This window comes from Campylobacter sp. RKI_CA19_01116 (assembly GCF_025771405.1).
In the GTDB taxonomy this organism is placed as follows: domain Bacteria; phylum Campylobacterota; class Campylobacteria; order Campylobacterales; family Campylobacteraceae; genus Campylobacter_D.
In genome coordinates this window covers 1-57,671 of the sequence record NZ_JAKMQF010000007.1, presented here as the reverse complement: position 1 = coordinate 57,671, position 57,671 = coordinate 1, and the positions used below count along the sequence as shown (strand labels likewise).

The following is a 57,671-nucleotide window of genomic DNA, read 5'->3' as shown; positions in this document are numbered from 1 at the left end:
GCCACTACGCCCTACATAGCTAGTCAATCTTGCAATTTCATTTTCATTCATATCATTTAAATTTGCTTTTCCAACATAACCTATAACATGGCTAGCTAAAGCATCATAAGGATAAAATCTTTGAGTAGTAGATTTAACTTGCATGTTTTCGCGCAAATTAAGCTTAGTAAAATGCTTAATCATCGCATCATATTCTACAAATGGAACCACTTCTATATAATCTTGGTTATAATAAGAATCTGCTTTTATATAAGTTCTTTTGAGCTTAGTAGCATTTAAATCCGGAAAGGCTCCTACTATAGCTTGTAATTCTTGCTCTAAAAGAGCTCTGTTTTTCTTTTTTATATGCAAATATGGCTTTATAGAGATCGAAAAACCTAATTTATTTACCGCTAAGGGTCTACCCTTTATATCTAAAATTTGTCCTCTAACAGGTGCTAAAAATTGCGTTTTAATGGCATTTTGTTTAGCTATTTCTTCATAATAAACATTAGATTTAATACTTATATAATACACCCTAGCAAGCAAAAGCAAGAAAAAACAAGCTATAAATCCCATCACCAAACGCATACGCATATTAGATTTTCCCTTTAAAAATAACAAAAGAAATCAAAGCCTCAACAGCAAAAAACCATAGATATTCAATACCAAATTTTAAAATTTCATTATTATCTAAATATGCTAAAAACACATCAAAAAGATAGATAAAAATATAAGCACACAAAGTAAATATAACGAGTAAATAATGACCTAGTTTTAACTTGCTTTTAAACCAATCGACAAAAAGATGATAAAAAACAAAAAAAACTATCCATGAGCTAAAAAGATAAAATCCATGGATAATATCAACTAGCAAAAGATAAAACAAAGAAAAATACCATCTAAAATCAAGCTTATTAAGAGTTCTTTCTTTTTCTTTTAAAAGCACTATCATATAACAAAAAAACACCCCAAATAAAGGAGGCATCCAATAATACACAGAGCTTAGCACTTGATAAAAAATCAAAGATAAATAAAAAAATAAATAAGAAAAATCAAATCTATTTTTTACTAAATTTCTACTCCTCATTCAAACCCAAGCTCTCTAAAATGATTTTTTGTTCTAATTTATCAATACCACTTTTTTTCAAATTTGACACTAAGATAGCATTTTTATTTGTATTTAAAATTTTTGCTTTTTGACTTTGATTGAGCTTGTCTGCTTTTGTAAAAACTGTTATTTTTTTTTGATCAGCTCTAATAAAAGAATCCAAATATAAATCCAAATTTGCATCAATATCTAAATTTTCATGTCTTGAATCTATTAGATGGATAAAAAGCTTGATAGAACTGCGCTCTTTTAAAAACTCATCTAAATTTTTATTCCAAATAGCCTTAGTTTTTTTGCTCACTTTAGCATAACCAAAACCAGGCAAATCAATAAATATTAGTTTAAATTTATCCTCATCTTTTTTGCAATCAACTTCAAAAAAATTAATAAGTTGTGTTTTACCTGGAGTTGAAGAGCTTTTCGCTAAATTTTTATTTTTGCATAGTGTATTAATCAAAGAACTTTTACCCACATTAGAACGCCCTAAAAAGGCGATTTCAGTGTATATAGGTTGTGGTGCTTCGTCTATTTTGGAAGCAGAAATTAAAAATTTAGCATTTAATATCATTCTTTTACTTCAAATACAAATTTGGCAGGTTTTTTATCTTTACTCACTACTCTATAAGTCATATTTTTTCTATCTACTATGATTTTATCCCCTATGAGTTCTTTTTTAGTTTGCATTTCTGTAATTTTTGCATTACCATTAATCTCATATGTATCCTTAGCTACATTATAAATAAATTCATCACCGCTTCCATGATAAGTTTTATCTTTCATCATGATTTTAAATTTAGCATCTTTAGTAGCTATATACTTGATGGGTTGTTTGTTTTTCATATAAATAACTAATTTTTGCGAATTTAAAACATCGTTGCCTTTTTTAACTTCTACATCACCGGTTAATACACTTGTTTCATTTTTTTCATCTAAGTAAAAATCTTTAGCGTAAACTTCTATTTTTTGTGCACTAAATGCGAACAAATTTAACAAACACAGAAAAATTATTGCTCTAAAAACCATGCTTTTATTCCTTGAATTTTTAATTCTTTTTGATTTACATCATATAAAAAATTATCCCCAAAAACTTCATTTAAACCTATATATGCTTTAAAATTATCATTAGAAAATAAAATTTTATTTTTCATATCATAAGTTGCTTTTTGGGTAAAAATAGAAGTTTGGTTATGATCAAAATAACTTACATTGCCTTCTAAAATGGATTTTTCTTCATTTCTTACTAATAAATCTGAACTTAAATTATAATCAAGCGCTTGAACTTTAAAATCATCAAAAATATCTTTGTCTTGATATTTTACCCAACGACTTGCCTGATATGTAGCCTTAATTACACTAGCATTTAACTCATAATCAAGCACATCAAAAGCTTGCATATTTGCCACATCTACCTTTTGTGGTTTTATGGCAAATAAATAAGGATCTTGAGTACTTAAAATCACCATAACAAAGGCGAATAAACTCATTAATATAGCAAAAATTTTTATCGCCAAAGTTTATCCCATTGAGCTTGCATATTATTATGTTCAATTAAAATTTCAATCATCTCACTCACCGCTCCATTGCCACCTTTTCTATTTAAAACTTTATCAGTTTTCAAAGCCTTATGTGCATCTTTTGGCTTGAAGCTATATCCAACTGCTTCAAGCAAGCTCATATCATTATAATAATCCCCAATAGCAGCACATTGAGAAAAATCTAAATTTAATTTTTCTAAAATTTCTTTAGCGCAAGCTAGTTTATCACTAATACCTTGATAGACTAAATCAATTTTTAAATCCCTAGCTCTAAAATACACACACTCGCTAGTCCTACCTGTAATGATAGCAACTTTTTTACCAAGCTTTTGCCAAGCTTCAATCGCCGCACCATCTTTTACATTAAATTCTTTAATCTCACCATAGTTTTGTGTATAGATGATTTTACCATCTGTTAGACAACCATCTACATCTAAAAAAATAAGTTCTATCATAATCTTACTCTCTTACTATAAACGCACCTGGGAAAGATCCACTATCAACAAAATCTCTTGCTTCTTGCTCACTTCTAAAACCTTTTAAAAATACTCTATGCAAGCCATCTTTAGCACTTGTTTGTATAGTTGAAGTATAAGAATTATAATTTTTGTATCTACCTGCTATTAGCTCTGCACCACTTTTATTTCTAAATGCTCCAATTTGCACCATAAAAGATCCACCTTGGAAAATATGACCACTATCAGCAATCTCTCCACTGCTGCCTAAATTAGAATTAGTATGCACCGAACCCGAACTTGCACTTGTTCCAAAGCCAATCACTTCAAGTCTTACAGGAGCTGTTCCTGCTTGAATCATATCTATATCTCTTGCAGCCATATTAGATAAATCTATAATCCTACCTGCTACAAAAGGTCCTCTATCGTTAATCCTAACAGTAGTTTGACGATGATTTTTTAAATTAGTTACTTTTACTATGGTATTCATAGGTAAAGTTTTATGAGCTGCGGTATATGCGTGTTGATCATAAGTTTCACCATTAGAAGTTTTTTTACCATGGAAACCCGGACCATACCAACTAGCTATACCATCAGCAGTCTCACCTACTTCTACTACTGTTGGATAATAAGTTTTACCATTAATAGTGTAAGGCTTCATAGTGCCTTTTAAGCTTGTATTATTATGCTTTATGCTTTTAAAATCTCTTTCTGGGTAATACACAGTAGGCGTGCTAATAGGTACCATACTACAAGCACTAAGCAAAACCCCTACACAACTAACGACTAACGACTTTTGTATGAGAGCTTTTGGATATTTTTTGAGTTGTTTTAATTTTTGCATTATTATTCTCCTTAATTTTTAACACAAGTTTTTGATTGATATTGATTAAATTTCCTTTGATTTTATTATATTCTTTTATGCTTTCAACACTTATTTTGTGTTTTCTTGCAATAGTATAAAGACTATCACCCTCTTTTACTATATAAATTTTTGTATGCGGAATGGTTGTATCCACCTTAGCTAATTTTACATTCTCTAATGCCTTTTCTACTGCCACGCTTTTACTTAAAGGAATATACATGTAATAATCTTTTTTATCAGGTGGAGTAAAGTCATAATTAAAATGTGGATTATAACGCTTAAATTCTTTATAAGACATTTTAGCTACTTTAGCAAGCTCTCTTAAAGAAACACTTGGGGGAACTGAGATTTTTTTAACTTCACTTGATAGGGCATAATTAAGCAAGGCACTATCTTGTGAAATTAAAAAATCATTATTATTAGCCAAAAATGCCATAGTAAGAATTTTTCTAATAAAAATTCTAGTCTCTAATGGTAAGTATTTTTTATCAGGATCAAGCAAAACCCTTAAATCATCACTTTTTGCTTTTTTTATAGCTTGACGTAATTTACCATCACCACAATTATAAGCTAAAATAGCCAAGTACCATTTTCCAAACTGCTCTTTTAGTTGCTTTAAATAAGTAATAGCTGCATAAGTTGATTTTACTAAATCTTTTCTCTCATCTACATAAGGATCTATCCTTAAACCCAAAGTTTGTGCCGTTGGTTTCATAAATTGCCAAACACCTACTGCTTTAGTTCTTGAAATACTATGAATTTTTAAACCAGATTCTACAATCGCTAAGTATAAAAATTCTTGAGGAATATTTTCTTTTTCTAATATTTTACGGATAATCGGAGTGATTTTATAAAATTCCCTCATCGTATCTACTAAAGTTTTAGAATGCATATCCATGGAAGATTCTTTAAATTCTAAAAAAATCATATCACTGAGATAACTTGCTTCTATATCTAAATTTCTTAAGATTTGTGCTTGTTGCGTGTAATGCTCTGGAGTAAATTGCAAGGCCTTAGCATTTAAACATAATAATACTAAAATAAAAAACAAAAAGCTTTTTTTCATTATAAACCTTGGAAAAACAAACGATTAGCGTTAAAATTAGTAAGTTTTATTATTTCATTTTTTGATAAATTTAAAAGTTCAGCCATTTTTTGAGCTACAAAATGCGTCAAAATAGGATCATTTACCTTGCCACGATGTGGTTCTGGGGTTAAATAAGGTCCATCTGTTTCTAAAACAAGCTTATCTTTTGGAATTTTAGGCAAAACTTCTACTAGTTTTTTTGCATTTTTAAAAGTTAAAACCCCACCTATACCAAAATAAAAACCATCATCTGCTAGCTGAAGTAAAAGCTCACTAGCATTAAAACAATGCAAAACACCACCTTGCAAATCTTTTGCATATGTTTTTAAAATATTAAAACTATCTTCATTAGCTTCACGCACATGAACAATCAAAGGCTTTTTATATTCGATAGCTAGCTGAATTTGAGCTATAAAAACTTCTTTTTGCTTTGCTTTTATTTCATCCTCATCAACCCTTAAACGATAATAATCAAGCCCACACTCACCCACTGCAATGCATTTTTTATCATTTATAAATTCTTTTAAAACATCCAAATCAAAATCATCTATATCATAAGGATGTACCCCACAAGAAAAATACACATTTTCATAATCATGTGCAATCTCTCTTGCTCTTGGCAAATCTTTTATATCCGCTCCAGGTATGATGATTTTATCTACTCCATTAGCAAAGGCATGATTTAACATCTCATCCAAACATCCAAAATAAGCTTGATTATCTAGATGACAATGTGTATCTATGATTTTTTCGCTAAAATCACAATCTAAAAACATACCTCTACCCTATTTTTACCATTAGCCTTAGCTAAATCTAGTGCCTTTTGAGCATTATCAAGCAAATCTTGTATTTGGCTTGTTTTACCTCCAAAAGCAACTCCTACAGAAATACTATAATCAACCTCATCTAAAGCTATTAAAACACTTTCTTTAGCAATATTTACTCTTATATTTGAAAAAGCTTTCAATGCTTCTTTATTATCTGTATTTTTTAAAAGTACGTAAAATTTACCATCTTCAATTCTAGTTGCCAAATCCATACCGCGAATTTGATCTTTGATTTTTTTAGCTGTGTGTTTAATCACTCCATCGCCACAATCATAACTTAGTTCATAGTTAATTGTTGCAAGATTGTCTATATCAATTAATGCTAAAGCTAATTCTTCATTTTCTTGCATATCTTCTAAATAATCTAAAAATCTTTTTTCAAAATTTGCATAATCATCAAGTCCTGTTAGCAAATCTTTACCCAAACTATACTCATCAAGTAAAACACATTTTTGCATATAATCTAAGCAATTATTCACTCTACAATTAAGTGATTCTTTTTGGAAAGGTCTAATCACATAGTCATTTACGCCCTTTCTAAAAGCCCTTGCCTCTAGCGCATCATCTTTATCTCCAACCATGATCACACCAAGTTCTATCTTAGAATATTTTGAGCGAATTTCTACAAGCAAATCTTCTCCATTAATTACAGGCATAGTTGCATCACAAATTACCAATTTTGTATCAGGATTATCACTAAGATAACTTAGCGCTTCTTCTCCATGTGCTGCTGCTAAAACATTGAAAAGTTGATTATTAAGATTTTTTTTCATTTCTGCGCGTAAAGTTACATTAGCGATTGCTAAAATTATCTTAGTTTTATTGTTTTTTTGAAGCATTCTAATGGAACTTAGCATTTCATCAATACAGCTTTCGCTTTCTTTTTGAATATAACCTATAATATCTTTTTCCATAAATTTCTTACGCGTTTGCCCATCACTACTTCCTGTAAGCACTATAGCAGGAATATTTTTTTCTAAAACCACATCCACCACTTCTCCATTGGGAGCATCTGGTAAACAAAGATCTACAAAAGCCATAAAATAATCATTTTTCACTAATTCTTTAGCACTATTCATATCAAAAGCAACATCTACTTTTAAACCCAAAGTATTTTCTACTTTTTTTGCCAAAAGCTTTGTGAGCATTTTGTTATCATCAATAATTAAAATTTTTTCTTCCATAGCCAACTCTCTTTATAATTTCAAAGTATAATTATAACATATAGAAATTTACTTTTTGTTTTTAAAGTAAAGTTCTAGTAAATTCTAAAGCCTCTTGTGTGATATTTTCCCCACTTACCATTCTAGCAAGTTCTCTTACTCTTTCTTCTTTTTCTATTTTTCTTACCCTACTTTCATTTCCTATTTTTTCTACTAAAAAATGATTGCTTGCTTTTGATGAAAGCTGTGGTAAATGTGAAATTGCAAAAATTTGATAAAACTTAGCAAGCTCTTTTAATACTTCAGCTATACTCATAGCTTCTTTGCCACTTAAATTTGCATCAATTTCATCTAAAAATATTATCCCACTAGCTTTATTAGTAACATTGCATTCTGTTGCAATAAAAGAAAGTCTTAGACGGTTTATCTCGCCTGAACTTAAATTTTTTAAACTAGCCTCATTGATATTTAAACTCACTTCATCTTTACCTAAAATACTTAAAGCACAATCTTTAAGTTCTAATTTAACTTCTTTCATATAAAGTTTTTCAAGATAAAAATTCAGTAATTTTTCAAGCTCTTTTAATCTTTTTTTACGCAAAGTACTTAATTTTTGACTTTTCTCATCTAAAAGTATTTTAGTACTTTGTACTTTTTCTTCTAATTCCTTTTTTTCAAAACTTAAATTTTCATAATGAGCTAATTCTGCCTTTTTCTTCTCTAAAGCTTCTAAAGCTTCTTCTATGCTTCCATATTTTGAAATCAAAGAAGAAAGTTTTTCTATCCTATCAAGCACTTCTTCTATATCAAAATCAAAATCATCAAAACTTTGATTTTCCCACACTGCCCTTAGCTCATTTAAACACTCTGAAAAAAATGAACTATCAACATCACTAATTTGCAAAGCTTCAATCACTGCTGATTCTAACTCAAAAATTCTACTTGCCCTATTCCAAGCTGCATCGATTTTGTCTTTTTTTGAAAGCCTTTTTTTAAAACTCATTAATTCATCAAATTCGCCAATTTTTGGATTAATGCTTTGGATTTTTTGTATTTCAAAGCTCGTAAATTCTTTTAATTCTTCTACCTTTTTTTCTTCTTCTTGAATTTTTTCTAATTTAGTTTTATTTTCCATATATTCTTTATAAATATTTTTATATTCATTTAAAAAATCTTGAAATTTCTTATCCTCTTTTGATTGCATAAAATCAAGTAAGTTTAAAAACCTTTCATTTGAGAACTCATTATTTTCCTTAGCTGAAAGATATTTTACAAATTTCTTAGAAAGCAAGGCTAAATTCTTTTTTGAAATAAGTTGATTATTGATAAAATAACGCGAGCTTTTATCTTTTAAAAGTTTAAATACGTTTAATTCTTCATTTTCAATACCAAACTCATCTAATTCAAGCTCATCATTTAACAAAATTTCTACCATTTTAGCTTCACTCTCACTTAGAGCAAATGCTGCCAAAATAGCCTTAAAAAGTACAGACTTTCCAGCACCACTTAAACCAGTAAAGACAGTAAGTCCAGCTTCTAAGTCTAATTTTGCTTGTTTAAAACCTAAATTTTCTTTAATCAAAATACTTTCTATCATCACTTACCCCAATTTAACTTTTCTTTTAAAACTTGGAAATAATCTCTATCTTTTTTATGTATAAAACTAAGTTGTTTTTTACTAAGTCCTATAAGAATTTTATCATATTCTTTAGGATCAATCACTTCTTGCCCATCTAAATACAGTAAACAATGCTCAACTTTTAATTCAAGCTCAAAGCCATAAGGCAAAACTATAGGTCTTTGGGTTAAAGAATGAGAACAAACTGGCGTTAAAACAAAAATTTCACTCCAAGGATGCACTATAGGTCCGCCTGCACTAATATTATAAGCAGTTGAGCCACTTGAGCTAGCTATAATCAAACCATCTCCATAATAAGCATTAAAAAGTTTATTTTCAAAAAAAACTTCCACATTTGCCATTAAAGCATTATCACGAGAAAAAACCGCATCATTAAAAGCAAATTTTTTAATGATTTTGTTTTTTTTACAAAGCGTTATTTGAAGCATTTTGGCTTTTTCTATTTTAAAATCACTTTTAAAAAAATCTTTAAAAAAACTTTCTACCTCATTAAAAGAAAGAGCTGTTAAAAAACCTAAATTTCCTGCATTTATACCCAAAATAGGCTTTTTAGCTTGATAAACTTGTCTACATAAAGACAAAAGCGTACCATCTCCACCCAGAGAAATCAAAAAATCTAATTCTTGTAAATCTTTTAGATTAATTTTTTCTTGCTCTAGCAACACAAGCTCTATATTTTTTTGCAAAAAAATTGCTCTTAAAAAATCAATTTGCTTGTTTAAATTTGTATTTAACCTACAAAATAAGCCTATTTTTTGAATTTTTTCTATATTTATATTTTTTTTCATAAAAAAATTATAACAAAACTTAGCTAAGCAAAAGAATAAAATACTATAATAACAAAATTGAACAAATATTAAGCTAAGGAAAAATTTTGAGAACTCATTATAATACAGAGCTTAACATACAAAATGTTGGCGAGGAAGTAACATTATGTGGTTGGGTAAATTCTTACCGTGATCATGGAGGTGTAATTTTTATCGATCTTAGAGATCGTAGCGGACTTATACAGTTAGTATGTGATCCTGCAGATAATCAAGAAGCACATAATATAGCTTCATCAGTAAGAAATGAATATGTTTTAATAGCACAAGGTAAAATTCGCCCACGCGGTGAAGGACTTGTAAATCCAAAATTAAAAACTGGAGAAATAGAAGTTGTTATAAGCAAACTTACTATTGAAAATGAAAGCGCTGTAGTGCCTTTTGCTATAGGTGATGAAAGCGTAAATGAAGAATTAAGATTAAAATATAGATTTTTAGATTTAAGAAGTAAAAAGCTTTATGATAATTTTGCTCTAAGATCAACTGCTTGTATAGCAGCAAGAAATTCTTTATCAAAAATGGGATTTTTAGAAGTTGAAACTCCTATTTTAACTAAAGCCACTCCAGAAGGTGCAAGGGATTATTTAGTACCATCACGCGTACATCAAGGCGAATTTTATGCCTTACCTCAAAGTCCTCAACTTTTCAAACAACTTTTAATGTGTTCAGGATTTGATAGATATTTTCAAATTGCAAAATGCTTTAGAGATGAGGATTTAAGAGCAGATCGCCAACCTGAATTTACTCAAATAGATATAGAAATGAGTTTTTGTGAGCAAAAAGATATCATAGCTATGGCAGAAAATTTACTTAAAGATATTTTCAAAGCTTGCGGAAAAGAAATTAGCATACCTTTTAGACAAATGAGTTATAAAGAAGCTATGGAAAATTATGGCTCTGATAAGCCTGATTTAAGATTTGATATGAAATTTATTGATGTGATTGATATTTTTTCAAAATCAAATAACGAAATTTTTACAAATATCGCAAAAGATACGAAGAAAAATCGCATTAAAGCTTTAAGAGTTCCAAAAGGCGATACGATTTTTTCTAAACGCCAAATGCAAAGATTTGAAGATTTTGTACGCAAATTTGGGGCAGCAGGACTCGCATTCATACAAATGAAAGAAGATGGTCCTAAGGGTCCACTTTGTAAATTCTTTAGCAAAGAGGATTTAAATGCTTTAATCCAAAGATGTGAATTAGAAGTTGGAGATGTAGTATTTTTTGGTGCAGGAGCTAAGAAAACCGTGCTTGATTATATGGGTAGATTTAGATTATTCCTCGCTGATGAAATGAAAATTATTGATGAGGATAAATTAGAATTTTTATGGGTTATTGATTTTCCTATGTTTGAACAAAATGATGATGGAAGCTATTCTGCAATGCACCATCCATTTACTATGCCAAAAAATATTGACGAGCAAGATTTAGAAGAAATTAATTCTATTGCACATGATGTGGTGTTAAATGGTGTAGAATTAGGTGGTGGTAGTATAAGAATTCATAAAAGCCCTATCCAACAAAAAGTCTTTAAGCTTTTAAATATTAATGAAGAAGAGCAAAGAAAGAAATTTGGTTTCTTACTTGATGCATTAAGCTTTGGAGCACCGCCACATGGTGGTATAGCAATAGGCCTTGATAGACTTATCATGCTTTTAACAAAATCTTCAAGCATTAGAGAAGTCATAGCTTTTCCTAAAACACAAAGAGCACAATGTCTTATGACTCAAGCTCCAAGCGAAGTAAGCAATGAACAAATGAGAGAATTAGGTATAAGATTAAGGGAGAATACTAAATGAAACAATTATTTTTAATTATAGGTGCACCAGGTAGTGGTAAAACAACCGATGCAAGCATCATAGCTAAAGATGATGCAAGCGTTACTCACTATTCTACAGGTGATTTACTAAGAGCAGAAGTGGCTAGTGGAAGCGAACTTGGAAAGACTATTGATAGCTTTATTTCTAAGGGAAATTTAGTTCCTTTAGAAGTGGTAGTTAATACCATCATCACTGCTTTAAAAAATGCACCAACTAATACTATATTAATAGATGGTTATCCAAGAAGTGTTGAACAAATGCTTGAGTTTGATAAGGTATTAAAAAACCAAAGTGAAGTAATTTTAAAAGGTGTTATAGAAGTTAAAGTTAGCGAAGAAGTTGCTAGAGAAAGAGTTTTAGGACGTGCTAGAGGTGCTGATGATAACGAAGAAGTTTTCAATAATAGAATGAAAGTTTATTTAGAACCTTTAGAAGAAATAACAAATTTTTATACTAAAGAAAATATCCACCATATAATCAATGGTGAAAGAAGTATTGAAGCTATCGTAGCTGATATGAAAAATTTAATCAATGATTTATTAAAATAAAGGATAAAAAATGGATATTAGCAAAATCAAAGTTGGAGAAGTACCAAACAAACTTAATGCAGTTATTGAAATTCCTTATGGATCAAACATTAAATACGAACTTGACAAAGAAAGCGGAGCCATCATGGTTGATCGTGTAATGTATTCAGCTATGTTTTATCCAGCAAACTATGGTTTTATACCAAACACTCTTGCAGATGATGGCGATCCTATTGATGTTTTAGTTTTAAATGAATACCCTATCCAAGCAGGAGCTGTGATTCCTTGTCGTTTAATAGGAGTATTATTGATGGAAGATGAAAGTGGTATGGATGAAAAATTACTTGCTGTTCCTGTAAGTAAAATTGACCCAAGATATGATAATATTAAAAGTTTAGATGATTTACCAAAAGCGAGCTTAGATAAAATCAAAAATTTCTTTGAAACATATAAAATGCTTGAACCAAACAAATGGGTAAAAGTAAAAGAATTTGCAGGTATTGAAAAAGCAAGTGAAATTTTAGAAAATTCTATTAAAAATTATAAATAATCAAAGTCCTTTTAAGGACTTCACAAAGGATAAAAAATGAAAAGTATTATTGCTTTTAGTATAGCTTTTGTGGTGCTAATAGGCGCTAGTATTGGTTTTTATATGTGGTATTTTGAAGATGATTCAAATACTTATGTATATGATTATAAAAAAAGTAGTTCTTATCAAAGCTACACTCCACCAAGCACTCAATACAATCAAGAAAGAAATAATATAAGTGATAATACTTACTACCAACCACAGCAAACAAACCAAGAGCCTTTAAAAGAAGAAACTCCGGTACAAAATAATCCTATCATAGATGAAAATACAAGCACTCAAGAAGTTGCTCCAACAACCCAAACAAATATAGCTGAAGTTTCTAAAAATGAAATTACTACACCTAAAGTAGTCCAAAAAGAAGAAAAAACTCCAGTTGAAAACAACAAACAAACAAGCGTAAAAAAAGAAAAAACAACAAAATATAAAAATACCATGCAAGAATACATTGCAAAAGGCAAAACTAGCAGATATGAGCCAAGATTGAGTGATGATTTTGTTAAAGTTTATGTGCTAGATGGAAAAAGCTTAAGTGATTATAGAGTTGATATGCTAAAAGAAATGATTAATCCTATTAAAGTTAATTCCCAAGATTATAATTTAACTATTTTTATCGATATGCTATCAAATGATAATATGAAATTAAGCATATATAATAAAGATATTGTTTTTGCTAAAAATAAGAAAAAATATAATTATGTAGATGTTAAAATTTCTGATTTGAAATTTTTATTTGAAAGAAATGGATATAGCGAATACAGCAATGAAAATTTACTTGAAAAAATCAATCAAAATCTAGCAAGAGAAGATATAATCAAAAGAATTAAATTTCAAGGTTATGCAGACGATAGAGGTAGTACTTTTGCAAACTACATGATAGGATTAAATAGAGCAATGAATGTAGCTAAACATTTCTTTAGCTTTACTGAGGTTATAGAAATAGAATCTTTAGGAAAAGACACCTACCCTACTAAAGATAAATCTGATTCTCAAAGACAAAATAATCGTAAAGTAGAAATTAGTTTTTTATAACTAATTTCTAAAATTCAAAACTTCTTTAACAATTTTAAGCTAACATAACAATTTATTTTCATTCTCAAGGTAGCAATTATGTATGATAAATCACTAGAAAAAGAATATTATAAAATTTGCGAAGAACGCGGATATTTTGAAATCAACGGCAATGAAAAAATTCAAGAAAAAGGTAAAAACTTTTGTATTATGATGCCACCACCTAATGTAACAGGCGTTTTACACATAGGTCATGCTCTAACTTGTACTTTACAAGATATCACGACGCGTTATAAAAGAATGGATGGTTATAAGACTCTTTATCAACCAGGGCTTGATCATGCAGGCATTGCAACACAAAATGTTGTAGAAAAACAACTTTTAGCTCAAGGTATTAAAAAAGAAGAACTTGGTAGAGAAGAATTTATAAAAAAAGTATGGGAATGGAAAGAGCAAAGCGGTGGCACTATAGTTAAGCAAATGCGAATTTTGGGTATCACTCCTGCTTGGAGTCGCTTGCGCTTTACTATGGATGAGGGTTTGGTAAATGCAGTAAAAAAAGCCTTTGTAGATCTTTATGATAAAAAGCTTATTGTGCGTGGAAATTACATGGTAAATTGGTGTACTCATGATGGAGCATTAAGCGATATAGAAGTAGAACATAAAGAAAATAAAGGAAAATTATATTATTTAAAATATTTCTTAGAAAATTCTCAAGAATTCATCGTAGTAGCCACTACAAGACCAGAAACTTATTTTGGCGATAGTGCTGTGATGGTTAATCCAAACGATGAAAGATTTAAACACTTAATAGGCAAAAATGTCGTTTTGCCTTTAATAGATAGAAAAATTCCTATTATTGCTGATGAGCATGTAGATATGGAATTTGGCACAGGCTTTGTGAAAGTAACCCCAGCACATGACCATAATGACTATGAAGTAGGCTTAAGACATAAACTTGAATTTATTACTATCTTTGATGAAAAAGGTATTTTAAATGAACATTGCTTGCATTTTAAAGGCTTAGAAAGATTAAAAGCAAGAGATACTATTATAAAAGAATTACAAGAAAAAGGTTTTGTTGAAAAAATAGAAGACTATACTAATCAAGTAGGATATTGCTATCGTTGTAAAAATGTAGTAGAACCTTACATTTCTAAACAATGGTTTGTAAAAAATGAAATCGCAAAAGAAAGCATAGAAAAAGTTAATCTTGGTGGAAGCAAATTCTACCCTGCACATTGGATTAATAGCTTTAATGCTTGGATGAGAGATTTAAAAGATTGGTGTATTTCAAGACAACTTTGGTGGGGTCATCAAATTCCTGTGTATTATTGTGAATGTTCTCATGAATGGGCAAGCGAAGAAACTCCAAGTCAATGTCCAAAATGCCAAAGCGCTAATTTCAAACAAGACCCTGATGTTTTAGACACTTGGTTTTCTTCAGGTCTTTGGGCTATGAGTACTTTAGGTTGGGGTAATAAAGACTGGGGCAAAAACACACTTTGGCATGAAGATGATTTAAAAGATTTTTATCCAAATTCTTTATTAATCACCGGCTTTGATATTTTATTTTTCTGGGTTGCTAGAATGATGTTTCAAAGCACTAATGCCTTAGGTGAGCTTCCTTTTAAAGATATATATTTACATGCTTTGGTTAAAGATGAACAAGGTAGAAAAATGAGTAAGTCTTTAGGTAATGTCATTGATCCTGTGCAAAGTGTGGATGAATACAGTGCTGATATCTTGCGTTTTACTCTTGCTCTTTTAGCTATCCAAGGTAGAGATATAAAATTAAGCAATGACAAACTCATACAAGTTAGAAATTTTACCAACAAGCTTTATAATGCAAGCAAATTTTTACTTTTAAATGAAGAAAAATTTGAAGATTTAGATAAAAGCAAAATTCAAACTAACTTGGCAAAATACATACTGTCTCGTTTTGAAGTATGCGTAAAAGAAACAAGAGAAAATTTAGATAATTACCGCTTTAATGATGCTGCAAATACTTTGTATAGATTTTTCTGGGATGAATTTTGTGATTGGGGGATTGAGCTTAGTAAGGCTGAAAAATCAAGCATAAAAGAACTTGGAAGCATTTTTAAAGAAGCATTAAAACTTTTAAATCCTTTCATGCCATTTATTAGTGAGTATTTATACCATGAGTTAAGTAAAACTTCTATCCAAACTCATGAGTCTATAATGATTTCAAAATATCCTAAATTTAATTCTAGAAATGAAAAAATCGAAAAATTATTTAATATCATTATAGAAAGCATAGTGAGTTTACGCCGTGCAAAAACCCTAGTAGAGCTTGCAAATGCAAAAATTCAAAAAGCTTGTATAAAATTAAACGATGAGAGTTTAATAGCTGAGTTAAAAAATTACACTAATTTTATCTCAACACTTGCAAAATGTGAAAACATCGAGTTTATTAGTACAAATTTAGAAAAATCCATTAGAGATGTAAGTGAGAATTTAGAAGTATTTATACCAACTCAAGATCTTGATTTAAGCGGTGTTTTAAATAGACTTAATAGTCAAAAAATAAAACTTGAAAAAGAATTTAACAAGTTAGATGCTATGATGAAAAACGAAAAATTTATCTCTAATGCACCTGCTGCGGTTGTTGAGCAAAATAAAACTCAACTTGAAAGCATTAAAACTCAACTTGAAAAAATCAATGATGAAATTTCTAATTTAGAAGGCTAATAAGTGATAAAAATACAAAATCTTAAAAAATATTATGGCAAAGAATTAGTTATAAATGATGTTTCTTTAGAAGTTAAAGAAGGAGAAATTTATGCTCTTGTTGGACACAGCGGGGCAGGAAAATCAACTTTGCTAAGATGTATTAATGGTTTGGAAAATTATCAAAGCGGTAGCGTGCAAGTTTTTGGTAAAGAAATAGCTACCTTAAAAGAAAAAGAGTTAAGAGTATTTAGAAAAGATATAGGGATGATTTTTCAGCATTTTGCACTTATGAGCAGAAAAAATGTATTTGAAAATGTAGCTATGCCTTTAGAAATTCATAATTTTGACAAAAGCACAATTCAAAAAAGAGTTAATGAACTTTTAGATCTTGTGGGACTTTTAGCTAAAAGCAAAGCTTATCCAAATGAGCTAAGTGGTGGGCAAAAACAAAGAGTAGCCATAGCTAGAGCCCTTGCTTTAAATCCTAAAATTTTACTAAGCGATGAAGCTACTTCTGCACTTGATCCAAATACTACAAATAACATTTTAGAGCTTATTGCTAAAATCAATCAAGAATTTAACATCAGTGTAGTATTAGTAACTCATGAAATGGAAGCAGTAAAACAAATAGCACAAAAGGCCGTATTGCTAGAGCATGGACAAATCATAGGTCAAGGAAAAATCGAAGATTTATTCTTAAAGCCAAGTGAAAAAATGCGTGAATTCCTAGGGGAAAGTGATTTTTTACCACAAAATGGAGTTAATGTGCGCTTATATTTTTGTAAAGAAAAAGCAAACCAAAGCATAATCACTCACATGGCTAGAAGTTTAAATATTGATTTTAATATAGTTTGGGGTAAGATAGAAAAACTAAACAACAATGCTTTAGGAAATTTGGTAATCAATATAGAAGCTAAAGATCAAGAAAGAGTTTTAAATTATTTACAAGAAAATGGCGTTATTTGGGAGCTTGTGTAATGAATTTAGAGGCAATTTTAAGAAATTTTGAAAATATACTTTATCCGGCATTATTGGAAACTCTTTATATGAGTTTTACAGCCACTTTTTTAGCCTTTTTAATTGCACTTATCCCTGCAATTGTACTTACTGTTACTGATAAAGGCGGCTTATGGGAAAATAAAAGCATTTATAGTGTGCTTGATTTTATCATTAATATTTTAAGATCTTTTCCATTTTTAGTGCTCATTGTAGTTTTAAGTCCTTTTACAAAATATCTTATTGGCATTAGCATAGGTACAACCGCCACTATAGTACCACTTACCATAGGAATTGCACCTTATTTAGCTAAAATGATTGAAAGTGCATTTAAAGAAATTGATCCTGCTATCATTGAAGCAGCAAGATCTTATGGAGCTAGCAAAGCACAAATCATCTTTAAAGTTATGTTTAGTGAGGCTTTGCCAAGTATTATTAATGGTATTACTTTAATTTTAATTATTGTTATTGGATTTTCCGCTATGGCAGGAACTGTTGGTGGTGGTGGCTTGGGTGATGTGGCTATTCGCTATGGATATGAACGTTTTAGAACTGATATTATGATTCAAACTGTTGTGATTTTAATTATACTAGTGCAAATTATACAATTTATAGGAAATATTCTTTATAAAATCACCAAAAGATAAACAATGAAACATAAACTTGGTATTTTGCTAGCAGCAACTAAAAATTCAAGCTTTACCATAGGAACTCTACTCATTAACATCATGGATGTTATGGGTGAGAAGGTAGATGTATTTTATATTTTACATGATGGCTTTAGCTTGAATGATCAAAATATCATGCATAAAATTGTTAAAAACAAAACAATTAAATTTATTCCTTTTACTCAAGAAGATTTTTTAACTACTCTTGGTAAAAATCAAAATGATATTGATAATTTATTTTTCTTAAAAAGATGGACGCATATGGCTTTTGCAAGATTTGAAGCTTTTAAGTTTTTAGATGAATGCGAAAGTATTATTTATCTTGATTTTGATGTTTTACTTTTAAAAAGTATAGATGAACTTAGCAAATTAAGAGCTAGAAAATATCATTTTGGTGCAAGATTAGGTAAAACTTTGCTTCAAACAGCTCTGCCTTTGGAAAAAAATCATAACAATAAACGAGTATATCAAACAGGGATTTTAGTATTTAACGATCTTATACCAAATCCTTTACAGTGTTATCAATTTATCTATAACTATCTTTCACAAAATACTAAAAACTGGCAAGATCAAGGAATTTTTTCCTTAATGGTTTATGAAAATCACTTTAAAGTCAAAGATTTAAAAGACAAATACACAGGAAGTACTCATTATCTTACAAATCTTACACAAAATGCCTCTATAGTTCATGCTTGTGGAACTAATAGTCGTTTTTGGAATAGTAAATTTTGCAATCAAACATGGCCTAAATGGCAAGAATATTATGAAAAATGGCTAGAGCTTGGAGGAAGTAAATATACAGGATCTTTTTATAAAGATAATAAACAATCTATTCAACGTACAAGATATCATTTATCATACAAACTAGGTTATGCTTTTATAGAATGTACTAAAAATAAGAAAAAAATTCCTTTTTTACCTTTTACTCTACTAAAGATTTACTATAAACACACAAAACTTGCCAAGCAATATCAAAAAGATTTAAAAACAAAACCTTATCTTAAGCTTCCACCTTTATCAAGCTATGATGATTATAAAAGCGAGGGTATTAAAAATCAAAATACTTATTCTTATAAAATCGGACAAGCTCTCATTAAGGCTCAAAAAAATTGGCACAAAGGTGGTTATATAAAATTTATAAAAGAACTTAAACATTTTGCCAAAGAATATAAAAACAAGCAAAAATAAAACTTTTCTTATCTTATTAATATTTTTATAATATAATCAAGCATTTTAAACTATAAAAAGGAGTTAAAATGAAATTGTTAAAATTGCTCGCTGCAAGCACAATTTTAGGTGCAAGTTTATTTGCTAATGAAGTTATCACTGTAGGTGCAACACCTGTTCCTCATGCTGAAATTTTAGAACAAACTAAAGATTTGCTAAAAAAAGAAGGTTACACATTGGAAATTAAAGAATTTAATGACTATGTTTTGCCAAATCTTAGTACGGATAGTAAAGAACTTGATGCAAATTTTTTCCAACATCAGCCTTATTTAGATGAGTTTAATGCTAATAAAGGCACAAAATTAATTAGCGTTGCAAAAATTCACATCGAACCAATGGCAGTTTATTCTAAAAAATATAAAAACATCCAAGATCTTCCACAAAATGCTACCATAGCTGTACCAAATGATCCAACAAATGAAAGCAGAGCTTTGGATATTATCGCTAGCACAAAGCTCGTTAGTTTTGAAAATGCTGCATTAAAAACTCCACTTGATATTAAAGATAATCCAAAAAATATCAAATTTAAAGAGTTAAAAGCAGCACAACTTCCAAGAGCTTTAGATGATGTTGATTTTGCAGTGATTAATTCAAACTATGCTTTATCAGCAAATTTAAATCCTGTAAAAGATTCTATTTTAATAGAAAGCAAAGAAAGTCCTTATGCAAATATCTTAGTAACCACTCAAGATAATAAAGACAATCCTAAAATCAAGGCTTTAGTAAAGGCTTTACAAAGTCAAAAAGTAAAAGATTTTATCAATGAAAAATACCAAGGTGCAGTAGTCCCTGCATTTTAAAACAAACCTTGAGTTTTAAAACTCAAGGTTATTTATTTTTAATAAGCTCTGTGGTAATTTTAGCTATTTCTAATTCTTCTTCTGTTGGAATAATTAAAATTTTAATTCTAGAGTCTTTTTTACTAATCTCACCATTTCTAAGCTGTGCATTTTTATCTAAATCTATATCAAATCCTAAATGCGCTAGCCTTTGGCATACTTTTGCTCTAACAATATCATCATTTTCACCTATACCAGCTGTAAAAATCAATGCATCAACTCTAGGCAAAATCGCAAAATATGAGCCAATATATTTACTTAAACGATAACAAAACATATCAAGAGCAAGTCTTGCTTTTTCGTTATTTTGTTCAATTTGAGCTTCAATATCTCTAAAGTCATTAAACCCACAAATTCCATAAACCCCACTTTTTTTATTCATTATAGTGTCTAAATCAGATGGGTTTAAATTTAATTCTTTTGCTAAAAATGGTAATACAGCAGGATCAATATCTCCACATCTAGTTCCCATAATCAAACCTTCTAGCGGTGTAAAGCCCATAGAAGTATCTACACATTTTCCATTTTCTATAGCACAAACACTCGCACCATTTCCAAGATGAGCGCTAATTGCATTAAATTCATTAATATTTTTACCAAGTATATGTGCAGCTTGCTTGCTTACATAAGAATGTGATGTACCGTGAAAGCCGTATTTTCTAACTTGGTGTTTTTCATAAAACTCATAAGGTAAAGCATACATATAAGCATAATCAGGCATACTTTGATGAAAAGCTGTGTCAAAAACTGTCACATTAGGAACTTTTGGAGCAGCTTTTATCATAGTTTTAATACCTATTAAATGCGCAGGGTTATGTAAAGGTGCTATGTGAGCAACTCTATCAATTTCTTTTAAAATTTCATCATCTACCAAACAATGCTTGGTTAAATTTGGGCCTCCATGAACTATCCTATGTCCACATCCATCAAGCTCATTTAAATCATGTAAAATTCCACTTTGAGCAAATAGTTCATTTACTAATTCAATACCTTGTTCATGATCTTTAATCGCTAATTCTTTTTTATATTTTTGACCACTTTTTAGATCTTTTAACTCTATTTTAGAGCTTTGCTCGCCTATTTTTTCCACCAAACCAGATGCTAAAGCCTCATCTTTTTCAAAAAGCTTAAATTTAATTGAAGATGAACCTGAATTTAAAACCAATATTTTCATTTTTCTCCTTATTCTTGTGCTTGAATAGCACTTAAAATCACAGTATTAACAATATCTTCTACCAAACAACCTCTACTTAAATCATTAATCGGCTTTTTAAGACCTTGTAAAATCGGACCAATCGCTAAAGAATTTGCCGTTCTTTGAACTGCTTTATAGCAAATATTTGCCGCATTTAAATCAGGAAACACATATACATTTGCTCTTCCTGCTACTTTAGAATTTGGCATTTTACTTTTTGCTGTTAGCATATCATATGCTGCATCAAATTGTATAGGACCTTCTAGCTCAAGTTGAGGATATTTTTCTTTAGCTATTTTAGTAGCTTCTTTAATTGCATCCACGCTAGCCCCGCTTCCACTATCTCCACTAGAATACGAAAGCAAAGCCACTTTAGGTTCAAGCCCAAAAGCTTTAGCGCTATTTGCGCTCACATAAGCAATTTCAGCAAGTTGCTCAGGAGTTGGATTTGGCATAACAGCACAATCAGCAAAAACCAAAACCTTATCTTCTAAAGACATAAAAAACATACCAGAAACTAAACTCACATCAGGTTTTGTTTTGATAATTTGCAAGGCAGGACGAATAGTTTCAGCAGTAGTTGTACTCGCACCACTTACCATAGCATGCGCTTTTTGAGTATGTACAAGCAAGGTTGCAAAATATGTTTTATCTTGCACTAATTTTTTAGCTTCTTCTTTACTCATACCTTTACTTTTTCTAGCTTCATACAAAAGCTCTTCAAATTCTTCATTATATTGAGAATTTTTAGGATTTATAATACGTACACCATCGATGTTAATATTTAAACTATTAGCTTTAGCACAAATTTCATTGCTATCGCCTAGCAAAATCAAATCAACAATCTCATTTTGCATTAAAAACTCACTAGCTTTTAATACTCTTTCATCAAAACTTTCAGGCAAAACCACTACTTTTTTATCTGCTTTTGCTTTTTCAAAAAGCTCATAAGAAAATCTTGCCTGAGTTTTATAGGTATATTCTTGTAATAAATCTTGAGTAAAATCTTCATTTTCTTTTAACAAAACAAAGTCGCTAAGCTTTTGACTTAGTAAAAAATTTAACATAGTATGATTTTCATCTTGACTTTTTGCATATAGTGGAGCATTTAGCTCTTTAGCTAAAGCTATATTTAAACTCAAATCTCCCATCAAACTAAAATCATCTACTCCAACCACTATAACAAAATCATTTTTATTTTTTATTTTTTCAAAATCTTGAATTATTTTTTTAAAAAAATCATTTGAATTTTGAGCAAATTTGCTTTGATAATTATTTTTTTCAAAACTACTAAAAAAATCTAGCTTAAAATTGGTTTTTGAACATATTAAAGCAATTTTTTCTTTATTTTTTTCACAAAAAACAGGAAAGTAAAAGGCTATTTTACCTTGAACTTTTTCTAAAGACTGTGTTAAAAATTTCTCATCAACACAATTTAATAAAAACATGGATTTCATTTTTTCCTCTTTTTTAACAAAATAATTGTTTTTTTGTAATATAATAATTTTAAAATTCATCACAATAATATAAGGTTATAAAGCTATGAAATTTAAAAATGTTAATTTTTACTTGTTACCTTTTGTAATGTTTGGTTGTAGCGCCACAGTCGATCCACATATTAACATGAAACCTCCAACTTATGTAGAAGAATTGGCTCCAAAACAAAATCATAACACCCAAAGCAATCCTGGATCGCTATTTGGTAAAGGAGATAATCCTTTATTTTCTGATAAAAAAGCAATGAATGTAAATGATTTAGTAACCGTAGTCATTAGAGAAAATGCTACACAAAACTCGCAAGGCTCTAAAGCTACAAGTAAAAACAATAATGTTAATTTAGGCGGAGGACAAGTAACCACTGGTGCTGGACTTAGTAAAGCTAGAGATTTTATTAATGATTATACAAATATAGGCTATACTACAGCAAGTACTTCACAATATCAAGGCACAGGAAGCCAAACTAGAAGTGAAAATTTCCAAACCACCATTTCTGCTAGAGTGATTAAAGTTTTATCTAATGGAAATTATTTTATAGAAGGAAGTCGTGAGCTTTTAATTAATGGTGAAAAACAAATCATTCAGCTAAGTGGGGTTATAAGACCTTATGATATTTCTCAAGATAATATGATAGATAGTAAATACATAGCTGATGCAAAAATTCTTTATAAAACAGAAGGTGATATAGATAAATCTACACGCAAGCCTTGGGGGACAAAATTCATGGAAACCATTTGGCCTTTTTAAGCTAAATGGTTTTACATAAAACTTGGTGCATCATTAGAAAATAAAATCAAATCTCCATTTTGGGTTAATTTTGATAAAGTTTGCACAAGTTGAGATTTTTCTTTTAATACATAAAAATCTAATGTAATATGTTTTTGCAAAATCGTGCTATTAGCCTCTGAAGTAATAATTACAAAATCAAAACATTCATTGATTATCTTGCATAATTTTATATTTTCTTCTTCATTAACTTCAACTATACCAGGAGTTACCAAAACTTTTCTTCCTTGATAGCTTTTACAAAGCTCATAGCTTTGACTCATACCTTTAAAATTTCCATTAAAACCATCATCTATGATAAATTTAGGCTCTTTAGAAATCACTTGCAAACGATGTTCTACTGCTTTTAAATTTAATACACTTTTTATAATATTTTCTATTTTAATTCCTAAATAATGAGCAAGTAAAATACACACACTAATATTATAAGCATTAAAAGCGCCTAGTAAATTTGCATGAAAATCATAAATATTACCATCTAATCTTATTTTAAAATCTAAACCTTCTAAACTTGCCCTAACATCACTTAAACAATCATCATAAAATTCATTTTCATATAAGGTGCTTGAGTGTAAAAAGTATTTTTCCAAACGTTTGGATTTTAAAGCTTGCAACTTAGCACTGCGGATATTATCTTGAGTTTTAAAATACTCCAAATGCGCCAAGCCGATCTCACCAACTATACAAATTTGAGGATTTAAAAACTCTGTAATTTCTAAAATATCATTTTGCTCTCTTGCGCCAGCTTCTACGATATAAATTTCAGTATTATTTTCTAAATTTTCATTGATATCTTTTACTATACCCATGAAAGTATTAACACTTCTTGGAGTTTTATAGCACTTAAACTCATCTTTTAAAAGTTCGTATAAAAAATTTTTTATACTTGTTTTTCCAAAACTAGCAGTAATTAGAATAATTTTTAAATTTGGATTATCACAAATCTTTTTATTTGCCTTTTTTATAAATATATTTTGGTTTATTTTTTCTACTAAAAAGCTTAATAAAAATGCAACTACTAAAGCTTCTAAACCTATCCAAAAAAATGGCATAAATACTAAAGTAAAAAGCGACAAAAATAAAAAATAACGCTTAATCCTAGCAGTAAAAACCAGCTTTTTATCTAAATTTTTATATAAGTACCCACCATATAACAAAGATAAAGCAAAAACTATAAAATATAAATAAAAATTTCCACTATACAAAGAAAACACAAAAGCAAAATAAGGAATTATTAAAAAATATAAATGCCACAAAGGCTTAGCAAAATGTAAAATTATGCGTGAGAATTTATAAGAGTACCATTGCAAAGCTAAAATCAGGTAAAATCCAAGTAAAAAATTCAAACTTAAAAAAGCTATCATACTAATCATTTTTTAAAAATTCCTCATGTATTTTTTCATTTATAAAATCAGCATGTTTTAAAAAGAAAAAATGATCCCCATCTAATGCAAAAAAATTTCCTTTTTGTGCTAAAGAATGGATAATCGCTCCACTTTTTAAAGGCGTAGCTTTATCTTCATTACCCCAAAAAATCAAAATAGGGTTTTTAAGCTTTTGAAATTCATTTTCTAAATTTTCATTAACAACCTTCTTAAAGGTTTCATACATCACTTCACTCATACCTTGAGCGTCTTTGCTAATAAAAAATTTCCTCCAAAAATCCCCATAAGGAAGATTTTTTAAAATTTTAAACAAGGCTATTTTAAACCTCACTTTAAAGCTTTTTGGCAAAACCACACCTGCACTAGAAAGTAAAATCAAACCCTGAAAATTAGCATTTTGACACATAATAGTCGCAACTTTTCCACCAAAAGAATGCCCCATTAAATAATCTGTTTTTTGCTCAATTGTAGTTAAAAAGTCTTCTACAACCTTGGCATAAGCATAAGAATCCATAGGTGCATCTATGCTTGAATTTCCAAAACCAGGTAAATCTAAATAAATTTGTTTAAAATCACTCAAAGGCTTTTCAAAAGCTTGTTTCATAAGCTCTTTATTAGCACCCCAACCGTGTAAAATAAGAATTGTTTTTTCACATTTTGGATTGATGATTTCATAACTTAAATTATAAAAATATCCATTAGAATATACTCTAGTTTTTGCCATTTCTAGCCTTTTTTATCTTTATAAATCTTTTCTAAAAGCATTACAGCTTCATTTAAACGCTCATATTCTTCAAAACTTAAAAGCACGGCTTCAAATTTATTATTTTTTACTATCACCACTCTACCATTTTCGCTCTTTTTTGTTTTTTCAAGCATAGTACTGAAATTTCTTACTACTTCAGTTGCAGTATAAATTTCATCTTTGCTAAAAGTAGCCATGATTATAATTTACCTTTTTGTCCATTAATACTGTGAATAAAAGCATAATCAATCTTAATTTGCTTTTCTAGCTCTATATTTTTTGCTAAATTATCAACTGTGTTAGTAAAATCTTCAAATAAATAATTTGCCAATGATCCTGGATTTGGATTGATCTCATTTAAATAAACCTCATCACCTATCACAAAAAAATCACAGCGAATCAAAGCTCCTTTAAATAAAGGATTGTAAATTCTTGTAAAATTATCCCTTAGTTTTTGCTTTAATTCTTCACTAATATCCGCTTCACTGACTTTAGAACTTTCTGAAAAACCTAAATATTTTTGTTCAAAATCTAAAATTTCATTTTTTCTAGGCTCTTCAATGATAGAAAATTCCATTTTTTCACCCATCATACAACCTGCTAAGTTATATTCTTTAATATTGCTTACAAATTTTTCAACCACAACATCCTCATCAAATTCAAAAGCAACATCTTTAGCATATTTAAGCTCACTTTCATCTTTAACTATACTTATACCTATGCTACTACCTAATCTTGCAGGCTTTAAAATACAAGGAAAGTCTAAAGAAACATTTTGCTCTTTATGCAAATTTAAAACCTTATAATCAAGTGTTTTTACCCCTACACTTTGTGCATAAAGTTTAGTTAAAACCTTATTAAAAGATAAAACACTAGCTTCTATGCGCGGTCCTATGTATTTTATACCATAAAAATCAAGCAAAGCAGCTATTTTGCCATCTTCGCCATCTTTTCCATGTACGATATTTACCGCTACATCAATGTCAAGTTTTTTCTCGCCTAACATAGTTTTTATAAAAAACCCACCCTGCTTTAACACCAAGGCTTTTTCTTTTTTATAAGCACCACTACTAAAAGTTTTTGCATTCATTTTTTCTTCATCTATAAGAAAAAATTCTTTATTTTTATCACAAAATATAAATTTTTTTTGCGCTTTAAGTACTTTTTTTAATACCACAGCACTCACAATGCTAATTTCATGCTCATAAGAATTTGCACCAAAAATTACACCATATATCATTATATTTTTCCTTTTATTATGCTAATTTTTTCAAAGCCTCTTTAATAAGCTCACTAGTATTTTTACTCTCACAAGTTCTTAAAACCTTTAAAATATTTTCTTGTTTAAAACCAAGTGAAAGTAAAGCTGCCAAAGCTTGCGCTTGGTCTTGATTAGAATTTTCTATATTGATTTTTGCATCACTTAACTCAGCTATAATTCTTTTTGCGCTCTTTGGACCAATACCAGGAACCTTTTTAAATACACTCTCATCACCACTTTGCAAAGCTGCATAAAAAGTATTAGTATCTAAGCTTGAGCAAAGCGCCATAGCAGTAGTTGCTCCTATACCACTAATTTTAATTAATAATTCAAACATTCTTTGCTCATTAATATCTAAAAATCCATATAATTTATGAGAGTCTTCTTTGATAATTTGCGTGATTAAAAACTCAACCTTTTGATCTTTTTCAAAATTACTTGAGCAAAAAAGCGACACATAAACACCATAACTTACCCCACTTGAAGTTTTTAAAACAACAAAAGTAGGTTCTTTTTTACTCACTATTCCTTCAATTGCCACTATCATTTAGCTTATTCCTTGTAATTACTAATAGAGCGAATTTCATAAACACTCATCCCGTTTTCAGTATCTATTTTTTCAAGCTCAAAACATTGAATTTTTTCTTCACTATGAGGATGATAGCTTAATTCTTTCCTAGGATTTAATAAAACAAATTTAACCTCGTTTAAATCCATCCATTTTCCACTTTTATTAATAATTTTTGATTTTAAAAGTTCATCTTGAATTTTTTTAAGCTTTTCTATATTTGCTTTTTCTTCTTCTTTTAAGGTTTCTATTTTATTAGCTAAAATATTTAAATTTTCAATCTTTTGATTAAAATCTTTAATAGTAATCTTATAAGCTTGCGGTACAGCTCTTTTTGCACTCATTAATTCTTTTGCCTTTTGCTGTAAAATTCTCACAGAATCTTTACTCACATGGATAGTATGCTTGGTTTCTTCAATTTCTTTGACTAAATTTTCTTGTTCTTTTTTTAACTCTTCAATATGCAAAAGTATCTCTTCTCCACTTTTTTCTTTATCAAAAGCTTTGAGATCTTGAATTGCAAGTTTATTGCCACTTCCTTGAACTTTTTCAACATGAATCAAGCTTTTAGCAATACACAAACAATTACCACCAAGCTCTTGTATGTAAATTTCATCCGCAATAAGCTCTCCACCCACAGCCTTTTTAATATTTACTTTTTTAGCCTTGATAGAACCATTTTCTAAAGTTTCAGCAAAAACTTCCTCGGCCTCACAATATCCTCTTAAGATATTAACCTCAACCTTTTGCCCTATAATAGTGCTTTTATGATGCATATTACCTTTAAGAATTACTTTTTTACCTCTTAAAACAGAATCTTGAGCCATATTACCAGTAACTTCTAATTCTTGAGCTTCAACAGTAATCCTAGGACCTATTGCATCTTCTAAACTATTTGTATTTTTAATCACAATGATAACTTGTTTATCAAAACCCGCCCAAATAGAACCCGTACTTTTAAAATCAACCTTATTAAATTCTAAATAATTTTCTATCTCATAAATAGATTTTTTTTGGATAATAAAGCCATCTTTTTTGGCAATATATTTTATACTTTCATCATCTTCTTTAACTTCAAAATTATCCGAACAAATAACTTTTTCTTTGTTTGTTTTTGGTGGGAGAGCTTTTAAAATTTTAAATCTTAAATCCTTGCCATCACTACCCTCTTTTGGTTTAATCCTCTCAATAGCCACCTCATCTTTTCCTATAGGTGCTACATAGTTTCTATTCATCACATCATTGTGCTTTTTTAGATTTTCTAGGTAGTGATATTGAATTTCTTCATTTGTAGGCTCTTGTGGATTAACTCCCTTACATACTTCAAATTCAACTTCAAAATCAAATTTTTGCTTTTCTTTAACTTTGGTATTAAAATCAATAATTTGCTTTTTAAAATCAAAAATTCTAAATCCAAGCAAATATTTCTCTTTTATCATCGCTTTGTAAATAGCTTCTAAAAGTTCTAGCGCCAATTTATCATGAAAAGCAATAATTTCACTGGCTTTAACACTAGCTTTTAATAAAGTACAAATTTCATTAGTGTATAAACTGATCTCAAAAGCTGGTGAGTGTGCAAATTTTTTAAAATAAATTTCTATTTTATACTCTTGCTCTATACTTAAATCATGAATTAAAAATTTTTCATCTTCTTCAAAAATTTTTAATTCTTTTTCATTAACTTTTATCCATTCTTGATTATCATAAGTATAAGAAGTACTAAAACTTAATAATCTAAAATCAAGTTCATCAACTTCGCATTTATTTTCAGAAGCAAATATCAAAAGCTCTTTATAAGGGTCTTTAGTATATAAAATTTTCTTCTCTTCCATAGCTTAAGCTTCCTTATTGTGTATAAAATTTTGATTTTAGCAAAAATAAAATCAAAATTTAGTTAAAATTATTGCTACTAAAAAATTTTATAATACTCAAACTAATATTTAAAGAATGAAAATTAATGAGAAAAAATATTATTTTTAAAAATTTTATCATCAATGCCTTAGGAATTTTATTTTCTAGGATTATGGGTGTTTTAAGAGATATTGTTTTAGCCTTGTACTTAGGGGCTGGAATTTATAGTGATATTTTCTTTGTAGCTTTAAAAATGCCTGCTTTTTTTAGAAGAATTTTCGCTGAAGGAGCCTTTGGACAAGCCTTTTTACCAAGTTTTTTAAAAGCAAGTAAAAAAGGTGCTTTTTGTATAAATGTCTTATTACAATTTAGTATTATTGTTTTTTTAACCTGTGTTTTAGTGAGTTTTTTTGCTGAATTTTTTACAAAGATTTTTGCCTTTGGTTTTAACAAAGAAACGATCATTCTAGCCGCACCTTTAGTTTCTATTAATTTTTGGTATTTGTTTTTTATCTTTTTAGTAACTTTTTTAGGTTCTTTATTAAACTATAAACAAAATTTTTTCATCACTTCTTTTTCTGCTTCATTTTTTAATCTTTTTGTTGTGATTGCCGGATTTTTTGTCACTCAAGATGAACCTTTAGAGGCTTTGTATTATTTTTCATATGCGACTGTTTTAAGTGGTCTAGCTCAACTTATATGGCATATTTTTGCTTTAAAAAACACTAGAATTTTAAAAAGTATGTATTTAAGCATAAAACTTAAAAAAACAAAGACTAATTTAGATAAGTTCCACTCTACATTTACTCATGGACTTTTAGGCTCTTCGGCAAATCAAATTAGTTCATTATTAGATACTACTATAGCTAGTTTTTTAATGGCTGGAAGCATTTCGTATTTGTATTATTCTAATAGGGTTTTTCAGCTTCCTTTAGCTCTTTTTGCAATCGCTCTAAGTCAAGTAAGCTTCCCAAAAATACTAAGACATTTAAAAGCAAATGAAGAACAAAAAGCCTTGGCTTTTATGCAAAAAGCTTTTGAATATTTAAGCGTGCTTTTGATTTTAGCTAGTATAGTTGGGATTATTTTAGCTAAAGAGATTGTGGAGTTTTTGTTTCAAAGAGGAAACTTTAATCAAGAAGATACAAAAGTCACTGCATTTTTATTACAAGCTTATCTTTTGGGGCTTTTGCCTTTTGGCTTGCAAAAACTTTTTTCTTTATGGCTTTATGCCAAATTTAAACAAAAAATAGCCGCTATAATAGCCTTTAAAACACTTTTTATATCAGCATTTTTTAGTATAGTGATTATTTTACTTATTAAAGAAGAAGCTTACAAGAGCTTAGGTATTGCACTAGCCTCATCTATTAGTGCTTTTTATTTATTATATGCTAATATAAAAGAATTTGGCTTTAAAAATCTTTGGGGTATTTTTAGGGTTAAATTTTGGCTTATTAGTATAGTATTTTTAAGTTTATTTGCTCTAGGCTTATTTGAAATTAAAGATATTTTAATACAATTTTTAATTGAAATTTATCATTTTTTTAAAGGTTTGTTTTAATGGTTTTTTTTGATAGTGTTTTAAAGAAAAAATGCGAATTTATCCCACATGAGGCAAAAAAAGCAAATATTTATTTATGCGGGCCTACTGTATATGATGATGCGCATTTAGGACATGCAAGAAGTAGTGTGTGTTTTGATTTTTTAAGAAGAGTTTTACTAGCAAATGATTATGAAGTAGTTTTTGCTAGAAATTACACTGATATTGATGATAAAATCTTAAAAAAAATGCAAGAAAGTGGTAAAAGCTTAGAAGAAATTACAAATTTTTATATTAAAAGATATGAAGAAGATATGCAAGCGCTTAATATCTTAGAACCTGATTTTAAACCAAAGGCTACAACTTATATTGAGCAAATGATTACATATATAGAAAAACTTTTAGAATTAAACCTAGCTTATAAACTTGAAGATGGGATTTATTTTGATACCAGCAAAGATGATAAATACTTTTATATCTCTAAAAGAAATTTAGAAGATAATCAATCACGCCTTGAAGAAAGCGTGGCTAAAAAAAACGATAGCGATTTTGTTTTATGGAAATTTGATGAAAAATTTTATCCTGCAAGTTTTGGCAAAGGAAGACCAGGTTGGCACACAGAATGTGTTGTGATGATAGAAAGTATTTTTAAAGATAAACTTGACATTCACGCAGGGGGCATAGACTTACTTTTTCCTCATCATGAAAATGAAGCTTGCCAGTGTCGTTGTAAAAACAATCATGAATTAGCTAATTTTTGGCTACACAATGGCTTTGTACAAATTAATGGTGAAAAAATGAGCAAAAGCTTGGGAAATAGCTTTTTTCTAAAAGATTCTTTAAAACTTTTTAGTGGAGAGGTTTTGAGATTTTATCTTTTAAGTGTGCATTATAGAGCGCATTTTAACTATGCTTTAGAAGACTTACAAGCTGCTAAAAAAAGACTTGATAAATTTTACCGCTTAAAAAAACGCTTAAACATAAATGCTTTTATAGATGAAAAAACTACCATAGAAAGTGAAGTAGCTAAAAATATCTTAGAAGTTTTAAATGATGATTTAAATGCCTCTAAAGCCTTAGCTTTACTTGATGAGTTTATCAATGAAAGTAATATTTACTTAGATCAAAACCCAAAAGATAAAACTTATAAAATACAATTAGAAAAAACCTTAAAAGAACTTGCTTTTATTTTTGGTATAGGTTTTATAGATACTATAAAATATTTTCAATTTGGTATTAGTGAAGAAAAATGTCAAGAAATAGAAGAAAAAATTGCTCTACGCAACAAAGCAAAACAAGAAAAAAACTATGCCTTAGCAGATCAAATTCGTGATGATTTAGCTAAAGAGAATATTCTTTTAATGGATACACCAAATGGTGTAATATGGGAGAAAAATGGATAAAAATTACAAAGAAATGAAGCTTAAAGAGGTTTTTACTCGCTTTAAGCCTTATTATAAAGATTATTGGTTTTATTTTGTTTTAGCTATTATTGGTATGCTTTTAACTAGTGGTGGAACAGCTGCTAGTGCATACATCATAGAGCCTATTTTAAATAAAATTTTTATAGAAAAAAATGCTCAATTGCTTTATTATATGCCTTTATTGGTAATTTTAATTTATGCTTTAAAAAATCTTGGTGCTTATATACAAGTTTATTATATATCTTATGTTGGAACAGATATTTTAAGAAGATTAAGAGAATTAGTTCTTGGTAATCTTTTGCGCTTAGATATGAGCTTTTTTCATAAATACAGAAGTGGAGAATTAATCAGTCGGTGTACTTCTGATATTGGAGCTTTGCAAAATATAGTTTCTACTATCATACCTGAAATTTTAAGAGAAAGTTTAACCGCGATTGGACTTTTAAGCGTGGTAATTTATCAAAGCCCTGAGCTTGCTTTTTTTGCTTTAGTAATTTTACCTTTAGCAATCTATCCCCTTGCTATTTTTGCAAAAAAAATCAAAAAAATAGGACGCAATACCCAAGAAAAAAATTCTGATCTTACTTCAAGATTAAGCGAAATCTTTTCTAATATAGAACTTATTAAAGCTTCTAATGCAGGTGAAAATGAAATGCAAAAATTCAGCCAAACCAATAGCGAAGTTTGCAAACTTTCCTTAAAAGGCACTAGAATCGAAGCTTTAAGTAGCCCTTTAATGGAATCTATGGGTTCAATTGGCTTTGCAGTGGTGATTATAGTAGGCGGTAAAGAAGTAATTGATGGAAATTTAAGCATAGGTTCTTTTTTTAGTTTTACTACAGCTTTATTTATGGCTTATACTCCTATTAAAAGACTTTCTTCACTTTATACAAGATTACAAAATGCAGTAGCAGCAAGTGAGAGAACTTTCTATCTAACTGATTTAGAACCGCAAATTAAAGGTGGTGAAGAAAAACTTACAGAAAATATCCAAAATATCCATTTTAAAAATGTCTCTTTAAGCTATCAAAAAGATAAAATGGTATTAAAAGATGTAAATTTTTCTTTTAACAAAGGAGAAATTCTAGCCTTAGTTGGATCAAGCGGTGGAGGAAAATCTTCTATTATCAATCTTTTGATGTATTTTTTTGAAAAAGATAGCGGTGAAATTTTAATCAATCAAAAAGATATTAGCTCTTTTGATATTGTTAGTTTAAGAGAAAATATCTCTTTGGTAACTCAAAATATTTATATATTTAATGACACTATAGCTCAAAATATAGCTTATGCTAAAGAATACAATGAAGCACGTGTAGTAGAGGTTTTAAAACAAGCTAATGCTTATGATTTTGTTCAAGAACTTGGTGGTATACATACTGAATTAAAAGAACATGGAAAAAATCTCTCCGGCGGACAAAAACAACGCATTGCTATAGCAAGGGCTTTATATAAAAATCCTCAAATTTTAATTTTTGATGAAGCAACTTCAGCGCTTGACAATGAAAGCGAAAAAGCCATAGTAAGAACTATAGAAAGCTTAAAAAAAGATCGCTTAATACTCATCATCGCTCATAGACTTAGCACCATAGAAAATGCTGATAAAATTGCTGTGCTTGATAAAGGAAAAATAGCTTCTATAGGAAATGATGCTTATTTAATGCAACATTGTGAAATTTATCAAAAATTAAAACAAAAAGCACAAAAAACTGATAAAGTCAAAGAAAATGAAAACTAAAAATTATCATTTTTTTAGTACAATATGCTATTTTGCAAATAAAGGAAAAATATGACTTATGAAAGCTTAAAACCTTTAATATATAAATTAGATCCAGAAAATGCTCATGCTCTGGCTGAATTTAGTATGCGGACGCTAGATTGTATATTTCCTGGAGGGCTTAGTTTTTTTGCAAAAGATTGTGTAATAAATGATGAAATTTTAAATCAAGAAATTTTTAATTTAAATTTTTATAATCCTGTGGGTTTAGCAGGTGGTTTTGATAAAAATGCAACCATGATAAGACCGCTAAGTGCTTTAGGTTTTGGTTTTTTAGAGTATGGAACTTTTACTCCAAAACCTCAAAATGGTAATGAAAAACCTAGACTTTTTAGACTTGTTGAACAAGAAAGTATTCAAAATGCTATGGGTTTTAATAATAAAGGTAAAGACGCTATTGCAAAAGAAGTAAAAAAAGTCTATCCTTTTAGCATACCTTTAGTGGCAAATATAGGTAAAAACAAAATCACTCCAAATGAAGAAGCTATTAATGATTATATTATTTTATTAAAAGAATTTAAAGATTTATGTGATTTATTTGTAATTAATATATCCTCTCCAAATACCAAGAATTTAAGAGATTTACAAAGCGAGGAATTTGTAAGTACTTTATTTAACCAAGCAAAAGAAATCACAAATAAACCTGTGATTTTAAAAATTGCTCCAGATATGAATATAGACAGCGCAATTTCACTTTGTAAAAGCGCTATTAGTGCAAAAGCTGATGGTATTATCATGGCAAATACTAGTATAGATTATTCTTTGATTGATAATGCAAGAACTTTTGGCGGGATTAGTGGTAGATTAATCACCCAAAAAAGTGCGACATTTTTTAAAGAAGTAGCTAAAGAAATTTATCAAAATACTATTTTAATAGCAAGTGGTGGTATAGATAGTGCTGAACTTGCTTATGAGCGCATTAAAAATGGTGCTAGTTTGGTTCAAATTTATACAGCTATGATTTTTAAAGGACCAAGTATTGTTAAAAACATCAACCAAGGTTTAATCGAGCTTTTAAAACAAGATGGGTTTAATCATATTAGTCAAGCTATAGGAGTTAATTTTAAATGATTAATTATAAAAAAATCACCCTTGAAAATGAACTTGAAGTCTATACTTTACCTGTTAATAAAAAAAGCGGAGTTATAAGTGTAGATATTTTTTATAAAGTTGGCTCAAGAAATGAAAAAATGGGAAAAAGCGGCATAGCCCATATGCTTGAACATTTAAATTTTAAAAGTACAAAAAATTTAAAAGCAGGTGAATTTGATGAGATAGTCAAGGGTTTTGGCGGAGTGGATAATGCAAGTACGGGCTTTGACTATACGCATTATTTTATAAAATGCTCTAGTGAAAATTTAGATAAATCTTTATGGCTTTTTGCTGAATTAATGCGTAATTTAAATTTAAAAGATGATGAGTTTCAACCTGAAAGAAATGTAGTTTTAGAAGAAAGGCGTTGGAGAACTGATAATAATCCTTTGGGATATTTGTATTTTAGATTATACAATCATGCCTTTTTACATCATCCATATCACTGGACCCCGATAGGCTTTTTTAAAGATATACAAAATTGGAAAATAGAAGATATACAAGATTTTCATCAAACTTTTTATCAACCTAAAAATGCTATTTTGCTTGTGAGTGGTGATATTGATGAAGATGAAGTATTTACTTTAGCTAAAAAGCATTTTCAAGATATAAAAAATACCAAAGAAATCCCTATAGTTCATGAAAAAGAACCTGAGCAAGATGGTGCTAAACGTGTGATCTTGCATAAAGAAAGCGATACACAATTATTAGCACTTGCATATAAAATTCCTGCATTTAATCATGAAGATATGCCAAAACTTTGTGCATTAAGCGAACTTTTGGGAAATGGAAAAAGTTCTTTAATAAGCGAAATTTTAATTAATAAATTAGAACTTATCAATGAATTTTATGCTTATGCAAGCGAAAATATAGATGAGAATTTATTTATATTTATTTGTGTTTGCAATGAAGGTATAAAAGCAGAAGATGTTGAAAAAGAGCTTTTAAAAATTCTTGAAGATGTTAAAAATGCTAAATTTGATGATACTATCATGGAAAAAATCAAAAATACTGTAAAAAGTGATTTTATTTTTTCACTAAGCAATGCAAGTAGCGTTGCAAATATTTATGGATCTTATCTTGCTAAAGGCGATTTAAAACCTTTACTTGATTATGAAAAAAATATAGAAGATCTAAGCAAAGATGACTTAATTCATTGTGCTAGAAAATATTTCAATGAAAACAAATCTACTACAATAATCTTAAAAAGGGGTGAAAATGGACAATAAAATCATTATAGGAGCAATGACAGCTTTAATAACTCCATTTAAAAATGGAAAATTAGATGAACAAACTTACCACAAACTCATCAAAAGACAAATAGCAAATGGGATTGATGCAGTAGTGCCTGTTGGAACAACCGGAGAAAGTGCCACTTTAACCCATGAAGAACATAGAATTTGTATAGAAATAGCATTAGATGCTTGCAAGGGAAGTTCTTGTAAGGTTTTAGCAGGAGCAGGAAGCAATGCTACACATGAAGCTGTAAGTTTGGCTAAATTTGCACAAGAGCATGGAGCTGATGGTATTTTAAGCGTTACTCCATACTATAACAAACCCACACAAGAAGGTTTGTATTTACATTATAAAGAAATAGCAAAAAGTATAGATATACCTGTACTTTTATACAACGTGCCAGGAAGAACAGGTTGTGAGCTTCAAACAGAAACCATTATAAGATTATTTAGAGATTGTGAAAATATTTATGGGGTAAAAGAAGCTAGCGGGAGCATTGATAAATGCGTTGATTTGCTAGCACATGAGCCTAGAATGATGCTTTTAAGCGGAGAAGATGCGATTAATTATCCTATACTTTCAAATGGTGGTAAAGGTGTGATTTCAGTTACTTCAAATTTACTTCCTGATATGATTTCAAAATTAACTCATCTAGCTTTAAAAGAAAAATATATTGAAGCTAAAAAAATTAATGATGAGTTGTATAATATCAATAAAATTTTATTTTGCGAAAGCAATCCTATACCTATTAAAGCAGCAATGTATATAGCAGGTTTAACTCCTACTTTAGAATATCGTTTGCCACTTTGTAAACCTAGTGATTGCAATTTAGCAAAAATAGAAGCGATTATGAAAAACTATAATATCAAAGGATTTTAATGGATACTTTTTTTCAAAATAAAACTTTAGTAATTAGCGGTGGAACAAGAGGGATTGGTAAAGCTATTGTATATGAGTTTGCAAAAGCAGGAGCCAATGTAGCTTTTACTTATAATTCTAATGCAGATTTAGCTCAAGAAATTGTAAAAGATTTAGAAAATAACTATAAAATCAAAGCAAAGGCTTATGAGTTTAACATACTTGAACCAGAAACTTATAAAGAATTATTTGAAAAAATCGATCAAGATTTTGACAGAATAGATTTTTTCATCTCTAATGCTATTATCTCAGGTCGTGCTGTTGTAGGTGGATATACTAAATTTATGAAATTAAAGCCAAAAGGTATTAATAATATATTCACAGCAACTGTAAATGCTTTTGTTGTTGGAGCACAAGAAGCAGCAAAAAGAATGGAAAAAGTCGGCGGGGGTAGTATATTATCTATTTCTTCAACAGGAAATTTAGTACATATTGAAAACTATGCAGGACACGGTACAGCTAAAGCAGCAGTAGAAGCTATGGCAAGATATGCTGCAACTGAACTTGGTTCTAAAAACATCCGTGTAAATGTAGTAAGTGGTGGACCAATTGACACTGACGCGCTTAAAGCATTCACAAATTATGAAGAAGTTAAAAATGCAACTATTAATCTTAGTCCATTAAACCGTATTGGACAACCTCAAGATTTAGCAGGAGCATGTTTATTTTTATGTTCTGATAAAGCAAATTGGATCACAGGGCATACCTTAATCGTAGATGGTGGTACTACTTTTAAATGATTCATTACCCCATTTTGGGGTATTTTCTTTAAACACAAGGATTAATAAACAATGAATTTACCTAATATCTTAGCATTTATAAGGATATTATTAGCTCCACTTTTGTTTTTTTTGCTTATTAATGATTTTGAAAATATTCATCCTAGTTGGGTAAATTATTTTGCTTGTGTTGTTTTTGGTATAGCTGCCTTGACTGATTTTTTTGATGGTTATATTGCAAGAACTTGGAATCAAACTACAAAACTTGGAGCTATTATAGATCCACTAGCAGATAAAATGCTTGTTTTGGCTGCTTTTTTAGGATTATTACTCACCCAAAAAGCCGATCCTTGGATGATTTATATTATTTTAGTAAGAGAATTTTTTATAACCGGTTTTCGAGTGGTTATGGTGAGTGAAAAATTTGACATAAGTGCTTCTTTTGCAGGAAAAATAAAAACAACCTTTCAAATGATAGCTATTATATTTTTAATCATGCAATGGCCTTTTGCTAATACATTGTTGTTTATTGCCTTAGTACTTACACTTTATTCGGCTTTTGAATACATACTAGCTTATACAAAACATTTAAAAAAGGTATAATTTGAAATCATATTTATTTTTATTTATCATCTTAGCTATTGGCTTTAAATTTTATTCTTTTAGCTTTTTAATAACGCTTTTGGTTATATCTTTTTTAATTTTTTTTCACGAGTTAGGACATTTTCTAGCCGCAAAACATATGAGGGTTGATGTAGAGATTTTTAGCATAGGCTTTGGAAGAGCTGTTTTTAAAAAAACTTACAAAAACACAGAATATCGCTTATCTGCTCTACCTTTTGGTGGTTATGTTAAACTCAAAGGACAAGATGATTTAAATCCTAGCGAAAAAAATTACGAACCAAATAGCTATAACACTTTAAGTCCTTTAGCTAGAATTTACATACTTTTCGCAGGACCATTTTTTAATTTCTTTTTAGCATTTTTACTTTATATAGCCATAGGTTTTTTAGGAGTTCAAAAACTTGCGCCTGTTATTGGCAATATAGCACCAAACTCAGCTGCACAAAAAGTAAATTTACAAATTGGAGATAAAATCCTAGCTATAGATGGAGTTAAAATTCAAAGCTTTGAAGAAATCGGTAAACTTGTGCATATAAAACCAACCTTACTTAGTATAGAACGCGATGGTAAACTCATCAACATCACCCTAACCCCACAAATTGATCAAGGTTATAATGAGTTTTATCAAAAAGTTCAAAAACCACTAATTGGCATAGCACCTAAGGGTGAGTTTGTTACTATTTATCATCCAGGATTTAGTAGTTTAAAATATGCTTATGAAGAAAGCATAGAGGCTTCTTTGCTCATTTTTAAAGGTCTTGCTAAAATCATCAGCGGGGAATTAGACGCTAAGAATATGGGTGGAATCATCACTATGGTGGATATAACTTCCAAAGCAGCAAATACTAGCATAGTGGTTTTATTTTTAATCACCGCTTTAATTTCTATCAACCTTGGAGTATTAAATTTACTTCCCATTCCAGCGCTAGATGGAGGGCATATACTTTTTAACCTTTATGAGTTAGTCTTTAAAAAAGAAGTGCCAAAGGTATGTTTTGAATATCTTAGTTATTTTGGCATGGCTTTACTTTTAAGTTTAATGGTGTTTGTAACTTATAATGATATTACTCGTTTTATGAGTAATTAATAAGTCCTAGTAGCAAAATCATAGCGATTAAATTCACCTATATTGTTTTTACGGTAAAAACTATTATAAAATTGCTTACTTAAACTTTGCTCATAATTTAGTCTAAATCTTACCCACATTGCTGTTTGATCTTTGGCGCTAGTTTTTTCATCTTGATAATTAAGTGATAAATCTAAAATAGAAATTGGAGAATAAGTAATGTTATATTGATTTTGTAATTCTTTTATATTAGAATTTACATTTAAAACATTCAAATAAGGCAAATCAAACATCAAACCAAGCTCTGTGCTATCTTCACTATCATTTTCTTTTATATTATAGTGATTAGCATATGCTTTAAAATAATGACTAAATTGAAATTCAGCACCAAAACTATTTTTTTCATAAGCTTCTTTATACTGATCATTAAAATAATTAAAACCTAAATTAAACTCATCAAATTCATAACGATTAATAAGTCCTAAAGAATAAGCTTGTTCTAATTGCCCTATTCTTGCTTGTTTTTCTAAAAGTAAAGTAGCATTTTCATAATCTAGTATTGAATTAATATTTTTTATATTTACATTTAAAGCATCATAGTCTAAATTAGCCTCTGTCTTATCTTTAGAGCTTAAATTTAAAACTTGACCTAAAGAATTACTAGCAAAAGAACTAAGATCTGTACTTTGAGTTTGGTACTCTTGTGGTTTTTGAAAAAATACTTGCTTAGAAACAGTGTTTGACTTTTGATATTTGCTAATATTAGCCTCACCCTCACCTAAGCTTTCTTCTAAATTTAAAGCAAATGCATTTATGCATATACAGCTTAAAAAAATGTATTTTTTCACTCAACCTCTAATGTATTATTCTAAAGATGCAAAATTTCACATTTATTATGAAATATTGCTAACTCTATATTTATAATAGCATTATATTTTTACAATATAGCTAATAGCATTTCAGACAAAAAACTACTTATTATAAAATTTTTCCCTTTTTTAACATTCTGATTAAAAATCTTGCAGGATGAGTAGCATGTAAAAAATCTTTTTCTATTTTTGGCTCATCAAAGATTAATGCACTAAGTATTCTAGCTCCAATAATAGCACTAGCAAAAGCCCTAGATCCATGAGCGATAGAAAAATACAAAGGAATAAAATCATTTGGCGCTACTTGACTTTTATTTTTATGCCATAAAAGCGCCTTATAATTTTGCATATAAAAATTTTCATCATAGGCTTGACCTATTATGGCAAATCTATCACTAGAATATGATCTAAATCCTACTTTTCCACCCATAATTTCTAAATTTTCAACATGCAAAAAATCTTTTATATTCTCAATATTTTGCAAATCATCTTTTTTAGAAAGCGTTGTATCTTGATTAAATCTATCATAACTTGCACCAATAAGTTGCAAATTTAATTCTTCATTGATAGGACAAATATAGCCTTTTGAAGATAAAGCATGAGAATTTTTTAAAAATGGTTTTAAATGAGTGCATTGCCCTCTAACACTGCTTAATTTCATATGTTTATACTCTAAAAAATTCTTAACATCAGCACCTTGAGCATAAATTAACACATCATAATCTTTTAATGTTTTTTGATTATTAAATTGCAAAGAAAACTTTTCATTTTCATAAGAATAATCTTTAAATTCATGCTCAAAAAATACCCTAGCCTTACTTTTTTGCAAAAGCATTTTAACAAGCTCTTGGGGTTTTATACATGCTCCATCTTTTAAAAAGGCTTGATTGTTAATAATTTCAAATAAAACATTATCTTTTTGACTATCAAAACGCTCTTGCATAAGTTCATTATGAGCAAATTCATAAACCCCTTGTGGAATTAAATCTAAAATTTGTCTATAAAATCTACTTGCTTCTAAAAAAGCATATTGTGAAAACTCACCCAATAAAACATCAGGTTTTAAAATCAAAGAGCTTAAAATTCCATTGATATTTCCAGAAGCACCTTTTCCTAATGAATTTTCTTTTTCAAAAACATCTACTTGAACATTTCTTAAAGAAAGCTCATAAGCTATACTAGCTCCAGTTATACCTGCTCCGATGATGGCTATTTTTTGTATCTCTTTTTTTAAACTTGGAGTGTTAAAATAAGCAAATTTATCTTCAAACTCAAGGCCATTAAAAATAGCCTGTATCATTTCCCTTTTTCTAAAACCTTTGATTTTTTGTACTTGAAAATTATTATTAATTAAAGCTTTTTTTAAAATGCTTGCAGAGGAAAAGGTTAAAACCTTGGCATTTATTTTTGAATTTTTGGCAACTTTGTTTATAATATCCTCATCAAACATCTCTTGATTTTTAGCAGGAGCAAAACCATCTAAATACCAAACATCAGCTTTAAAGTCTAAATTTTGCAACTTTTCTTTAGCATCGCCAAATACCAAATCTAAAAAACAATCTTGAAAATAAAATCTATAAACTCCATCTTTACATGGAGGATAAAATTTTAAAAACTGCTCTAAAAGCTCTTTAAATTCCCCATAAAAACCAAGATTTTTATAAATTTCTCTTAATTTATCTTTTTCTATATAAAAATTTTCAAAACTAAGATAAAATAGTCTTTGATTTTCTTTTTTTTCTTTTATAAAACGCTTTAAAGTGAGGAAAAAATTTAAACCTATACCAAAACCAAGCTCTGCAATGATAGTTTGTTTTGTTTGAAATTCAAAAGCATTAGTGTAGATAAATTCACTCTCGCTTAAACCATCGCTAGAATTAAAATAATAATCATCAAAATCCAAAGAAAAAGGCGCATTGTTTTTAATGATAATATTTGCTTTTTTCATTGATTTTTATAAAAATAACTCTCTATGCCATTAGCAATACCAATAGCTAATAATTCTTGGAAATTTTTATTTGTTAATCTATTTCTTTCACTAGGATGACTAATATAACCTGTCTCAATCAATATAGCAGGCATTTGTGCACCCACTAAAACCCAAAATGGAGCCTCTCTAACTCCACCATCCACAACTTTATATTTTTTTCTTACATTACTTAAAATCTTTTTTTGAACATCAATAGCTAATTTATTTGAAGCAACGATTTTTTCACGGTTTAAAAAATTTAAAAAGGTTTGTTTAGAAAAGAAATTCATCTCTTCAAAATCGGATTGATTTTCCAACTCAGCAGCTTTTTTACTTCTTTCGCTTCTTGCAGGCGATAAAAAGAAGGTTTCAATACCTTGTAAAGTTTTAGCTCTTTGTTTATTTGGAGCTGCATTTGCATGGATAGAAATAAATAAATCTGCCATTTTTTCATTAGCCATAGAGGTTCTATCTCTTAAGTTTATAAATTTATCTGTACTTCTAGTATAATAAATTCTATATCCGCGTTTTTTAAGTTCATTACCAAGTTTTAAAGCCACGCTTAAAACTACATCTTTTTCTCTAACACCCTTATCACCCAAAGTACCTGGATCTTTACCTCCATGACCTGGGTCAATTACTATGATTTTACCTGATTTTTTAATGGTAACTTTTGCCGTTTTTGAAGTAGTTTTTGTTGGTGTTTTTTTAACCTTTTTCTCAAATCCTATAAATAATTCCTCATCGTCTAAATCAAGATTGGTTTTAAAATCACTAGTAGAATTTAAAACAACCCTTACTGTAGTTTTATTAAATTGCACTATTGTGATGGATTGATTTTTATTGATATCGATTTTTTTTCTATCACCTTCTAAAATAGCTTCAAAGCTTACAATAGAACGATATGTTTTACCATCTTTAAAAGAATTGATTTTAATATCTTCAATATCAATATCATTGTTTAATTTTAAATTAACACCATTTTTATCTTTACTTGATTTTAAAATATATAAAGGCTCATTTTTAACAACTTCTTTTTTTACTTCTGTTTTTTTAGCTTCTTCTTGTTTTTTAACTATAGGTTTGGGTTCTTCTTTTTTTTCTACTTTTTCAAGTCCCATAAAAAGACTTTGATCTTTAAGCTCTATTTTGATCTTTAATTCTTTTTTTGAACTTAAGACCAAACGCATACTTGTTGGGTTAAATTGCGATACGATAATATCAAAATCTTTAAATTCAAAAGTTCTCTTAGGTCCTTTTAAAATCCCATCAAAATCTGCAACATAACGAAAATTCTTATCGCCTTTGAGAGTAAAGTTTTTAATGTCTTTTTGGCTGATTTTTTCACTTAAATCAAGTAAGATACCATTGTCTGATTTCTTTACATCAAGTACAAAAAGCTCTTTTTGCACCGGAGCTTTTTTATCTTCTTTTTTATCTTCTTTTTTATCTTCTTTTTTATCTTCTTTTTTATCTTCTTTTTTATCTTCTTTTTTATCTTCTTTTTTATCTTCTTTTTTATCTTCTTTTTTATCTTCTTTTTTATTAATAGGTAATGTGGTATTAGTTTCAATTTTTGGTTGTTCTTTTTTTATTTTTTGATCTTGTATAACCTTTAAAGCATTTTTTAAACGCGAAATTTCTTCTTCACTTACTCCGCTTTCTTTAAGCTCTTGCACATAAGCTTTATCATCAAAGCCTAAAGAATTTGAACTTATGATTAATCTTTTTAAAATCTCATTTTTTTCTTCATTATTATCATTAATCACACTTTGTATATACAAAGATTTTAACTGCTGGTGTAATTGTAGTTTTTCTTCTGAATTAGAAGTTAAGAAATTTTGATCAAATTTCTTAACTTCTGCATTAGCAAAAACACTAAAACAAAATAATAAAAAAATAAAAAATATTCTAAGCATCTTCGCCATTAACTAATTTTTTCATTAGCTCTTCTACACTAATAAGCTTATCTAGTCTATATCCATTAGCCCCTGTAAAAAATAAGCCTGTTTCTTTTTTGCCACTCCAAGCATCATATAATCTATCTGCTATACAATAACCCACCTTAGTAGCTTCCTTACCTCTACCGCATGGTGCAACACAATTACTCACACAAGAAATTTTTGGCCCCATTCTTTTATCTACTAAATTTAAAAGATTAGTTCTTACCCCTCTTGCAGGATAGCCAACTGGAGATTTTAAAAGCTCAATATCTTCTTTTTTACAATCTAGCAATACTTGTTTAAAATCATCACTCGCATCGCATTCAAAAGTTCCTATAAATCGAGTTCCCATTTGAACGCCACTTGCTCCTAAAGACATCATTTTTTCTATATCTTGCTTATCCCAAATTCCACCCGCGGCGATTAATGGTATATCTCCCCAGTTTTTAATTTCTTGTGCAACTTGTGGTACTACATTTTCTAATTGATATTCATCCATTAAACATTGCTCATAAGTAAAACCCTGATGTCCACCGCTTTTTGGTCCTTCAACTATAACCGCATCAGGCAAGCGATTGTATCTGCTTTGCCATCTTTTGCAGATAATTTTTAAAGCCTTAGCTGATGATACAATAGGCACCAAAGCAACATCAGGATAATCTTGTGTAAATTCAGGCAAATTTGTAGGAAGCCCTGCTCCTGAAACTATCACATTAAAACCAACCTCACAAGCATTACGAGCAATTTGCGCATAATTATTACTTGCATATAAAATATTACAGCCTAAAGGTGCATCTTTACAAACCTTTCTAGCATTATCTATCAAAGCTTTTAGGCCTGCTTTTGAGTAAAAATTATCACTACCATAAGGCTTTGCATTGAACTCTTTATCTATATGCGTTCTATTTTCATAATATCCAGTTCCTACCGAAGAAATAATCCCTAATCCACCATTTAAAGAAACTGCAGAAGCAAGTTTGTCCCAACTTATACCAAGTCCCATGCCACCTTGAAAAATAGGATATTTTATCTCATGCTTTCCAATTTTTAAAGCTTTAAAACTCATCATATTACCTTTAATTTTGCAAATTTTCTTTTTCCAACTTGTAAAATATATTCACCGCTTTCTAGTTGGAATTGTTCATCTTGAACTTTTTCTCCATTAACACTTACTGCATTTGAATTAATCAATCTTCTAGCAGCTGAAGTAGAACTTTCCATTTTGCACTCTACTATAGCTTTTGCAAGCCAAATACTACCTTCTAAAGTAAAACTTGGCATATCACTAGGAAGTTCTTTTGCGCTATGGACTTTGTCAAATTCTTCCTTAGCTTTTAAAGCACACTCGCTTGAGTGAAAACGCGCAGTAATTTCTAAAGCTAAATTTTCTTTAGCTTTTTTAGGATGCAATGAGCCATTTTTAATATCATCTTTTATTTGTGAAATTTCATTTAAGCTTTTTTCACTTAAAAGTTCATAATATCTAAACATCAATTCATCACTAATACTCAAAACTTTAGCATACATATCTTTGGCATTTTCAGTTACACCAATATAATTTCCCAAGCTTTTACTCATTTTATTTACACCATCAAGGCCTTCAAGCAATGGCATCATCATCACCGCTTGTTCTTTTTGGCAATTATATACTCTTTGAAGCTGTCTACCCATTAAAAGATTAAACTTTTGATCCGTACCGCCCATTTCTATATCACTTTTTAATGCAACACTGTCATAACCTTGCAAAAGCGGATATAAAAACTCACAAATTGATATAGGGCTTTGTTCTTTGAAACGCTTAGTAAAATCATCTCTCTCAAGCATTCTAGCAACACTAAAAGTCGAAGTAAGCTCTACTATACCAGCAGCACCAAGCTCATTTAGCCATTTAGAATTAAAATGAATTTGAGTTTTATTTGGATCTAAAATCTTAAAAACTTGTTCTTCATAAGTTTTAGCATTTTTAAGTACTTCTTCTTTGTCAAGTTTTTTTCTTGTAGCACTTTTTCCTGTTGGATCTCCAATTTGAGCAGTAAAATCACCTATTAAAAACTGCACTATAGCCCCATGTTTTTGAAGTAAAGCCATTTTGCTCAAAACCACAGTATGACCCAAATGCAAATCAGCAGCCGTAGGATCAAAACCAGCCTTTACAAAAAAATTTTCACCTTTTTCATAGTAATTTTTTACTAAAGAAACTAATCTTTCTTCATCAATAATTTCTGCTATTCCTCGTTTAATTTCTTTAATAATTTCATTAATATCCATAAAAAACCTTTTTAGTGATTATTATATGCATCATTTAAAGATGTAAAATCTAAAATTTTATATCTAGATTTTAATCTTTCTTTTGCATTCTCAAGATCTATATTATTAGGTAACTCAACTTGTACTTCAAAATAATTTGCAACGACTGGCTCTGAATCAGCTGAGTTAATACTTAAAACATTAATCTGCATTTTAGCTAAAGTAGTTAGAAAATCTGCTAAAGAACCTTTTTTATTTTCTATAGAAACGATGATTTTGTAACTTTTTATCGAACTATCATTCCAAAAAACAAAAACCATTTCTTTGTTATCTTCTATCATTTTCATTGCTTGTTCACAAAGCTTATGGTGTATCGTTGCTCCAGTTGAATGTCTAAAAGCAATGATTTCATCTCCTCTTTTAGGCCTACAACAATAATCAAAATTAATCGTGGTTATTTTATAATTAGAACCAATCACTATGCTTTCAAATTTTTGCTCATTTTGTTCAAATTTAGCTGCTTGATTTTGCCCCATATATTTTCTTAGAGCAATAATTACATCTTTAAAATAATTAAAATCCAAAGCAATTTGTCTTAGCTTTTTATTAAAATTTTCTTTTTCAAGCCATTCTTCTATAAGTTTAGAATCTTTATTAAAAACAGTAGATAAAAGATTAACAGCAATTTTGTTATTTAATTCTTTTTTCTTTTGCTTGCAAAAATCTCTTATACTAGCTCTAGCCTTTCCTGTTTTAACGCTATCTATCCATGAACATCTAAAAAATTCTTCTTCGGAAGTTTCAATGCTAACTATATCTCCATTTTTAAGCACGGTTAAAAGTGGTACTCTCATGCGGTTAACAAACGCAGTTTTTGCATGAAGTCCTACTTTGGTGTGAACTTCATAAGCAAAGTCCAAAGCCGTAGCCCCGCGCGGCAAAGTAAAAATTTCACCCTTTGGAGAATATACTGCTATATCTTCTATATATAAACTATCTTTTGCATATTCATAAAGTTCGATAGCATCACAATCTTGCACAGCATTGCCATCTTCTTTACCATGCATAGAAATATCTGCAAGCCAATCTAAATTTGGTGTTGTTATATTTCCTTCTTTATATTTCCAATGCGCTGCCACACCAAATTCAGCAGTCTTATGCATATCAAAGGTGCGAATTTGAGCTTCTATGATATTTTTTGCATCAAAAAGCGTTGTATGTAAGGTTTGGTAACCATTTTGTTTTGGCAAGGCTATATAATCTTTAAATCTTGAAATTAAAGGATTAAAATGTGTATGTAAAATTCCTAAAGCCAAATAACAATCATAAACTTTTTCAACCAAAATTCTTACACCCAAAAGGTCTAAAACTTCATCAAGTCCTACACCTTTTCTTTGCATTTTTAAATAAATAGAATAATTATGTTTAATTCTTTTGTGTATAACAAAACTACCTTGTCTAAACCCATTTTCCAAAAATAACATTTCTATTTTTGAGATAAATTCATTAAATCCAAGTTGAATTTGTTGATCTTTTGCATTTATATAATTATCAATTTGTGCATATTCATCAGGCAATAAAAACTTAAAACTTAAATCCTCAAGCAAATTTTTTATACTTGAAATTCCAAGTCTATGAGCTATAGGTGCATACACCACCAAGGTTTCTTCGCTGATTCTTTTTTGTTTATCTTCTCTTAAAAAATTTAAAGTAAGCATATTGTGCAATCTATCACAAAGCTTTATTACAAGCACGCTCACATCTTCAACACCAGCTAAAAGCATATTTCTAAAAGTCAAAGCAGATTTTGCAAGTTTTTCATTAGAATTAGAGCGTGTAAGATGATCTTCTCTAATACTGACTATTTTGGTTAAGCCTTGAACTAATTTGGTGACTTCTTCACCAAAATTTAAACTCAATTCTTCTTCATTGCAATTTGTATCTTCTAACACATCATGCAATAATGCAGCGATAATCATAGACTGTACAGGGCTTAAAAATGCCACAAAAGAAGCCACTAATATAGGGTGAACCGCATATGGTTCTCCACTTTTTCTAAATTGTCCTTCGTGTTTTTGAATACAAAAATCTACCGCTTTTTCTAAAACAGCAGATTGTGGAAAGACCATAAAAAGGATTTCTTTTGCTCTTTGTAAATCCTTACAATTTTTAACATCATCAACAAGTTTATCTAACAATAACTCATCATTTACTAGCTTCAATAAATCCCTCTAAAACGATTTTATCTTCTGCTATTTCATGTAAAGCAATGTCGGTATATTTGTATTTATTCTTATCTAAATTTACTAAAGGTTCTGCGCCATTTGCAAGCTCTTCAGCTCTTTTAGCTACTACAAGAGCTAGTTTATATCTATCATCTTTTAGTTTTTTTAATGCTTTTGCAGCTATTTGTTCTACTCTCATTTTTATCCTTAATCTTGATTTTTAACAATAGAGCATAAACTCATATCGCCTTGGATGATTTTTAATAAATTTCCTTCTTTAAACATATTACATACCACAATAGGTAAAGCATTATCTTTAGCTAAGGCTATTGCAGTATCATCCATAACTTTAATATTATCATGCAAAGCTCTTTCATAACTTAGCTCATTAAGCATAATTGCATCATCATATTTTTTAGGATCTTTATCATAAATTCCATCTACCTTAGTTGCTTTAATGATCATATCTGCTTGAATTTCTACCGCTCTTAAAGTCGCAGCAGTATCTGTTGTAAAATAAGGATTGCCTGTGCCACAAGCAAAGATAACTATACGTCCTTTTTCTAAGTGTCTATGTGCTCTTCTCATGATATAAGTTTCACAGAATGCTTCCATTTGAATAGCGCTTTGAACCCTTACATCAAGCCCAGCGCTTTCTAATGCTTCTTGCATAGCTATAGAATTAATCACAGTAGCAAGCATACCCATATGATCACCACTTGTTCTTTTTATAAGTCCATCTCTTGCAGCAGATACCCCTCTAATGATATTTCCACCACCTATTACTATACCTACTTCAACATTTTCATTAATCAAGCTTTTTATTTCAGAAGCTATGTATTTTAAAATTGAATTTTCTATACCAAACCCATTTTCTCCAGCCAAAGCTTCTCCAGAAAATTTAACCAATACTCTTTTTCTTTTATTGTTCATTAAATTTCTCCTTTGATTTGAAACTATATCAAAATTCGCATTAAAAAAAACTAATTTATTTAATCATCTCTAAAGGATTGATATGAAAATTCTTTTGCGTTACTTCAAAAGTTAAATCACTTTCAACCCTACCTATAATATAACCTTTTTTGATATTTCTACCCACTTTAACACCAGGTGCAATTTTATCTAAATGCGCATAAATAGTATGTATACCATCTTTATTTTCAACAATCACAACTTGTTTTAAAGTTGGAGTTGCTTTTGCAAAAACTACTTTACCATCTAAGACATTTCTTACTGCAGCATTAGCACTGTCGCTTTTTAAAACCACATTTTCATTATAAATTTTAATATTATAAATAGGATCAACATAATTTCCAAATTTTTGCTTTACCGTGTAAGATTCTAAAGGAGCGATTGTCTTAGGACCACTATAGCGTTTAACACTGCTTGTTTGATAACTTGAGCCTACTTGTTTAACATTTGAGCTTGGTTTTTTATCTTCTTTTTTTTGTGCTAATTTTTCTTCTTCTTTTTCTTTGATAATTTTTAATTTATTAAGTGTTTTTCTCAATTCTTGTTGTTGGGCTTGTAAATTAGAAAGTTTTCTAGTATAAATTTCTTTATCTGTTTTTTGCTTAGCTATTTCTTGTTCTTGCTTTTTTCTAAGATTTTTAAGCTCATCGATTTGATCTTTATAGGCTTTTAAATTATTATTAATTGTAGTAATTTGAGTTTGCTTTTCTTCTATTTTTTTACTTATATTTTCATAATCTTTTGAAATTTGATAAAATTCTTCTTTGAAAATTTTATCCAAAACCCCAACTAATTCTAAAGCTATGATACTATCTTCACTTTCAATATAATTTTTAGGAATTGCCAAATCATAAGCAAAATCTTTAGCAATTAAATCAATTATTTTTCCTTCGATTTTGTTTTTATTTTGCAAAAGATCTTTATTTTGCGCATTGAGTTGCTCTAGCGCTTTTATTTGAGTTTTTACTGAACTTTCAAGTTTAGAAGTTTTCGAAGTTAAAGTGCTAATTTCTGAAGCGATTTTTTTTAGATTTTTTTCATTATCTAAAATTTCACTTGCTAAATCCTCTAACTTTTTAGAAAGTTGCTTTACTATACGTTCATTTTCTTTAATATCTTTTTGTTTTTGTGCAATTTCATTTGCAAATAAAACAGAAAAAGAAAACAAAAAAAGCAAAAAGCATTTTTTCATTTTCTAACCTTAAACATTACAAAATTCACGCAAGCAAAACAAACACAAAGCATTGCTAAAAAAATCAAAAACAAATGTGTGAAAATACTTATTTTAGGTAAGCTAATGTCCACACTTTGTAAGGCTAGTTTAATGGATTCAAGATCATAAACTTGGGTAAAAAATAATACAAGCAACAAAAATGCTATAAAACAATCAATAAAAACAATCTTATAAAGCATAAAAGATCTAAACCAAAACGGTGCTCCAAGTAAACACATGATTTCAACTCTTTGAGTATGCTCAAAAAGCCAAATTTTCATTTGCTTAAGCAATAATACAAAACTAAGCAATATTATAATAAACAAGAAAAACCATAATAAAAATTTCACCAAAACCAAAAGTTTGTAAATTTTTGTATGCGTTTTTGCAAAAGTCTCCACTCTAGTAATATTAGGATTTTTTAAAAGCTTATCTTTTAAAGTATTTAGCTCATCTTCTGATAAAAGTTTATTGAGTTTTAAAGTATAAAATTTTGGCAATGTAGCCTTTAAAACTTCTATATTTTTAGCTGATATATCATTTTTAAGTCTATCTATCATTTCATTTGGATTTAAAATTTCTAAAGACTGAAAATGATTTACTTGATCCTCTATGCTTTTTTTATCCAAATGAGTTTTACCTACTAAAATAATATTATAATCTTTATTTAAAAGTTTTTCATAATGCTCTATAGTTTTGTTTGTAATGATTAAAAACTCAAAAGCAAACATCATTACCATTAAAGCAAATATCAAAGAAAGATGATTTTTAAATGATTTCATTCATTCTCCCATTTTCTATATTAAAACGACGATAATCAAGTCTTAAATTAGTAGGAATTCTATGCGTAACAACAACTACACAAGTTCCAAGTATTTCTCTAGCTGATTTTAATAAAGTCCATATAATATCTGAAGAATACTCATCCAAATTTCCCGTTGGTTCATCACATAAGAGTAATTTTGGATTATGTGCTAAAGCTCTTGCCATAGCCACGCGTTGTTGCTCTCCACCTGAAAGCTGAGCTGGCTTCTTATCAGCTTTGAAAGTTAAATTTACATGCTTTAAAAGCTTTGCGGCTTGTTCTTTGCATACATTCTTACTATAACCTTTAATCATCAAAGGTAGCATTACATTTTTTTCTACACTAAATTCTTGAACTAAACGATAATCTTGAAAAATAATTCCTATTTTTTGCCTAAGCTGTAAAAGCTCAGCATTAGAAATATCCACTAAATCATTATTGCAAACCTTTAAATTTCCACTTATTGGCTCCAAATCCCCATAAAAAGATTTCAACAAAGTTGATTTTCCACTACCACTTTTTCCTGTGATAAAAACAAAATCATTATCTTTTAGCGAAAAACTAGCATTTTCTATAACAAGCTCATCATAACCAAGACAAAGCTTTTTGGCTTCTATCATCACTGCTTTTTCCTTATCATTTGTTTGATAATTATTTAAATCATTATTATTTAATATAAGAATACAATATTTCTCTTAATTTTTCTATAGCTTTTAAATTTTCTTTAGTTTTAAAAGGCTGCTCAAAAATAAATTCTATCTTTTGTGCGTTTAAAGCTATATAAACATGCTCGGGCTTATAAAAAGCACCAAAAGCTATTTTAATGATAAGCTCGTCATCTTTAATGTACATTTTTTCAAAATGCAAGAAAAAATCCTCACCTTTAAAAACTTCATTTTTAAAATTCTTTTTTATACAAGCTAATTCTTCTGCGTTTAATCTTAAATCTTCAATGACAAATTTTTGATCCTTGCTTAAACTTTCACTCTTGCTAAAACCACTAATGATTAAATCATATATATCTTTATTTTGTCTTTTCCAGCGATCTTCGTATTTGCTTGAAATTTCTAAATTTTCATTTTTTTTGATTAAAGCTTTTAAATGCGAAAAAGTTAAAAAAGTTTCTAAAGTAAAATCAAAATACAAAAAACTATCTGTTCTAAGTTCAAATTGCCCATTTTCTTTTAAAACTCTAGCGCATTCATTTGCAAAATTTAACCCCACTACCCTACGATGAGGCTTTTTATCCCAAGGAACAGGAAAATGCAAAAAGATTTTATCTATCAAGTTAGATTCAAGTACGCTTAATAATAATCTTGCATCAGTTTCTATTAATAAAACATTATTTAAGTTTTCACTTAAGGCAAGTTTAGCTACTTGCTCTAACGCAGGGGTGTAAATTTCTATACCAATTATTAACACGTCAGGATTTGATCTTGCTTGATAAAGCAAATGCCTACCACTTCCAAAGCCTATTTCAATAAAAATTTGTTTTTTGTTTTTTATTTGCTCTAGTAATTCTTTTAAATCATTAGCGATTAAAGGTGTTTTTTGGATTAACCTTGTATGTTTTAATGCTACAGCTTCACAAACTACATCTTGAGTAAAGTTTTCTTTAAACACAAGTAAAGCTTTTTGTAAATATCCAATTTGCGAAGGCTTAGTGTGTTTTTCACCCTTAATAAGCCATTCTTGTTTTTTTTCATCTTTTTTAATCTGCAAAAAAAAGTTTTCTTGCTTTATGCGCGTAAAAAGTAAGTCTACATTTTCACCTTTAGCAAGCCATAAAAATTCAACCCCATCTTTTTCAAAAGGAAGTTGAATTTCTTTTAGAATTTTACACTTAAAATTTGGCATTATTTCACCGCTGTAAATTTATCAGAAGCTTTTGATTCTATACCATTTGCATCAATAGCTATAACTTCATAACTATATACTTTTCCAGGAACAGCTGTGATGTCTTTTAATTGTTTAGATTTAATCTCTTTAAACACAGCATTACTTCCACCTCCACTTCGTTTAACTATGTATTCTTTAGCTCTATCGTCATTATCAACCCATTCAACTCTAATACCATCATCTTCAACAGCACATAAAATAATACTTGGTGCTAATGGCGCCCCTAAGGTAATACCTTCTACAGGCTCACTTGCTATAGGACTTTCCAAGCCATCTTTATCCACCATACTCACTTTATAATATCTTTTTTCAGCCACACCTTTAACTACATCTTCATAAGTATTTTCAGAAGTTTTAGCTACCACGCTAAAAGGTAAAAAGGTAGTTGAACTAGAATAAATTTTATAATAAGCAAAATCAGCATAATCAATTTTATCCCAAGTTAAAATGATTTTTCTTGGCGCATCTTTGCTTGCTTGTAAATTACTTACCATAGGAGGAAGTGCTTTAGTAGTTGATTCTACTATTTTACTTGGGGTACTTTTAATGCCATCATAAGTTAAAGCTATGATTCTATATTGAAAACTCTCATCAGGCTTTAGTGAATCATCTATATATTCAGCACTTAAGCGATTTTTAACCCTAGTTAATTCTTTAAATTTCATATCTTTCATGTTTGCACGCTCAATGATGTATGAATTTACTCTTACATCAGGGTGTGGTCTCCAAACTATTTTTACACGATTTGGCAAACCCACAATAGCTTGCACAAAAGGCACTGGATCAATCACTCTATTGGTAAAAGCTTCTATACTCACGCCATCCTGAGAAACTTGTCCAAGCTCGTTAAAGGTTTTCATAGAATAATAATATCTTGTATTTGGCTCTAAATTTGTATCAGTATAATGAGTTTGAAATTTATTTTTAATTTTTGCTATAAGCTCCATAGGTGCACCAGCTGCATTTGCCCTATAAATGTAATAGCCTGCTATATTTTGATCATACAAAGGTTCCCATTCAAAAGCTATGCTTGTAATATCACTTATACTTTTAATATTTGAAATTTTTGGTAAAGTATCGTTTACTTGAGCAATTTGAGGCGAACTCATAGTTGTACTACAAGCACTAAAAGCCAAAGCAGAACTTAAGATAATCCAGTGAAGTTTTTTCATCTATCTCTCCTTGTGTAAAATTTTCTTTTAAAATTTGATAAAAATCATCAAACATAGGAGCTTTTATAAACATTAACTCTTTAGTCCTAGGATGAATAAAATAAATCAAATACGCATGAAGCATTACTCTATTATACTTTATTTTTCCTTTATATCCGTATAATTCATCTCCTAAAATATAGCGATTAAAATCTGCCAAATGCACCCTGATTTGATGGGTTCTTCCTGTATATAATTTAGCAGCTATTAAAGAGCAGTTTTTAGCACTTAATAAATTTATAAAATCTGTTTTTGCATTTTTTGCTAAATGATTTTTGGTATTTGTAGTAATTTTTTTAAGCCTATTATTAGGACAACGCATGATAGCTTTTTCATTACTCATTTTATCATTTTTCAAAGGCAAGTCACTCAAAGCAAGATAAAATCTTCCCATACTTTTATCTAAAAGCTGATTTGCTAAAAATTGATGTGCTTGATTATTTTTTGCTATGATGATAGCTCCGCTTGTGCCTTTATCAAGTCTATGCACAAGCCCTGCTCTATGCTCTCCATTTAAATTTGATAAAGCATAGCCCTTATGTAAAAGCCAATCCACCAAAGTCGCTTCTTTAACACTACTTGCACCATGTACGACAACATTAGGAGCTTTGTTTAAAACTAAAACATCATCATCTTCATATAAAATTTCTATATCAAACTCAGGCGTGTAGCTTTCTTTAGCTTCTTTTACTAAAGGTAAAAAAATACTTATTTCATCTTTTTGTTTTATTTTTTTAGAACTTTTATTTTCTAATTTTTCATTAATATATATGCAGTTTTCTTTGATAAGTTTAGTAACTTGCGAACGACTTTGCTTAAGTATATCTGATAAAAAAATATCCAATCTTTCTTCACAAAGTGATGAAATTTTTAGCATATTATATTTCCTTGTGATAAAATTTGCAATTTTAGCATATAATTACACAATATTTTGTAAAAAAGGTTAGCTTTGATAAAACTTGATAGAAGAATTCTAACGCATTTTGATTTTGTTCAACCTCTTTTAGTGTTGCCTATCATAGCTATATCTTTTCTTTTAATTTATGAAGCAAATACACGCTTAGCCGAAAAACAATTTATCTATACTTTAGTAGGTTTTGCAGGATTTGCATTTTTTTTCTTTTTACCTTTAAGAAGATTAATGTGGCTTATACCTGTGTTATATTGGATTAATATAGCTTTGCTTTTGAGTGTGGATATTTTTGGTGTTGAAAAACTTGGAGCTAGAAGATGGCTTGAGATACCTTTTACGCATTTTACCATACAACCTTCTGAAATTTTCAAACCCTCTTTTATTTTAATGCTAGCTTATTTGATTTATCAAAACCCACCACCTCATAATGGCTATGGTTTAAAACAATTTTTAAAGCTAAGTTTTTATATTTTACTCCCATTTTTACTTATAGCAGGAGAACCTGATTTAGGAACAGCTTTAGTGCTTTTAATAGTGGGCTTTGGAACACTTTTTATCATAGGAGTAAATTATAAAATTTGGCTTAGTATTTTTTTAGCTATAGCTATAGCTTCGCCTATTATTTATAGTGATTTTTTAAAACCTTATCAAAAACAAAGAATTCATGATTTCTTAGCTGAAGAGCCAAGTTACCATGTAAAACAATCCATCATTGCAATAGGAAGCGGTGGTTTGAACGGAAAAAAGGCCGATGAAGCTACACAAACACATTTTAAATTTTTACCTATTTCTACGAGTGATTTTATCTTTGCATATTTGTCTGAAAGATTTGGTTTTATCGGTGCGGTTGTAATCATATTACTTTATACCTTACTCATTTTTCATTTATTGAGTTTAAATTATAAGCTCAAAGATGATTATTTTACAAGAGTAGTGACAAATTGCATTGCTTTATTTATTTTCATATATGTAGCAGTAAATATATCAATGACCATAGGTTTTGCTCCTGTTGTTGGTATACCTATGCCATTTTTTAGTCATGGGGGAAGTTCTTTTGCTACTTTTATGATTTTCTTTGGAATTTTACAAAATTTAATAACTTTTAGATATTTAGCAATAGAAAAAGCAGTAAAAATAAAATTCTAAATTTAAATTAAGGAAATAAAGATATAATAACATTTTTATTTTAACTTCTGGCGGATTTATAGCTCAGTTGGTTAGAGCAACCGGCTCATAACCGGTTGGTCGCAGGTTCGAGTCCTGCTAAATCCACCATTTATTTTTTACTCCCGAGTGTTTTTTTGGCAAATTATATTCAAAATATTAAAAAAGAGTTTTTATATTTTCAAAAATAGCTTTTTGTATATTATATAAACAACCATAATAATAATAATTTATTTTACACCTAAATTATATATTAGGTATAAATCTTTTTCATAGATAAAACTAATTATACTATGTGAGCTATTATCATACTTTATAATATTTTCTAAAGCTTTGAAAAATCACTAGGAATTTTGATAATCAAATTTTCATTTTTTAAGTTTAATTTCTTAAATGATAGGTTTTATTATCATAGTAAAAACTTTGGTTTAAAAATACTTTTTTAAAAAATATATAGTCTTTATAAAAAAGCTTCTTGGTAAATTTTATTTAAAATTTATATCCAGATTGATATAAACCTTTATATCAATCTATGTTATTGATTTAATATCATCATATAAAACTTCATCTTGTGAATTTGGATTTGTAAAACCTTGTTTTAAAAGCATATATCTATTAAACCTAGTTACATTACCCAAATTCTTTAAAACATCTCTCTTGTATTGCTTTTAAAATCTTGCTATTTTTTAAATCAATTACAA

Annotated in this window: 53 protein-coding genes, 1 tRNA gene and 1 pseudogene (1 of these 55 running past the window's edge); 21 read left to right on the top strand and 34 right to left on the bottom strand. The window is 29.1% G+C overall.

Going from position 1 to position 57,671, the window contains the following annotated elements; translation table 11 throughout:
• The 12 genes from mrdA to L8U41_RS06470 form a co-directional block, all read right to left on the bottom strand.
• Positions 1-576: the 5' portion of a penicillin-binding protein 2 gene (gene mrdA, locus L8U41_RS06525; RefSeq protein WP_263702899.1), read on the bottom strand. Its footprint begins 1,251 nt before the window's first position; 576 of the gene's 1,827 nt are visible here — the first part of the coding sequence; its start codon is at positions 574-576; its stop codon lies off the left edge, out of view.
• Between the two features lies 1 nt (position 577).
• A complete protein-coding gene (locus L8U41_RS06520) occupies positions 578-1,069 on the bottom strand; it encodes a hypothetical protein (RefSeq protein ID WP_263728118.1) in 492 nt (163 codons plus the stop codon).
• Positions 1,059-1,658 (bottom strand): ribosome biogenesis GTP-binding protein YihA/YsxC, encoded by a 600-nt coding sequence (gene yihA, locus L8U41_RS06515; RefSeq protein WP_263664125.1) that lies wholly within the window; start codon positions 1,656-1,658, stop codon positions 1,059-1,061. The genes L8U41_RS06520 and yihA overlap by 11 nt, the downstream gene beginning before the upstream one ends.
• Complete coding sequence (gene lptA, locus L8U41_RS06510; RefSeq protein WP_263664123.1) at positions 1,655-2,113, bottom strand: lipopolysaccharide transport periplasmic protein LptA; 459 nt, start codon at positions 2,111-2,113, stop codon at positions 1,655-1,657. Before lptA ends, yihA begins: the two co-directional genes overlap by 4 nt.
• Positions 2,095-2,601 (bottom strand): hypothetical protein, encoded by a 507-nt coding sequence (locus L8U41_RS06505; protein ID WP_039628246.1) that lies wholly within the window; start codon positions 2,599-2,601, stop codon positions 2,095-2,097. Before L8U41_RS06505 ends, lptA begins: the two co-directional genes overlap by 19 nt.
• Complete coding sequence (locus L8U41_RS06500) at positions 2,592-3,080, bottom strand: 3-deoxy-D-manno-octulosonate 8-phosphate phosphatase, YrbI family (RefSeq protein ID WP_039618077.1); 489 nt, start codon at positions 3,078-3,080, stop codon at positions 2,592-2,594. Before L8U41_RS06500 ends, L8U41_RS06505 begins: the two co-directional genes overlap by 10 nt.
• Before the next feature lie 4 nt (positions 3,081-3,084).
• Positions 3,085-3,924, bottom strand: a complete 840-nt coding sequence (locus tag L8U41_RS06495) for a septal ring lytic transglycosylase RlpA family protein (protein WP_263728117.1) — start codon at positions 3,922-3,924, stop codon at positions 3,085-3,087.
• Positions 3,860-5,011, bottom strand: coding sequence for a lytic transglycosylase domain-containing protein (locus L8U41_RS06490; RefSeq protein ID WP_263728116.1), 1,152 nt, complete (start codon positions 5,009-5,011; stop codon positions 3,860-3,862). The genes L8U41_RS06495 and L8U41_RS06490 overlap by 65 nt, the downstream gene beginning before the upstream one ends.
• On the bottom strand, positions 5,011-5,808 hold the full coding sequence (locus tag L8U41_RS06485) for a TatD family hydrolase (RefSeq protein WP_263702905.1): 798 nt from the start codon (positions 5,806-5,808) through the stop codon (positions 5,011-5,013). The genes L8U41_RS06490 and L8U41_RS06485 overlap by 1 nt, the downstream gene beginning before the upstream one ends.
• On the bottom strand, positions 5,799-7,043 hold the full coding sequence (locus L8U41_RS06480) for a diguanylate cyclase (protein ID WP_263702906.1): 1,245 nt from the start codon (positions 7,041-7,043) through the stop codon (positions 5,799-5,801). The genes L8U41_RS06485 and L8U41_RS06480 overlap by 10 nt, the downstream gene beginning before the upstream one ends.
• A 61-nt stretch (positions 7,044-7,104) precedes the next feature.
• The gene (locus L8U41_RS06475; protein ID WP_263664113.1) at positions 7,105-8,619 is read right to left on the bottom strand and encodes an AAA family ATPase; all 1,515 of its coding nucleotides are present in this window, start codon (positions 8,617-8,619) and stop codon (positions 7,105-7,107) included.
• The gene (locus L8U41_RS06470) at positions 8,619-9,449 is read right to left on the bottom strand and encodes an NAD(+)/NADH kinase (RefSeq protein WP_263702908.1); all 831 of its coding nucleotides are present in this window, start codon (positions 9,447-9,449) and stop codon (positions 8,619-8,621) included. The genes L8U41_RS06475 and L8U41_RS06470 overlap by 1 nt, the downstream gene beginning before the upstream one ends.
• Before the next feature lie 86 nt (positions 9,450-9,535).
• Here L8U41_RS06470 and aspS point away from each other — a divergent pair, with 86 nt between their 5' ends.
• From aspS to L8U41_RS06425, 9 genes and pseudogenes are all read left to right on the top strand, one after another.
• Positions 9,536-11,287 carry an aspartate--tRNA ligase gene (aspS, locus tag L8U41_RS06465; protein WP_263702910.1) on the top strand — a complete coding sequence of 584 codons (1,752 nt, stop codon included), beginning with the start codon at positions 9,536-9,538 and terminating at the stop codon, positions 11,285-11,287.
• Positions 11,284-11,856: an adenylate kinase gene (locus L8U41_RS06460; RefSeq protein WP_263702911.1), complete on the top strand. Its 573-nt coding sequence runs from the start codon at positions 11,284-11,286 to the stop codon at positions 11,854-11,856. The genes aspS and L8U41_RS06460 overlap by 4 nt, the downstream gene beginning before the upstream one ends.
• 10 nt (positions 11,857-11,866) lie before the next feature.
• A complete protein-coding gene (ppa, locus tag L8U41_RS06455) occupies positions 11,867-12,385 on the top strand; it encodes an inorganic diphosphatase (protein ID WP_120759358.1) in 519 nt (172 codons plus the stop codon).
• A 36-nt stretch (positions 12,386-12,421) separates the two neighbouring features.
• Positions 12,422-13,456, top strand: coding sequence for a hypothetical protein (locus L8U41_RS06450; RefSeq protein ID WP_263702912.1), 1,035 nt, complete (start codon positions 12,422-12,424; stop codon positions 13,454-13,456).
• Positions 13,457-13,534: 78 nt separating this feature from the next.
• Positions 13,535-16,147, top strand: coding sequence for a valine--tRNA ligase (locus L8U41_RS06445; RefSeq protein WP_263728115.1), 2,613 nt, complete (start codon positions 13,535-13,537; stop codon positions 16,145-16,147).
• Positions 16,148-16,150: 3 nt separating this feature from the next.
• Positions 16,151-17,107 (top strand): methionine ABC transporter ATP-binding protein, encoded by a 957-nt coding sequence (locus tag L8U41_RS06440; protein ID WP_263728114.1) that lies wholly within the window; start codon positions 16,151-16,153, stop codon positions 17,105-17,107.
• A 2-nt stretch (positions 17,108-17,109) separates the two neighbouring features.
• A pseudogene (locus L8U41_RS06435) lies at positions 17,110-17,766 on the top strand (methionine ABC transporter permease); the annotation flags it as partial.
• Between the two features lie 9 nt (positions 17,767-17,775).
• Positions 17,776-18,981 (top strand): glycosyltransferase, encoded by a 1,206-nt coding sequence (locus tag L8U41_RS06430; RefSeq protein WP_263728113.1) that lies wholly within the window; start codon positions 17,776-17,778, stop codon positions 18,979-18,981.
• A 68-nt stretch (positions 18,982-19,049) separates the two neighbouring features.
• Positions 19,050-19,820, top strand: coding sequence for a MetQ/NlpA family ABC transporter substrate-binding protein (locus L8U41_RS06425; RefSeq protein ID WP_220516277.1), 771 nt, complete (start codon positions 19,050-19,052; stop codon positions 19,818-19,820).
• A 28-nt stretch (positions 19,821-19,848) separates the two neighbouring features.
• Here L8U41_RS06425 and L8U41_RS06420 read toward each other — a convergent pair whose 3' ends face one another.
• Together L8U41_RS06420 and pta are read right to left on the bottom strand one after the other, a co-directional pair.
• Positions 19,849-21,033 (bottom strand): acetate kinase, encoded by a 1,185-nt coding sequence (locus tag L8U41_RS06420; RefSeq protein ID WP_263728112.1) that lies wholly within the window; start codon positions 21,031-21,033, stop codon positions 19,849-19,851.
• Positions 21,034-21,041: 8 nt separating this feature from the next.
• The gene (pta, locus tag L8U41_RS06415) at positions 21,042-22,511 is read right to left on the bottom strand and encodes a phosphate acetyltransferase (RefSeq protein ID WP_263728111.1); all 1,470 of its coding nucleotides are present in this window, start codon (positions 22,509-22,511) and stop codon (positions 21,042-21,044) included.
• A gap of 85 nt (positions 22,512-22,596) precedes the next feature.
• On the opposite strand from pta, the gene flgH reads away from it, so the two are divergent.
• On the top strand, positions 22,597-23,298 hold the full coding sequence (gene flgH, locus L8U41_RS06410; RefSeq protein ID WP_263664106.1) for a flagellar basal body L-ring protein FlgH: 702 nt from the start codon (positions 22,597-22,599) through the stop codon (positions 23,296-23,298).
• Between the two features lie 11 nt (positions 23,299-23,309).
• On the opposite strand, the gene L8U41_RS06405 is transcribed toward flgH, so the two are convergent.
• The 6 genes from L8U41_RS06405 to L8U41_RS06380 are packed head-to-tail and all read right to left on the bottom strand — an operon-like array spanning position 23,310 to position 29,128.
• Positions 23,310-24,710 carry a Mur ligase family protein gene (locus tag L8U41_RS06405; protein ID WP_263728110.1) on the bottom strand — a complete coding sequence of 467 codons (1,401 nt, stop codon included), beginning with the start codon at positions 24,708-24,710 and terminating at the stop codon, positions 23,310-23,312.
• Positions 24,703-25,446 (bottom strand): alpha/beta fold hydrolase, encoded by a 744-nt coding sequence (locus L8U41_RS06400; protein ID WP_263728109.1) that lies wholly within the window; start codon positions 25,444-25,446, stop codon positions 24,703-24,705. Before L8U41_RS06400 ends, L8U41_RS06405 begins: the two co-directional genes overlap by 8 nt.
• Positions 25,447-25,448: 2 nt before the next feature.
• Complete coding sequence (locus L8U41_RS06395; protein ID WP_012661347.1) at positions 25,449-25,664, bottom strand: type II toxin-antitoxin system Phd/YefM family antitoxin; 216 nt, start codon at positions 25,662-25,664, stop codon at positions 25,449-25,451.
• A 2-nt stretch (positions 25,665-25,666) separates the two neighbouring features.
• Complete coding sequence (locus L8U41_RS06390; RefSeq protein ID WP_263728108.1) at positions 25,667-26,707, bottom strand: D-alanine--D-alanine ligase; 1,041 nt, start codon at positions 26,705-26,707, stop codon at positions 25,667-25,669.
• Between the two features lie 16 nt (positions 26,708-26,723).
• Positions 26,724-27,275, bottom strand: a complete 552-nt coding sequence (ruvA, locus tag L8U41_RS06385; RefSeq protein ID WP_263678993.1) for a Holliday junction branch migration protein RuvA — start codon at positions 27,273-27,275, stop codon at positions 26,724-26,726.
• A gap of 5 nt (positions 27,276-27,280) precedes the next feature.
• Positions 27,281-29,128 (bottom strand): FapA family protein, encoded by a 1,848-nt coding sequence (locus L8U41_RS06380; RefSeq protein WP_263728107.1) that lies wholly within the window; start codon positions 29,126-29,128, stop codon positions 27,281-27,283.
• Between the two features lie 125 nt (positions 29,129-29,253).
• Between L8U41_RS06380 and murJ the strand changes: the two genes are divergently transcribed.
• The 9 genes from murJ to rseP are packed head-to-tail and all read left to right on the top strand — an operon-like array spanning position 29,254 to position 39,561.
• A complete protein-coding gene (gene murJ / locus L8U41_RS06375; RefSeq protein WP_263728106.1) occupies positions 29,254-30,708 on the top strand; it encodes a murein biosynthesis integral membrane protein MurJ in 1,455 nt (484 codons plus the stop codon).
• Complete coding sequence (cysS, locus tag L8U41_RS06370) at positions 30,708-32,090, top strand: cysteine--tRNA ligase (protein WP_263728105.1); 1,383 nt, start codon at positions 30,708-30,710, stop codon at positions 32,088-32,090. The genes murJ and cysS overlap by 1 nt, the downstream gene beginning before the upstream one ends.
• On the top strand, positions 32,083-33,846 hold the full coding sequence (locus L8U41_RS06365) for an ABC transporter ATP-binding protein (protein WP_263728104.1): 1,764 nt from the start codon (positions 32,083-32,085) through the stop codon (positions 33,844-33,846). Before cysS ends, L8U41_RS06365 begins: the two co-directional genes overlap by 8 nt.
• A 51-nt stretch (positions 33,847-33,897) precedes the next feature.
• Positions 33,898-34,956, top strand: coding sequence for a quinone-dependent dihydroorotate dehydrogenase (locus L8U41_RS06360; protein WP_263728103.1), 1,059 nt, complete (start codon positions 33,898-33,900; stop codon positions 34,954-34,956).
• Complete coding sequence (locus L8U41_RS06355) at positions 34,953-36,206, top strand: M16 family metallopeptidase (RefSeq protein ID WP_263728102.1); 1,254 nt, start codon at positions 34,953-34,955, stop codon at positions 36,204-36,206. Before L8U41_RS06360 ends, L8U41_RS06355 begins: the two co-directional genes overlap by 4 nt.
• On the top strand, positions 36,196-37,092 hold the full coding sequence (gene dapA / locus L8U41_RS06350) for a 4-hydroxy-tetrahydrodipicolinate synthase (RefSeq protein ID WP_263708897.1): 897 nt from the start codon (positions 36,196-36,198) through the stop codon (positions 37,090-37,092). Before L8U41_RS06355 ends, dapA begins: the two co-directional genes overlap by 11 nt.
• Positions 37,092-37,871: an enoyl-ACP reductase gene (locus tag L8U41_RS06345; RefSeq protein ID WP_087689753.1), complete on the top strand. Its 780-nt coding sequence runs from the start codon at positions 37,092-37,094 to the stop codon at positions 37,869-37,871. Before dapA ends, L8U41_RS06345 begins: the two co-directional genes overlap by 1 nt.
• A 51-nt stretch (positions 37,872-37,922) precedes the next feature.
• Entirely contained in the window at positions 37,923-38,453 is a 531-nt protein-coding gene (gene pgsA, locus L8U41_RS06340; RefSeq protein ID WP_263728101.1) for a CDP-diacylglycerol--glycerol-3-phosphate 3-phosphatidyltransferase, read from the top strand.
• 1 nt (position 38,454) lies between these two features.
• The gene (gene rseP, locus L8U41_RS06335; RefSeq protein WP_263728100.1) at positions 38,455-39,561 is read left to right on the top strand and encodes an RIP metalloprotease RseP; all 1,107 of its coding nucleotides are present in this window, start codon (positions 38,455-38,457) and stop codon (positions 39,559-39,561) included.
• Here the strand turns inward: rseP and L8U41_RS06330 are convergent.
• From L8U41_RS06330 to L8U41_RS06265, 14 genes are all read right to left on the bottom strand, one after another.
• Positions 39,558-40,388, bottom strand: coding sequence for a hypothetical protein (locus L8U41_RS06330; RefSeq protein ID WP_263725284.1), 831 nt, complete (start codon positions 40,386-40,388; stop codon positions 39,558-39,560). The two genes, rseP and L8U41_RS06330, sit on opposite strands and share 4 nt — an antisense overlap.
• Positions 40,389-40,518: 130 nt before the next feature.
• Entirely contained in the window at positions 40,519-42,357 is a 1,839-nt protein-coding gene (gene mnmC, locus L8U41_RS06325) for a bifunctional tRNA (5-methylaminomethyl-2-thiouridine)(34)-methyltransferase MnmD/FAD-dependent 5-carboxymethylaminomethyl-2-thiouridine(34) oxidoreductase MnmC (protein WP_263728099.1), read from the bottom strand.
• Positions 42,354-44,297, bottom strand: a complete 1,944-nt coding sequence (locus tag L8U41_RS06320; protein ID WP_412175028.1) for an N-acetylmuramoyl-L-alanine amidase — start codon at positions 44,295-44,297, stop codon at positions 42,354-42,356. Before L8U41_RS06320 ends, mnmC begins: the two co-directional genes overlap by 4 nt.
• Complete coding sequence (locus L8U41_RS06315; protein ID WP_039628221.1) at positions 44,290-45,387, bottom strand: nitronate monooxygenase; 1,098 nt, start codon at positions 45,385-45,387, stop codon at positions 44,290-44,292. Before L8U41_RS06315 ends, L8U41_RS06320 begins: the two co-directional genes overlap by 8 nt.
• Positions 45,387-46,589 (bottom strand): tyrosine--tRNA ligase, encoded by a 1,203-nt coding sequence (gene tyrS, locus L8U41_RS06310; protein ID WP_263682967.1) that lies wholly within the window; start codon positions 46,587-46,589, stop codon positions 45,387-45,389. Before tyrS ends, L8U41_RS06315 begins: the two co-directional genes overlap by 1 nt.
• An 11-nt stretch (positions 46,590-46,600) precedes the next feature.
• Positions 46,601-48,790, bottom strand: coding sequence for a RelA/SpoT family protein (locus L8U41_RS06305; protein WP_263707356.1), 2,190 nt, complete (start codon positions 48,788-48,790; stop codon positions 46,601-46,603).
• A complete protein-coding gene (locus tag L8U41_RS06300; RefSeq protein ID WP_039618002.1) occupies positions 48,774-48,992 on the bottom strand; it encodes a DNA-directed RNA polymerase subunit omega in 219 nt (72 codons plus the stop codon). Before L8U41_RS06300 ends, L8U41_RS06305 begins: the two co-directional genes overlap by 17 nt.
• Positions 48,993-49,000: 8 nt before the next feature.
• The gene (pyrH, locus tag L8U41_RS06295) at positions 49,001-49,726 is read right to left on the bottom strand and encodes a UMP kinase (RefSeq protein ID WP_039628219.1); all 726 of its coding nucleotides are present in this window, start codon (positions 49,724-49,726) and stop codon (positions 49,001-49,003) included.
• Positions 49,727-49,781: 55 nt separating this feature from the next.
• Complete coding sequence (locus L8U41_RS06290) at positions 49,782-50,957, bottom strand: murein hydrolase activator EnvC family protein (protein WP_257397064.1); 1,176 nt, start codon at positions 50,955-50,957, stop codon at positions 49,782-49,784.
• A complete protein-coding gene (locus L8U41_RS06285) occupies positions 50,954-51,760 on the bottom strand; it encodes an ABC transporter permease (RefSeq protein WP_257397063.1) in 807 nt (268 codons plus the stop codon). The genes L8U41_RS06290 and L8U41_RS06285 overlap by 4 nt, the downstream gene beginning before the upstream one ends.
• Entirely contained in the window at positions 51,747-52,403 is a 657-nt protein-coding gene (locus L8U41_RS06280) for a cell division ATP-binding protein FtsE (RefSeq protein ID WP_263725288.1), read from the bottom strand. The genes L8U41_RS06285 and L8U41_RS06280 overlap by 14 nt, the downstream gene beginning before the upstream one ends.
• A 46-nt stretch (positions 52,404-52,449) precedes the next feature.
• Positions 52,450-53,640 (bottom strand): tRNA (guanosine(46)-N7)-methyltransferase TrmB, encoded by a 1,191-nt coding sequence (trmB, locus tag L8U41_RS06275; protein WP_263728097.1) that lies wholly within the window; start codon positions 53,638-53,640, stop codon positions 52,450-52,452.
• Complete coding sequence (locus L8U41_RS06270; protein WP_214126385.1) at positions 53,640-54,854, bottom strand: fibronectin type III domain-containing protein; 1,215 nt, start codon at positions 54,852-54,854, stop codon at positions 53,640-53,642. The genes trmB and L8U41_RS06270 overlap by 1 nt, the downstream gene beginning before the upstream one ends.
• On the bottom strand, positions 54,808-55,770 hold the full coding sequence (locus L8U41_RS06265) for an RluA family pseudouridine synthase (RefSeq protein WP_263728096.1): 963 nt from the start codon (positions 55,768-55,770) through the stop codon (positions 54,808-54,810). The genes L8U41_RS06270 and L8U41_RS06265 overlap by 47 nt, the downstream gene beginning before the upstream one ends.
• 72 nt (positions 55,771-55,842) lie before the next feature.
• Between L8U41_RS06265 and L8U41_RS06260 the strand changes: the two genes are divergently transcribed.
• A complete protein-coding gene (locus L8U41_RS06260) occupies positions 55,843-56,952 on the top strand; it encodes an FtsW/RodA/SpoVE family cell cycle protein (RefSeq protein ID WP_263728095.1) in 1,110 nt (369 codons plus the stop codon).
• Between the two features lie 52 nt (positions 56,953-57,004).
• Positions 57,005-57,081: transfer RNA gene (locus L8U41_RS06255), tRNA-Ile, on the top strand.
• The last annotated feature ends 590 nt before the right edge of the window (positions 57,082-57,671 follow it).

Excerpts from the sequence above, each read along its gene's own strand:
- L8U41_RS06400 (WP_263728109.1), bottom strand. The coding sequence starts at position 25,446 with ATGGCAAAAACTAGAGTATATTCTAATGGATATTTTTATAATTTAAGT.
- pyrH (WP_039628219.1), bottom strand. The coding sequence starts at position 49,726 with ATGAACAATAAAAGAAAAAGAGTATTGGTTAAATTTTCTGGAGAAGCT.
- flgH (WP_263664106.1), top strand. The coding sequence starts at position 22,597 with ATGAAATTTAAAAATGTTAATTTTTACTTGTTACCTTTTGTAATGTTT.
- murJ (WP_263728106.1), top strand. The coding sequence starts at position 29,254 with ATGAGAAAAAATATTATTTTTAAAAATTTTATCATCAATGCCTTAGGA.
- L8U41_RS06360 (WP_263728103.1), top strand. The coding sequence starts at position 33,898 with ATGACTTATGAAAGCTTAAAACCTTTAATATATAAATTAGATCCAGAA.
- L8U41_RS06390 (WP_263728108.1), bottom strand. The coding sequence starts at position 26,707 with ATGATATATGGTGTAATTTTTGGTGCAAATTCTTATGAGCATGAAATT.
- L8U41_RS06300 (WP_039618002.1), bottom strand. The coding sequence starts at position 48,992 with ATGAGAGTAGAACAAATAGCTGCAAAAGCATTAAAAAAACTAAAAGAT.
- L8U41_RS06480 (WP_263702906.1), bottom strand. The coding sequence starts at position 7,043 with ATGGAAGAAAAAATTTTAATTATTGATGATAACAAAATGCTCACAAAG.
- L8U41_RS06345 (WP_087689753.1), top strand. The coding sequence starts at position 37,092 with ATGGATACTTTTTTTCAAAATAAAACTTTAGTAATTAGCGGTGGAACA.
- mnmC (WP_263728099.1), bottom strand. The coding sequence starts at position 42,357 with ATGAAAAAAGCAAATATTATCATTAAAAACAATGCGCCTTTTTCTTTG.
- L8U41_RS06485 (WP_263702905.1), bottom strand. The coding sequence starts at position 5,808 with ATGTTTTTAGATTGTGATTTTAGCGAAAAAATCATAGATACACATTGT.
- L8U41_RS06425 (WP_220516277.1), top strand. The coding sequence starts at position 19,050 with ATGAAATTGTTAAAATTGCTCGCTGCAAGCACAATTTTAGGTGCAAGT.
- L8U41_RS06285 (WP_257397063.1), bottom strand. The coding sequence starts at position 51,760 with ATGAAATCATTTAAAAATCATCTTTCTTTGATATTTGCTTTAATGGTA.
- L8U41_RS06355 (WP_263728102.1), top strand. The coding sequence starts at position 34,953 with ATGATTAATTATAAAAAAATCACCCTTGAAAATGAACTTGAAGTCTAT.
- L8U41_RS06470 (WP_263702908.1), bottom strand. The coding sequence starts at position 9,449 with ATGAAAAAAAATATAAATATAGAAAAAATTCAAAAAATAGGCTTATTT.
- L8U41_RS06320 (WP_412175028.1), bottom strand. The coding sequence starts at position 44,297 with ATGCTTAGAATATTTTTTATTTTTTTATTATTTTGTTTTAGTGTTTTT.
- cysS (WP_263728105.1), top strand. The coding sequence starts at position 30,708 with ATGGTTTTTTTTGATAGTGTTTTAAAGAAAAAATGCGAATTTATCCCA.
- L8U41_RS06290 (WP_257397064.1), bottom strand. The coding sequence starts at position 50,957 with ATGAAAAAATGCTTTTTGCTTTTTTTGTTTTCTTTTTCTGTTTTATTT.
- ppa (WP_120759358.1), top strand. The coding sequence starts at position 11,867 with ATGGATATTAGCAAAATCAAAGTTGGAGAAGTACCAAACAAACTTAAT.
- L8U41_RS06495 (WP_263728117.1), bottom strand. The coding sequence starts at position 3,924 with ATGCAAAAATTAAAACAACTCAAAAAATATCCAAAAGCTCTCATACAA.
- tyrS (WP_263682967.1), bottom strand. The coding sequence starts at position 46,589 with ATGGATATTAATGAAATTATTAAAGAAATTAAACGAGGAATAGCAGAA.
- pgsA (WP_263728101.1), top strand. The coding sequence starts at position 37,923 with ATGAATTTACCTAATATCTTAGCATTTATAAGGATATTATTAGCTCCA.
- pta (WP_263728111.1), bottom strand. The coding sequence starts at position 22,511 with ATGAAATCCATGTTTTTATTAAATTGTGTTGATGAGAAATTTTTAACA.
- L8U41_RS06270 (WP_214126385.1), bottom strand. The coding sequence starts at position 54,854 with ATGAAAAAACTTCACTGGATTATCTTAAGTTCTGCTTTGGCTTTTAGT.
- L8U41_RS06420 (WP_263728112.1), bottom strand. The coding sequence starts at position 21,033 with ATGAAAATATTGGTTTTAAATTCAGGTTCATCTTCAATTAAATTTAAG.
- dapA (WP_263708897.1), top strand. The coding sequence starts at position 36,196 with ATGGACAATAAAATCATTATAGGAGCAATGACAGCTTTAATAACTCCA.
- L8U41_RS06500 (WP_039618077.1), bottom strand. The coding sequence starts at position 3,080 with ATGATAGAACTTATTTTTTTAGATGTAGATGGTTGTCTAACAGATGGT.
- L8U41_RS06445 (WP_263728115.1), top strand. The coding sequence starts at position 13,535 with ATGTATGATAAATCACTAGAAAAAGAATATTATAAAATTTGCGAAGAA.
- L8U41_RS06405 (WP_263728110.1), bottom strand. The coding sequence starts at position 24,710 with ATGATTAGTATGATAGCTTTTTTAAGTTTGAATTTTTTACTTGGATTT.
- L8U41_RS06280 (WP_263725288.1), bottom strand. The coding sequence starts at position 52,403 with ATGATAGAAGCCAAAAAGCTTTGTCTTGGTTATGATGAGCTTGTTATA.
- L8U41_RS06265 (WP_263728096.1), bottom strand. The coding sequence starts at position 55,770 with ATGCTAAAAATTTCATCACTTTGTGAAGAAAGATTGGATATTTTTTTA.
- L8U41_RS06380 (WP_263728107.1), bottom strand. The coding sequence starts at position 29,128 with ATGGAAGAGAAGAAAATTTTATATACTAAAGACCCTTATAAAGAGCTT.
- L8U41_RS06315 (WP_039628221.1), bottom strand. The coding sequence starts at position 45,387 with ATGAGTTTTAAAGCTTTAAAAATTGGAAAGCATGAGATAAAATATCCT.
- L8U41_RS06395 (WP_012661347.1), bottom strand. The coding sequence starts at position 25,664 with ATGGCTACTTTTAGCAAAGATGAAATTTATACTGCAACTGAAGTAGTA.
- L8U41_RS06365 (WP_263728104.1), top strand. The coding sequence starts at position 32,083 with ATGGATAAAAATTACAAAGAAATGAAGCTTAAAGAGGTTTTTACTCGC.
- L8U41_RS06520 (WP_263728118.1), bottom strand. The coding sequence starts at position 1,069 with ATGAGGAGTAGAAATTTAGTAAAAAATAGATTTGATTTTTCTTATTTA.
- L8U41_RS06475 (WP_263664113.1), bottom strand. The coding sequence starts at position 8,619 with ATGATAGAAAGTATTTTGATTAAAGAAAATTTAGGTTTTAAACAAGCA.
- ruvA (WP_263678993.1), bottom strand. The coding sequence starts at position 27,275 with ATGATAGTGGCAATTGAAGGAATAGTGAGTAAAAAAGAACCTACTTTT.
- L8U41_RS06460 (WP_263702911.1), top strand. The coding sequence starts at position 11,284 with ATGAAACAATTATTTTTAATTATAGGTGCACCAGGTAGTGGTAAAACA.
- L8U41_RS06430 (WP_263728113.1), top strand. The coding sequence starts at position 17,776 with ATGAAACATAAACTTGGTATTTTGCTAGCAGCAACTAAAAATTCAAGC.
- yihA (WP_263664125.1), bottom strand. The coding sequence starts at position 1,658 with ATGATATTAAATGCTAAATTTTTAATTTCTGCTTCCAAAATAGACGAA.
- L8U41_RS06490 (WP_263728116.1), bottom strand. The coding sequence starts at position 5,011 with ATGAAAAAAAGCTTTTTGTTTTTTATTTTAGTATTATTATGTTTAAAT.
- trmB (WP_263728097.1), bottom strand. The coding sequence starts at position 53,640 with ATGCCAAATTTTAAGTGTAAAATTCTAAAAGAAATTCAACTTCCTTTT.
- L8U41_RS06450 (WP_263702912.1), top strand. The coding sequence starts at position 12,422 with ATGAAAAGTATTATTGCTTTTAGTATAGCTTTTGTGGTGCTAATAGGC.
- lptA (WP_263664123.1), bottom strand. The coding sequence starts at position 2,113 with ATGGTTTTTAGAGCAATAATTTTTCTGTGTTTGTTAAATTTGTTCGCA.